This window comes from Mucilaginibacter sp. (genome assembly GCF_965225845.1).
In the GTDB taxonomy this organism is placed as follows: domain Bacteria; phylum Bacteroidota; class Bacteroidia; order Sphingobacteriales; family Sphingobacteriaceae; genus Mucilaginibacter.
The window spans coordinates 980,414-1,038,084 of sequence record NZ_CBDDBL010000002.1; the positions used below are offsets into that span (position 1 = coordinate 980,414).

Sequence of the window (57,671 nt, forward strand, 5' to 3'; positions counted from 1 at the left end):
CCGGGAAAAAAAGCTGCAATAAATCAGAGTCATCCGCGCATCGTAAATATTGTCAATTTTATTCGTTTGTTGGAACCCCGCGATTCAAGCGTTACTGAGGATATACTTTATCAAACAGTAGTTAAACAAATTGACATCATGAAAAAGTATAATCTTGGTGGTAGCTTTTTGTTACAATATGATGCATTGATGGATCCACGGTATCAAAAATTATTAAAAAGTCTGCCGCGCGGTTCTTTTGAAATAGGCGCGTGGTGGGAGATTCCGCAACCACTGGTTGAAAAGGCAGGCTTAAAATGGCGGGGCCGTTACCCCTGGGATTGGCGCGCGAATATTGGTTTTTCCACAGGTTACACTCCAAAGGAACGCGAAAAGCTGGCTGATGTTTACATGGCAGATTTTAAAAAAGTATTTGGCTATTATCCAAAATCAGTTGCATCATGGTTTATAGATGCGCATACGCTTGAGTATTTATACCGAAAATACCATATTGTTGCTTCAGCAAATTGTAAAGACCAGTATGGCACAGATGGTTATACGCTGTGGGGAGGTTACTGGAACCAGGCTTACTATCCAAGTAAAATAAATGCCTATATGCCGGCCCAAAACCAGCAAAACCAAATTCCTGTCCCTATATTCAGGATGCTTGGCAGCGATCCTGTCCGCCAGTATGATGATGGCGTGGGCAAAAGCAGGCAGCGCGTGGTGACCCTGGAGCCCGTATATAAATTTGGCGGAGGTGATTCTACCTGGGTTAACTGGTTTTTTAAACAGTTTGTTGAGGGAGAACCAACGGCATTTGCTTACACCCAGGCAGGGCAGGAAAATTCTTTTACCTGGGATGCAATGGCAAAAGGTTTTGAAATACAAATGCCGCTGATAGCAAAATTACGTGATGAAAATAAGATCAGGGTAGAAACCCTGGCTGCCTCGGGTAAATGGTTTAAGGATCACTATAAGCTTACCCCTGCAACTTCTGTCACTATAAATAATGATATCGATACAAGCAGCAAAAAAACAGTATGGTTTGATAGCCGTTTTTACCGCGCTAATTTATTATGGCAAAACGGAACGCTTGAATTTCGTGATATTCACCTGTTTAATGAAAGCTTTCCATCGGAATATGAGACTAAAAAAGCCACAACTAACGAGTGTTCGTTTTTTACATTACCTATTGTAGATGGTTATGTTTGGAGTAATGCCGATAAATTAGCCGGCTTAAGGTTTGAAGCGATTCTTAACGGAAATGAAATTCTTTTAAAAGGGGGCGATCCATTGATCACCAGCCCTGCATCAGGCAAATTGCATATTTTGTGGCCGCTAAAGCCGGGCTATGGCAGTCTTGTAATTGAAATGGATGAGAAAAATATCATGATAAGAACAGAAAGAAAGAAACGCTTAAATTGGTTTTTAGATCTTGCTGTCGCGGATAATGCAAAACTTCCGTTTAAAGATATTGGTAAGAAGCAGATAGTTTGTGAGTTTCAAAAAATGCCCTATAAATTAACGGCGATTAAAGGATATTTTAAAAAATCAACCAAAGATGCTGGTTTTAAAGTTTATCCTGAAAACGATGGTTTAGTTTTAAACATGATGAGCGCATCAAATTAATGTATAGTTATAATTAACAAAGATATTAACAAGTGGTGAAAACGAAACCACTGATAATTTGTTGATATAATATCCGTTTATTAATTTTATCAACATCCACCTTAAAACTTAAGTTATGACAGAAGACCGCAACTCTTTATTGACTTTAATTTTGAGTAAACTTAGTCCTGCAGACATCAAACTAAAAGAAAACCGCCTGCTTATTGCTGAACGTATTGAAAAGCTGTTGCAGCAAAATAGCTGGTCAAGGAGGCACTTTGCTGTATTAATGCGACGGGAAATACGCCCGTTAAGGGTTTGGTTAGGCAATACTTACAATTATACAGCAGATAGCCTTGCTGAAATTTGCCTGTTGCTAAATGTTTCTTTAGGTGATTTAGTTGCTGAGTAAGCTCTCCTCTAAAATATTTCTCCAACGTCAATAAATAACCCGTTTGAACCCTGGCGACCAAAACCGTAGTCAATAGATATATTTGTTTTGGATACCTTGTTTAGTTTAATACGTAAACCCGGGCCAAAACCAGGTTGAAAGCGTTGTAAATTACTGCCGGGAGCTGCTGAAAACGATTCGGCATTGGCAAATAATACGCCACCAATCAATCCATTCGCAGTAATCCCGTATCTGTATTCTCCCTCAAAATATACCATGTCTGCGCCACGGAAACGGCCTTGAATATACCCGCGTCCGGTTGCGGAATAAGCATCCCATTGAGTACTTGGCAAATCAAGATAAGCAGGCCTGCCACTTAAAGTTAACCATTCAAAATTCCATAAAGCCAATACGTTTTTTGAATCTTCCGGAAAATGTATGTATTTACGAACATCAATTATAAGCGAGCGCCAATTGGTATTACTCCCCAACCAGGTATAGTTATCACGATACTCGAATGCAAGGTATGCCCCTTTTGATGGGTTGATGCTATTATCGCGCGAATCTAAAAGTCCATTAAAAGTAAAGCCTGATGATATTGAGTGAGATTGTTTCCCATAAACAGAATAATCGGATATTGTTCCGTTTTTATCGCCCATGTCTGATACATTCCAATGGTCATCAATAATATAACCAAGGCCCAAATAAATATTCCCGGTAATATGCCGTAATACAGTTTCATAAAACTGTAAATAGTCATAATCCATAGGGTCTTCGTTATGTATATTTGAGTTACTACCCAAGCCAAAAGTGCTTTGCGGGTATTTGTATATACGATAATCACCTACAAAATTATAATTGTTGTTTTTACTCCAGATATCGCTAAGTATGGGTAGGGTTATTTGTTTGTTTTGTGTGATTGAAGTGCTTGCCGTAATGGTTGATATCCTTGATTCGGGCCCTGTACGAAAAGCAGAGTTGCCGGATAGTACCAATGCCAGCTTTGAAACTAAAGTGTAACCGATAGCCGGAACATATGAAAATGAAGGTTTTGAGGTAACACTGTCAGTTTTTTTAAGGTCTTTCATATGGAGTACCTTCTTTAAAACATCTCCAATGTCAATTTGAGTAACTGTATCTGAATGATAGCTTAATGTATTGGCTTTTTCATCTTTTGCAGGGTTTAAGTTAATGGCTGATCCATTATTATCCTGGGCAAGTACTTTGCTTGAAAAAGTGATTAATATAACCGGGAATAAGAAGAATTTGTAAAAGCAGCCCATACCTAAAATGCCTGCTTCAAACAAGTTAAAAGCATCAGCTTTAAAATCAGGGGCGAAAGTAATAAATATGTTACAAATTGAGTTGGAAAGACCACACCTTTAATCGCTTTTTACTGGAATATGGCAAAAGAGAAACGGCATTGCAAATGGCTGACTTTTTTATGCTAGAAACCGGACTAAAAGAAATAATTTCAATAAGGACTAATTATCTTTATGAAATTTTAAAGTAAGTTAATTGTTACAGTGATTGTGCCTGATTGACAAAGGGTTTCTCTATACTTGAATATATAAAAAATCACTCATGAAATCATTAAAAGTATTAACAGTTCTAATGTTAACTGTGTTTAGTTACACTGCAGTTAACGCACAGGTACACCATCACTACAAAAAACATTATGTAAAACACCATGTGATCATTCATCATCACAGGTAGTAAAATAAAAGGCCGGCAATTGCCGGCCTTTTATTTTATTATAACCATCAATAAAGATATAAACTATACTACCTGATTTTTCTCTGCCAATACCTTAAAATAAGCAGCGCTTTCCTTCGGGATGCGCTCCAGTGTTTTATAATCGATATAATACAATCCGAAGCGGGTACCATAGCCGCTGGTCCATTCAAAGTTATCCATCATACTCCAATAAAAATAGCCTTTTACAGGTACGCCTTCAGCTGTCGCTTTTTGCAATTGAGTAAGGTAATTACGCATAAACGATATCCTGTCGGTATCATAAATGTGCTTATCTGTGGTTAACTCATCAGTTCCGCTGGTGCCGTTTTCGGTAATGTATATTTCTTTTACACCCCATAATTTTTGTACATTTTTAGGTGCCCAATAAAGCGACTCCGGCCCTAATACCTGCCATGCAGACGTGCTTCGCGGCTGCGATTTTGCAAATGGAAGTGTTTTATAACCATCTGCATTATCAGCTGCCTGTACATATCCTGCGGGCATGTAAACGTTGATCCCCACAAAGTCTAATGGCGAGCTAATGATCTTCAGGTCTTCTTCTGTAAACTTAGGTGCATCAGCACCTGTTCTTTTCAAAAATTTGTCGGTGTACTTTCCTTCCATTACCACGGTAAGGTAACCGGCGTTTTCTTCGCGCATGGCAACCTCAGCAGCCTTTATGTTTTCCGGCGTATCGATGATCGGCACAGGCACACTTAAATTTTCTGCAAGCCCAATTTTGGTACCCGCCGCACCATTTGCACGGATTGCCTGTACAGCCAGCCCGTGGGCCAGTACCGCGTGGTGGCGCACCTGGTTAAGTCCTGCCTGTGGTAGTTTTAAACCGGGCGCAAATATACCATTGCCATAACCCAACTCTACAAACGTGCTCATCTCGTTAAGCGTAAAATAATGCTTAACGCGGTCGCCCAGGTTTTTGGCTATAAAGCCTGCATAATCACCAAATGCCTTAGCTGTTTCGCGCGATTCCCAACCTTTGTATTTATCGTGCAATGCTTGCGGTAGGTCCCAGTGATACAGTGTGGCAAAGGGCTCAATACCGTTTTCCTGCAGGTCGTCTGTTAATTTTTTATAAAAATCGATTCCCTTTTGATTCGGCGTGCCTGTTCCATCCGGAAAAATACGCGACCAGGCAATGGAAAGGCGGAACGCCTTGACGTTTAAGCCTTTCATTAGCTGAATGTCGGCAGGATAGCGGTGATAAAAATCACATGCTACATCTCCGTTATCATTATTCCTTACCTTGCCGGGGATGTGTGAAAAAGTATCCCAGATGGTTACACCGCGTCCATCTTCATTTGCAGCACCCTCAACCTGGTAGGCAGCGGTAGCTGTTCCCCATAAAAAACCTTCGGGAAATTTGCTGTCTGGGATGTTGTTTTGCTGCGCGGTGTCATCTTTAAAGGAAATAAGCGCAGGGGCTACAGATAAACCGGCTGCCGTTAAACCAGCTGATTTAATAAAGTTGCGCCTGCCAAGATTTTTAAGGTCATCTTTTAGTATTGGCATATAGGTGTTTTTATAATTAGGTTTATATTTATAATTGGCAGGTAAATTAGGTTTATTTTTTTCATTTTTCACATTAAAATTATGGTGTTAATAGAAAGTCGCACTGCTGTATTAAACAACTATTGAAAGAGTTGTATATTAGGGCTGTTGGATGTTTAAAAATGTAGCAGCATGTTGAGTAAAGCAGTGTTCGATGCAAAGGTTAAAACCTGGCTCAATGAACAGATCCGTAAAAGCGTAGTAAAAGAAGTTACCGAGTGCTATGATTTGGTAGACAAGGACGGTGGTGCCAACCACTGGAATATATTCCGCATCTGTAAAAAACAATTAAATGATGTAAGGTCGAAAATTGTTTTAAGTTACGTTAAGGTGCTGGAGTTGGTGGTGCTTATTTATAAATAATTTTTTTCTTTTGCTAGAGATGGATTGCTTTACTGTTCTGAAAATACAGATGAAACATATGGTACTTTTAGTGCACTTTTAGGCTGAAAAACGTCCTTAATCACCCAAAAAAGACGGTTTTTACATCTGTTTTTAACGCTTTTTTGCTTAAAAACCATGCTTTTTACATCCGAAAACTACCAGAAAAATGCTACTTTTTTATTCTTTTTGCTTGTTTTTTATTGGAAAATAAATGTTTTTAGGAAGTTTTGATTGTGCTTTTTTGGGTTATTGATTGACGTTGTGCAAATCAGTGGGCGTCCCCACCTACCATTATTACCTTACTCTGACCCGCGCACAACGCCCATATCCTTACCTTCGTAAGTAAAAAATACCACTACTAATGAAGAATATAGGATTTTTATCGTTCGGGCATTGGTCAAATCATCCGGCTTATCAAACCCATACCGCGGGTGATACTTTGCTGCAGTCGATTGATTTGGCTGTCGCTGCGGAAGAAATCGGTTTGGATGGCGCTTATTTCCGGGTTCATCATTTCGCGCGCCAGCTGGCTTCGCCCTTTCCTCTGCTTTCGGCCATCGGGGCAAAAACAAATAAGATAGAGATTGGTACAGGCGTAATTGATATGCGTTATGAAAATCCGCTTTACATGGTGGAAGATGCCGGCGCTGCCGACCTGATCTCGGGCGGGCGACTGCAATTGGGTATCAGCAGAGGTTCACCGGAGCAGGTGATAGAGGGCTGGCGTTATTTTGGTTACGCGCCTGCTGATGGAGAAACCGATGCGGATTTGGGGCGAAAAAATGCTTTGGAGTTTTTAGATAAGTTAAAAGGCAAGGGATTTGCCCAGCCAAATCCAAACCCAATGTTCCCAAATCCGCCGGGATTGTTAAGGCTGGAACCCTATTCCAAAGGTTTGCGCGAACGAATATGGTGGGGAGCGGGCTCAAATGTAACAGCGGTTTGGGCAGCTGAGCAAGGTATGAACCTGCAAAGTTCTACCTTAAAATTTGATGAAAGCGGTAAACCTTTCCATATTCAGCAGGCAGAACAGATCAGGCTGTATAAAGAAGCCTGGAAAAAAGCCGGACATAAGCACGAACCTCGGGTTTCTGTAAGCCGTTCCATATTCGCGTTGGTGAACGAACAGGACAGGTATTACTTTGGCCAGCAGGGAAAAGCTGCAGATAGTTTTGGGTACATCGAACCCGGTACACGGGCGGTTTTTGGAAAAAGCTATGCAGCCGAACCCGATCAGCTCATTAAAGAATTAGCTAATGACGAAGCGATACAGGAAGCCGATACGTTGCTCTTAACCATACCGAACACTTTAGGGGTTGATTACAATATTCATGTGCTATCCGCTATTTTGGAGCATGTAGCCCCTGCGCTCGGATGGCGATAATTATTAAGTTTCCGCAGGTGTATTCTGAAAGAACCTGCGGAGATTAAATTACCTCAGCAAATTACTCCGCCTGTACACCGCAGGAGTTTGACCTGTTTTTGATTTAAATATCCGGTTAAAAGCCGCCTCGGATCGATAGCCAACATTCATGGCAACTTCTGCTATATTACAGTTGTTTGTCATTAATAGCCTTTGAGCTTGCCTCATGCGCCAATTGGTAAGGTAACTTAACGGTGTTTCATGCACTGTTTTTTTAAACTGGTTAAAAAACACCGAGCGTGACATGCCAATCTCAGATGCCAGGGATTCCAGCGTCCAGTTGTATTGAGGAGAGTCTTGTATCAGTTTTAATGCCTTGCTGATCCTGGGGTCGTTTAATGCGGAAAGAAAACCAGTGTCGGGTGCATCCTGTTCCAAATAAGCCCTGATGATATTAACAAACATAATTTCCGACAAACATTTCAGCATTACACTGCTTCCCGCTTTTTCATTTGTGAGTTCTTCCAGCATTAATTGTGTAACCTGCTTAAGTAACAGCTGGTTTTCTGTTCCATATTGCCTGATATGAATGATAGGGGGCAAATCCTTTAAAAATGGATGTAGCGATTTGTAATCAAATTCGAAATGCCCTGCAATAAGCGTTGTTACTTCGCCGTCGCCATTAAAAACAGGAATGCTTTCCCTGCGGCATTTTACAAATTCAGGTGAAGGCATCCTTAAACTTGATGATTTGTCTGCTATCCAGTGTGCGCTTCCGTGGGGTACAAACACAAGGTCGCCTTCCGCTAATGCTATTGTACGGCCATCAGGCGAGCCAATGGTGCAATTACCGCTTACTAACCGCCAGAATTGCGAGTTTTCGTCCTTAACTATGTCCAGCCCCCAAGGCGCTGCAAGCGGGAATTTGCTGTAAACAACACTTTTAAGCCGGGTAGCTTCTAATACGGTACTTAATGCATCCATTTTATAAATCAATACGATTAAGCAAATATATCATACTTTTTAATACTTTAAGTATTTATTGCCAAGCTACATTTGTATTATAAAAATCAAATAATACAAATTATGACAACCCAGGAATTAGCCAATCGTTACAATGAACTTTTTCAACAAAGAAAAGTAGCAGAGATCTACCAACAATTATACAGCGCCGACATTGTTTGTACCGAACCTGAACATGCCGCGGCAACAGGTGTGCCTACCGTAACTAAAGGCATCGAGGCGGTTTTAGCAAAGTCAAAATCCAGGCTCGAACTTATTGACGAAGTACACAGCTTTTTTTGCAGCGAACCTGTTGTTGGCGGCAACTATTTTAGCGTAGCCATGGGCAGGGACATGACCTTTAAAAATGGAAAACGCTTACAATTAGCAGAAATTGCGGTTTTTGGCGTAAAGGATGATAAGATAGTATCCGAAACCTTTTTTTATTAAAATAAGCAAGCCCTTAGGTATAACCTAAGGGCTTGCTTGTGGAGCCGGAGGGATTCGAACCCTCGTCCAAACATGGTATAAGGTAAGCTTTCTACATGCTTATCTGCTGTTTAATTGTAGGGAAGGGGAAGGTCAGCCGCTTACCTGTACCGTCTTCCTTAGGTGCTTTGTTTCGCCTGCTATGCACACCATTAAGCAGGCTATTTTCGTTTTCCGATGCCCCGGTTGCCGATCCAACAAAACAGAAAACCGGCGGGACAAAAGCTAGCTAAATTCTAAATTAAGCAGCTAAGGCGTAAGTATTTTCGCCATTTGTAAGTTTGAGCGTTCAGATTTAAGCGCTAATTCACCCAACGCGCTGCATGCTTACCTACTTATCTCCATCCTGTCAATTCCGGTCGACCCCAATATTAGAGTTTGCAGATGCCAGTTGGCAATTAGCAGATTGTAGAGAATAACAAAGATACACCTATTAGTTTAAAGCTGAAAGTTAAAAGTAAAAAGTTAAAAAGTGCAGTGTCGAAAAAAACATCCTTTTTTTAGCTTTCAACTTTTGCTTTCCACTACAAAGTAACAACTGTTCTTCCCGGATATTCCTCTAGTGCCTTTTCTAAACAGATCATCGCGTTCTGTATATCATGAATATTCAAAACGTATGCCATTCTTACTTCGTTTTGGCCTGCGCCGGGTGTGCTGTAAAAGCCGGTAGCCGGCGCCATCATCACCGTTTGGTTATTATAGCTGAATTTCTCCAGCATCCACTGGCAAAACTTGTCGGCGTTATCTATAGGCAATTGTGCAACCACGTAAAAAGCGCCGCCCGGGTTAGGGCAAAAAACGCCATTCATTTTGTTTAAAGCACCAACTATGGTATCACGGCGCGCAGTATATTCTTTGTTTACGGCTTCAAAGTATTCATCGGGGGTATCAACAGCTGCCGATCCTGCGATCTGCTCCACCATACCCGGACTTAACCTCGCCTGAGCAAATTTTAAGCCTGCTGTTAAAACGTCTTTGTTTTTAGTGATCAAACAACCTAATCGAGCACCGCAGGCGCTGTAGCGCTTACTTACGGTATCCATCACGATCACATTTTCTTCCAAACCATCTAAAAACATAGGCGATGTAAAGGTTTTTCCATCATAGCAAAACTCCCGGTAAGCTTCGTCAGAAAATAAATACAGGTCGTATTTTAATACCAGCTTTTTAAGTTCTTCCAGTTCTTCTTTTGAATACAGATAACCGGTTGGGTTATTCGGGCTGCAAATAAATATGGCTTTGGTTTTTGGCGTGATCAGCTTTTCAAATTCGCTTATAGGCGGCAGCGCGAAGCCATTATCGATGTAGGATAAGATTGGTTTTACCACAATATCACTTTGACTGGCGAAGCCGTTGTAGTTAGCGTAGAAAGGTTCCGGGATAATAATCTCATCGCCGATATCCAGGCAGCTCATCATCGCGATAGTGATCGCTTCAGACCCGCCTGCGGTTACGATGATATTATCAGGCATAATGTTATAACCAAGTTTATTGTAATATTCAGTAAGCTTGGTACGGTATGCTAATGTTCCTTCGGATGGGGTGTATGCCCAAACCTTAAAATCAATGCCTTTTATCGCATTCAGCATCCCTTCAGGGGTTTCAATATCTGGCTGGCCAATATTCAGATGATAGACTTTTTTCCCTTCCAGTTTAGCTTTATCAGCAAATGGGGTCAGTTTTCGTATGGGCGATGCAGGCATTCTCAGCCCTTTGTCAGAAATTTTTGGCATTGTGCAAAATCAATATAATAATGTTGGTCAGTTAAAATGCTGCCATTATAAACGGCAAAAGCCCCAATAACGGGGCTATGCAAATATATTTAATAATTTTTATTAATTGCTGGTCCCGGTGGTTGATGTGGCCGCTGGTGCCGTTACCGGTTTTGCAACTACTTCGCCTACAATAACTAAAAATTTTTGGGGGGTTTTAGCATTTGAGGTAACAACAATTGTTTTATTGAACGGATAAGCCGCTGCAGCATTATAAGTGATCTTGATTAAACCTTTAGCGCCGGGTGCTACAGGTGTTTTGGTGTAATCGGCAATAGTACAACCACATGTAGGGCGTACATCGGCTAAAATAAGCGGCGATTGGCCAACGTTAGTAAATTCAAAAACAGTAGTTACCGGTGTGCCCTGTGGGATTTTACCGAAATCATGTTTTTCTTCATTGAATTTAAATTCGGGCTTTTGATCGTCCTGTGCTTTTGCAGTTGATGCAAAGCCTATAATTACCGCTAATATTATTAATAACTTTTTCATACTTTGGGTTTGATTGTAACAAATATAAAAGGTTTAGTTCAATTATAAAACTATAATAAAAACTGAACGTTTTGAATGCAGAGTATACCAATTACAAAATAGAATTTCATAATTTTACCGTCTAAACAAATAACATATGCCCGAAACTGCAATGCATGCTGCCGGTACGTTTAATGCTGTTGATCTAACTTTTGAGGATTTTAAAAAGATCGTCCTCAATGATTATCGCATTGGGTATGAGAGCCGTCAGGCCAGTATATTGGGCCGGCGAGAGGTGCTTACCGGCAAGGCCAAGTTTGGAATTTTTGGCGATGGAAAGGAAGTGGCGCAGTTAGCTATGGCCAAAGCCTTTAAAAAAGGCGACTGGCGATCGGGCTATTATCGCGACCAAACTTTCATGTTTGCCACAGGAATGAGCAACCTAAAAGAGTTTTTTGCACAGTTATATGCTCATCCGGATGTAAAAAAAGAACCTGCATCAGGCGGCAGGCAAATGAATTGCCATTACGCTACCCGTTTTTTAAATGAGGATGGCACCTGGAAAAACCAGGTTGAAGAGATGAATTGCGCATCTGATATATCAACCACTGCCGGTGCTATACCGCGCTTGCTGGGATTGGCCTACGCATCAAAACTATATCGCCAAAATAAGGAGCTGGCTTATCTGGATCAATTCTCTATCAATGGCAACGAGGTTGCTTTTGGTACTATTGGCAACGGGTCAACATCCGAAGGCTCATTTTTTGAAACCTTTAATGCTGCCGGCGTATTACAGGTGCCAATGGCTATTTCTGTTTGGGATGATGCCTATGCCATATCAGTACCCGCAAGTTTGCAGACTACCAAGGAAGATATCTCCGAAATATTAAAAGGATTTCAGCGCGAAGAAGGTACCAATGGTTTCGAAATATTTAAAGTTCGCGGCTGGGATTACGTAGCGCTTTGCGAAACTTATGAACGGGCCATTGCACTTTGTCGTGAAGAGCATGTGCCTGTTTTAATCCACGTAACGGAGATTACACAGCCGCAAGGCCACTCAACATCCGGTTCACATGAGCGTTATAAATCAAAAGAACGTTTAGCCTGGGAAAATGACCACGATTGTTTGCTGAAGATGCGCGAATGGATGATAACCACCGCCATCGCCACTAACGAGCAATTAGAGGAAATTGAGGCCGAAGCCAAACAATATGTACGCGAATGCCAGCGTGAAGCCTGGAACGAGCTCGCCTATATTATTAACGTTGAGTTAAATGAAACTGCAAAGGACATTGAAACATTAGCTGCCGTTTCGGTACAACATGAGGGCTTAATGAAAATAGCAGCTGACCTGCGTAGTGTTGTTGATCCCGGAAGAAAGGATATTGTTTCGGCCATTCGCCAGTCGTTGCGTTTAACTGTTAAAGAAACTTCGCCAGAAAGACAAACACTGTTAGCCTGGTTGGTAGATGAAAAAGATAAAAACAATAAGCGTTATAATACTTTGTTATTTTCAAATACTGCCCAATCGCCGTTAAAAGTGCCTGTTGTTAACGCAAAATATGCTGATGATCCCCGTTTAGTTGATGGACGCGAGGTATTGAACGCCTGTTTCGACGCTAATTTTGATCGTGATAAAACCATTATTGCCTTTGGCGAGGATGTAGGAGCCATTGGTGATGTTAACCAGGGATTTGCCGGTTTGCAAAATAAATATGGCGACATACGGATAACTGATACCGGTATCCGCGAAACATCTATCATAGGGCAGGGTATGGGCTTAGCCATGCGTGGTTTACGGCCGATAGCGGAAATCCAATACTTAGATTACCTTATTTATGCGATGACCATTATTTGTGACGACCTCACCAGTCTGAGTTACCGCACCATGGGCGGACAAAAAGCGCCGGTCATCATTCGTACACGTGGTCACCGATTGGAGGGGATTTGGCATTCAGGTTCGCCAATGGGTATGATATTGAGCGCCATGCGCGGGCTTCACATTTGCGTTCCGCGAGATATGACACAAGCTGCAGGTATGTATAACACATTATTGCGTGGTGATGAGCCTGCTTTAGTTATTGAGTCGCTTAACGGGTATCGTTTAAAAGAAAAATTACCTGCCAACGTTGGTGAGTTCACCGTACCGTTAGGAAAAGCCGAAATATTGAACGAAGGCAGCGATATAACTGTAGTTTCATACGGTTCAACCTTGCGCATTGTGATGGAAGCAGTACCGGAATTGGCTAAATTAGGCATAAATATAGAAGTGATCGACCCGCAAACATTGTATCCATTTGATACTGATAACCTATGCGGTACGTCATTAAAGAAAACTAACAAACTGCTGGTTGTTGATGAGGATGTTCCCGGGGCGGGATCGGCTTATATTTTACAGCAAATTATGGAATCACAAGGCGGCTATTATGCTTTGGATGCGCAACCACGTACGCTTACAGCTAAAGAACATCGGCCGCCGTATGGCTCAGATGGTGATTACTTTACCAAGCCGTCACTTGACGATGTGATAGACACGGTTTATAGTATGATGAGTGAAGCAAACCCGGCTAAGTATCCGGCTATTTATTAAAGCATTTAGTAATTTAGTGAAATCAAGCGTAGACGCTTGATTTTTATTTTTAATAAGCTTCCACGCTTATTTGAATAAAATTGAGTTTTATATGATTTAAGCTTGAACGCTTAAATTGAGGGCATCCAAGCGTAACGCTTAGATGGGCATCAGCATATTTTATTAAAAAAATGGAAACTACCAATTTTACATCCTTAACTCATATTATAGAGAACCGACGTACCATCAAACCATTTATGATGAATGGCCATAAGATACCTAACGGTCATATTGCATCGATACTGGAGCTTGCCGACTGGGCGCCTACCCACGGCTATACCGAACCATGGCGCTTTGTGGTTTACGAAAATCCTTTGGATTTTTGTTCAGCACATGCTAATCTGTATAAAGAAAATACGCCTGCCGATGATTTCAGCGAGACTGTTTTTAACAACCTGGCACAGCAAGGCGATAAAGCTTCGCATGTGATCATCGCTGTTATGAAACGCGGTAAACTGCCAAAAATCCCGGCTTTTGAGGAAATGGCAGCAACTGCTTGTGCTGTTCAAAATTTGCTGCTCGGCGCAACTGCTTTAAATATAGCATCTTACTGGGGCACCGGTGGCATGACCTTAAAACAACCTATGAAAGACTATCTGCAACTTAACGAAGAAGATAACATAATGGGGATTTTATATTTAGGGTACTCCGATGAACATCCCGAAGGCAAAAGAACCATTCCTTTAGAAGATAAAATTACCTGGGTTAAGTAACTATCTGCCGTAAAATATCGTATAACTATATAAATTGTTAATCTTAATGTTATATATTTAATAATTATGAAACTGCCGTGATGATTGATTTAGGCTTTTTTTATATATTTGTACCATCACAGCAATTATAACCGTTACTATCTACAACCTATTCCCGTTTATTTTTTAACAGATTAATTTATATCTAATTAGATTTATGAGGAAACATTTTTGGTGGATAACCTGCGTAGTATTACTAGTTTCAATTACAATTATCAGTTGGAAACCGGTAAGCGCCACTAATAAAGCCACTGCAAAACCTGCACCGGCATCTGCAAAAGAACTTTTTCAGCAATATGTTGATGCTGTTTACCAGGCAGCAAATCTACAGGCATCAGGTTTAGATGAAGCAGTTTTCAAAAAAGCAGTAACCGGCTTTATGAACCTTAAATCAGCTCAAAAAATATCTCCGTTTAGCAGTGTTTTGACTGTTGTTGATTTTAATAAATCAAGCCGTCAAAAACGTATGTGGATAGTTGACCTGGTTGAAAAACAGCTTTTAATAAATACCTGGGTAGCTCACGGCCAAGGAAGCGGCGATGAAATTGCCAATAGCTTTTCAAATACCGATGAGTCGCACCAAAGCAGTTTAGGTTTTTATTTGGCTGATGATGTTTATGTAGGTAAGCATGGCCGCTCATTACGCCTGGATGGTTTGGATGCCGGTTTTAATGATGCCGCCCGTGCCCGCGAAATTGTGGTACATGCAGCACCTTACGTAAGCCAGTCAACAATCAACCAATTAGGTCGTTTAGGCCGTAGCTGGGGATGCCCTGCGGTATCTCCTGAAGTATCAGACGAGGTAATTAATACTATAAAAGGCAAAACTGTTTTCTTTATTAATGGAAACGACAGTAACTATAGTTCTAAATATTTAGACGAAGACCTGTCAGCTAATTACGTTTTCCCGGCAGGAAATGATGGGAATAAAATAGCTAATTTATAGTAGCCAGTAATTGATATCAAGATCTTTTAATAAAAAATGCCGGGCTTGCCCGGCATTTTTGTTATGTAGTTTTTTGGATTTTAGTCTAAATACCTTCTATCTGTTAAATACTTTTCCCTAAAGCTTTTACCAGGTTAGCATACAAAATAATATCCTGTCCATACACATCCTTACGGTATTGTAAGATACCTGTGCTATCGCTCCAGCAGGTTACGTAGGTAATGTACACCGGCATTTTGGGGCGCAACGCGATCTCTGTTGGGTCCGGTTTTTCTGAAGCCATATCTTTCGCGATCAAATCATATTTAGGGCCATCGCCAAATAAGGCATGGGCAAAATCCTGTGGTTTTTGCAACCGCACACAGCCATGGCTCACGGCACGCATGCTTTGAGCAAATGGTAGCTGTGCAGGCGTATCATGCAAATAAACGCTGCTTTTGTTTTTAAACAGGAACTTCACTTTCCCCAATGAATTATCAGCGCCGGGTTGTTGCTGGAATGAATATTCTGATTTATTGGCAGTCGACCAGTCTATCGATTCCACATCTTCAACCTTTTTGCCATTTTTCATGACATTGATGTTTTTGCTGGACAGGTAATAAGGGTCCTTTTCAGCCTGAACAATAATTTCTTTATTGGCGATACTTTCCGGGATATTCCATACCGGGTTTACTTCAGCTTCGTAGATCATACTGTTCAATAATGGCGTTTCATGTACCGGCTTATCTACTTTATCGGTATCATCAAAAGCAACCAATGTCTTTTTATAATTGGAATTACGCCCCTTGCCTACACAAACTTCCATGCCCAAAATAGATTTACCGCCATCTATCACATCCAAATGAAAATCAGGAATATTCACGATCACATATTTGTTTTCGGTTGGTTTGTTTTTCCAGCGTAAACGTTCCAGGTTTACCAGGAAAATGCGTTTGCTTTCCTCTGCTGTGGTACCCGGAATTAAAGTATTTGAAGTATAGGCTTTTTGCAAAGCGACATACTGCGGGTCTTTTGATTGTATACTATCTAAATAATTTTTAAGATTTGGCGTATACAAGGCATTGTACATATTGGTACTATCCGGCTGTTTGGTCACCATAAAATATCTTGAATATATAGCCTTTGGGTTCACCACGCCATATTGCACCGCGTTTGAGTATTTGATGAGTGAATTAGCAGTCAAAAGTTCTAACTCAGCCATATCATGGTAAGCTTCGTCGACTGTTTTAATCCCTTTTTTAGTATAGAATTTTGTTACCAGCTCGCGTACTTGTTGCGGTTGGAACATGTTGGAATCCAGGCCCTGGTTGTTAGCTTTATCGTAATAATCCAACAGCGATTGCAAGCTGTGATCTTTAATATCTGATAATAAAAAAACAGGTTCGTAATTATGCGCATCGTAAAAATCGCTTACCGCTTGAGGATAGGCTAATTTTGATTTTTCACTATCTATAACCGACTGGAAAATGGTGGCGAATTGCTCAGGATCTAATTTTCTGAATACTTTATTCTGTGATTTTTTATACAAGATGTTTGCCAGTTCGGAGCGTTTCTTTTTACAGCTCTGTACAATCAATAAAGAGGCGCAAAGTAAAACTAAAAGAATAGGGCGGATGTTTATTTTGTTCAGGTTAATGTAAGGGATCGACATAGTTGTTTTTTGTAATTTACCGTGTATAGCAATTGCTATACCACAAATAAATAATTTAATTTTACACCAAGCTAATGTGTCTATATTACAGCGGCATTTGTTTAATATGAAGAAATATCTTGTGTTGATGTTATGCGTTTTTGCGGTTATTAAAACGCAGGGGCAATCTTTTAAACCGGTAAATAAAAACGCATCGCCCGAAGCAAAAAAGTTGCTTGCCTATTTGTATGGCATAAAAGGTAAATATATTATTTCGGGGCAGCATAATTTTAATACACAGCTGAATACCTATTCGGACAGCGTGTATGCAAAGACAGGAAAATACCCCGCACTTTGGGGATCGGATTTTATATGGGACTGGAAGACCGACCGCGGCCAGGATATAGTGAACGAGGCAATCAAAAAATGGCACGACGGATACATTATTTGCCTGATGTGGCACCAGGGCAGGCCAACTGACGACCCACCATTTGACTGGCTGCAAAGCATACAAGGTAAATTGACCGATGAGCAGTGGACGGAGTTAACCACGCCGGGTACTGAACTTAACAAGCGCTGGCTTGCACAGATTGATGTAGTGGCGGGCTATCTGAAACAGCTGCAGGATGCCCATGTGCCGGTTTTATGGCGCCCGTACCATGAAATGAATGGTGTTTGGTTTTGGTGGGGAAACAAGAAAGGCGAAAATGGGATAGCCAAGCTTTGGAAGATGATGTATGACCGCTACACCAATTATTTTCACCTGGATAACCTGCTATGGGTTTGGGGTGCGAATGGTTTGCGGGATATCCCATTTGATGAGGCTTATACGTATAAAGATTATTATCCTAGTGCTGATTATGTGGATGTTGTGGGTGCCGATGTATACCATTTCGACTACGAGCAAAAGGATTATAACGAACTGAAGGACCTTGCCCACGGTAAACTAATGGCGCTTACCGAAACAGGTGAATTGCCGAAACCGAATATCCTGTCGGTTCAACCGGAATGGGCCTGGTTTATGGTGTGGACTAACTTTTTATGGAGCGATAATACGCTGGATAGGGTGAAACAGATCTACTCACTGCCCCAAACGCTTAACCACGATGTTGTGGGCGAAGTGATGCAAAGTTATAGCAAATAACATGAACAAACCCGAAGTTTGGTTACGCGGCCCGCTGGATGGGATACCTGCCTTGCTGCAACCCGTGGCGCACGCCTTATTGCAGGCGAGGGAAGAGGTAAATGAGTTGATGGCAGATTTCCCGGACAAGCTACTTTGGGAAAAGCCTGTAGGCATGGCTTCACCCGGGTTTCATTTGCAGCATATGGCCGGGGTGTTGGATAGATTATACACTTATGCCAAAGGCGAGCAACTTAGCCAACAGCAATTGGATTATTTGGCTGCGGAAGGGAAAAATACTGATGTTAAAGTGAGTGAGTTGTTAGAGCATTTTAACAAGCAGGTTGATATTGTTATAAAGCAATTAAGCGAGACTGATGAAGCGACTTTGACAGAGGTTAGGGGAGTGGGGAGAGCGAAGATGCCTTCAACAGTTATTGGGTTGCTTGTGCATAGCGCAGAGCATACGATGAGGCATGTGGGACAATTGTTAGTGACTGCAAAGATTTTATTAGCAGGGGATAAACATTAAATTTATAAAATGGAATGGCCAAATCAGGAAGAAATTCCTAAATCAAATTTAAGAAGTAACGTATCTATCGGAATAGATTTTGGACATCTTAAGGATAAAGGGAAAATATTATTCATTGACCCCAGATGTTTTGTTGTAGGATTGGAAGATGTACCTTATACATTATTTACGACTCCTGAGTTTAGCGAGGTTAATTTACCACTAGCATTTAAAGATAAGATTTATGAAGTGACAAATCTTATTCTTCAACCAGCTTTTGATTTGGCTAAGCTGAGAAAATCAGAACATTGTATAATCCTTAAATGGCTAGCAGATTTTAAAAAGGTCGAATTTCTACGTTTTCAACGTGTTCATTTAGATCAATTACATTATCTAACAGATTTACCTGTGAAGCATTTGGTTTTGGAGGATATCAAACTCAGTGATAGCGACAATTTGATCATTTACATAAGTCAGTTTAAGCATCTTAAAGAAATTTCGTACGATGAATCACTTCCATTAGATGTGAAAGAAGCCATTGTAAAATTGAACTTAAAATAACTTTAGTTACCCCAGATGTTAAAGGTTAAGGTTCCCCTTGTTGGTTGCTTTTAAATAATTGTATAGTATTGAAAACCCAATCGCAGCAATCAAACATACCCCACCCAATATCCACCATAACAAAGCAAAACCACCGCCAACTATAATTAAGCTGCCAACAGTCGGCGCCAAAATTTGCGCGGCCGACCAGGACATACTGTATAATGCGGCGTATTCGCCGCGGTTGTTTTCGGTAGTGCGGGCAATCCAAAAGGAATTGGTGAAGGGCATGGCCATAATTTCGCCGAGAGTAATGAAAATGATGACCGCTAATCCTGATAGTGTTCCGTGTGGCAAAACATTTAGTAGCACAAACCCTATCCCAACCAATATTACACCGAAACTAATATATTTTAAAGGGTGCCTGCGGCCTTCCAGCTTATGGATGAGGATCATTTCGATGAGCACAATTAAAATGCCGTTAAGCGCCATTAATGCGCCGATCACGCGTTCATTCAATTGCCACATGGCCTTGTAAAACAAAGGCTGCATGGTAAACAACTGGAAAAAGCAAATGGCAAAAAGTGTTACTAATCCTATGAAAACTAAGTAGGTGCTGTCTTTATACGCTGATGCGGTGTTTGCTTTTTTGGCCGCATTTTTAACTGGTTTTAGAATGCCTGATCGCGGTATCAATCTTAATAATAATATAGCCGCAAACATATTGGTGCAGCCATCTACCCAAAACAATAAATGGTAGTTGAAAGATGCTAGAAAGCCACCCAGCGCTCCGCCAAATGCCCAGCCGAGGTTAATAGCCAGGCGGTTTAAGGCATAGGAGCGGGTTTTATTCTCCGCAGAACTGTAATAAGCGATCGCCGCAGAATTTGCCGGTCGAAAAGATTCGTTACAAAGGCTGAGTACAAATGCGCCTGCACCCAAGGTTATAAAAGTATGCTGAAATCCTAAAATGATGAATAACACCCCACCGCTGAATAAAGCGCCGATCTGCAGATCATAAAAACCTATTTTATCGGTTAGTTTACCACCTGCAAATGCACCGAGTATTGACCCTAAGCCAAATAAGCCCATGATGTACCCGGCTTGTATAATGGTGAAATCCAATTCCTTAGTGCAGTAGATGGTCATGAAGGGGATAACCATCGTGCCACTGCGGTTCACCAGCATCACCAGGCACAAATACCAGCTATTAAGCGACAAACCGCTGTAAGCTTTTTTGTAGAGTTGGATAGGTGAAGTGGGCATAGTGATGATATTGTTGTGATCGTAAAGTTGAAATGTCCGCTTTCCGCTCATTGCCGCGGGGGGCTACTACTTTTGGCTTGATCCAAAAGTAGCAAAAGATCAAGACGGAAAAAACCTTCAGCCCGCAAGGCTAACTCCCGGCCCGGTTTTCCGTCGGGCCTCTGCGCGCTTTGCTTATACGACTTTTATGACAAAATCGCGTTGCGATTTCGGAGCCAATGATCAGCAATAACCAATGCAGCCATAGCCTCCACGATCACAACGGCTCTTGGCACTACGCATGGGTCGTGGCGGCCTTTGCCGGAGATTTCGGCGGCATTGCCTTCGCTGTCGATGGTGGCCTGGGCTTTCATGATGGTGGCTACGGGTTTAAACGCTACTTTAAATTCTATCGGCATACCGTTACTGATACCGCCCTGTATACCGCCCGAATAGTTAGTTATGGTGCTGATATCGCCGTTATGGTCCTTTACAAATATGTCGTTATGCTCTGAACCCAGCATTTCGCTGCCGGAGAAACCTGAGCCGAATTCGAAACCGTGTACGGCGTTGATGCTTAACATAGCCTTGCCTAACTCGGCGTGAAGTTTGTCAAACACAGGTTCGCCTAAACCAACGGTGCAGTTTTTAACATAGCAGCTGATTTTGCCGCCAACGGTGTCACCAGCCTTGCGAATACCATCGATAAATTCTATCATTTCCTCAGCTGTGGCAGGGTCGGCACAGCGTACGATGTTTTCCTCGCGCTGATTAATAAACTCCTGCACATCGCTTATATCAACATTTGGCGCGTTGATCCTGCCTACGCTGCTTACATGGGCAACAATCTCGATCCCCTGGCTTTTTAATAATAATTTGGCTAAAGCGCCTGCTGCCACACGCGCCGCGGTCTCACGGGCTGATGAGCGGCCGCCGCCACGGTGATCGCGGATGCCGTATTTGGTTTGGTAGGTATAATCCGCATGTGAGGGGCGGAAAACATCTACATTATGGGTATAGTCTTTTGAACGCTGGTCCTCATTCGGGATCAGCATGGCAATTGGGGTACCGGTAGTTTTTCCTTCAAATACACCTGATAGAATTTTTACTGTATCACTTTCCTTACGCTGGGTAGTTATCTTGGATTGACCGGGCCTGCGTTTATCCAGTTCGGATTGGATGTATTCCAAATCAACAGGCAATTGCGACGGGCAACCGTCGATTATTACGCCGATTGCTTCGCCATGTGATTCACCAAAAGTCGTTATCCTGAATAATTGCCCGAATGAATTGCCTGCCATGATGTTATTGATGTGCAGATCTGCAAATATGCAAATGTGCGGATGTTATTATCAATTGTCATTGCGAGGAACGAAGCAATCTCGTAGCTATGCTTTCGACGAGATTGCCATGCTATCGCTCGCAATGACAAAGTTTATTATTTTTATAATGCCTTCACCTCAAACCCAACTTTTTCCAAATCACTCCAAAATGCCGGGTATGATTTCTCAACTACTTTGGCATCCTCAATCTCCATTTCCGGAATTAGCAACGCCAAAGGTGCAAAGGCCATTGCCATGCGGTGATCCTCGTAAGTATTAATAAAAACCTTTTCGGGGATGTGTTTTTCGCTGCAATCCAGTTTGTACACCTGTCCTTTTTCAATCAGTTTAACGCCGATCTTGGCCAGTTCGTTTTGAAGGGCCAGCACACGATCGGTTTCTTTGATCTTTAAGGTTTCGAGGCCGGTAAAAGAAGCTTCGTGACCTAACGCGGCACAAACCACGATGACAGTTTGTGCCAGATCAGGGCATTCCTTCAAATCAAATATCCTCCTAAAAATTGGTTTAACTTCTTTTTGTAAATGAACGCCCCCGTTTTTAAACTGCGAGGTAATGCCAAAATTAGCCATTATCTCGGTTATTACGCTATCGCCCTGCAGGCTATATTGCGTTAATCCCGGAAGAAAAAGATCAGCCTCATCAGCCAAAGCCGCTATAGCGTACCAGTATGATGCCGCGCTCCAATCCGGCTCGACAGGTAAAACTGCCGTCGCGAATTCCTGGTGTGCAATGCTGATCACATTACCGTTCCATTGGTGCCGGATGCCTGCTTGCTGCAGCATGGCTAAAGTCATTTCTACATAGGGTTTTGAAGTTAGGTCGCCTTCAATGTGCAGTTCCAAACCTAAAGGCAATTTGGCGGCAATAAGCAGCAGCGCAGTAATGTACTGGCTGCTGATATTACCTTTTATATTGATTTGGTTAGTAAGCTGTGTAAAACCTCCCTTTAGCCTTAATGGCGGGAAACCATCCTGTTCTTCGTATTCTATACAAGCACTTAACTGGCGCAGGGCATCAACCAAAATACCTATTGGCCGCTGCTTCATGCGTTCGCTGCCGGTTAAAATCACCTCATCATCCTGAATGGCAAAATAGGCTGTTAAAAATCGCATAGCTGTACCTGCAGGACCGATGTTGATTTCGGAAACCGGATTTTTGATTTCGGATTTATCGCCAGCCAAAACTTTTGACTTTTGACTTTCTACTTTTGACTTCAGGATCCCTGCCAAAGTCACCGTATCGGCCGCATCAGAAATGTTCTCAACCTTAACTTTACCATTGCTCAGGGCTTCAATCACAAGGGCGCGGTTGCACTCGCTTTTTGAGCCTGTAAGCTGTATGGTTCCATTGGCGGTTTTGGTTTTTTTGGTGAGGATAATATTCTGGTGCATGGTATAAGTATGGTTTTATCGGCAAGGCGTGTTTACCCCGTCTGTCAACTCCGCCGACATCTCCCCCTGATTACAAGGGGAGAGTGTGCGAGCGATATTTTTTTATTAACGGCGTAGAGTTTACCCCCCTCCGTCTCCTTCGGAGCCACCTCCCTCTAATTTTAGGGGGGATGATCCCCGATATTAAGCGTGTGTTAGTTTATCAGCTGCTTGTCCGGCCTGATCTTTATTCATCACTTCGGTTTGTTTGCGAATAGACTCGCTGTGCAACAGCTCCAATAATTTCTCGGTGAACTCAGCGCTCAATTTTAATGCTTTAGCGTAAGTAGTGCGTTTATTCAGGATCTCGTCCCAACGGTTAACCTGTAAAATGGTGATTCCGTTATCTTTTTTGTACTGGCCGATCTTCTCCGAGATCTGCATACGCTCAGCAACTTTTTGGATCACTAAATCATCAATTTTATCTATCTGGCTGCGTAGCTCGGCTAATTTATCTTTCACTTCTATATCGCGAACTTCCGGTTTACGTAAGGTTAAGTGATCAATAATTTCAACCAAACCGGCAGGGGTAACCTGTTGCGCGGCATCTGTCCAGGCAACTGAAGGGTCGATATGTGATTCGATCATCAGGCCTTGCATATCCAGGTCCAATGCTTTTTGCGACACGTAACCAATTAATGAACGGTTACCAGTGATGTGGCTTGGGTCATTGATCATTGGCAGGTGCGGAGCTAAAGTTTTCAGGTGGATAGCGATATCCCACATTGGTTCGTTACGGAAAGCTGATTTTTCGTATGAGGAGAAACCGCGGTGGATAGCTGCCAGTTTGGTGATACCCGCGTTATTGATACGCTCTAAAGCGCCGATCCATAACGACAGATCAGGGTTTACCGGGTTTTTAACCATTACGGGTACGTCAACACCTTTAAGGGCATCAGCAATTTCCTGTACAGTGAACGGGTTCGCGGTTGAACGCGCGCCAACCCATAGAATATCAACACCAGCCTTTAAAGCTTCTTCAACGTGTTTAGCAGTAGCCACTTCAACAGCGGTAGGCAAGCCGGTTTCTGCTTTAGCGCGTTTTAACCACTCTAAACCAATGCTGCCTATGCCTTCAAACTCTCCGGGGCGGGTACGTGGTTTCCAGATACCTGCACGCAGGGCAGAGATACGGCCTGTTTGAGCCAATAAATGCGCGGTTGCTACTAATTGGTCTTCAGTTTCGGCGCTGCATGGGCCTGCTATTACCAAAGGTTCCTTACCTGTTTTTATCCAGGATTCAAGTGGTTGTATGTTTAATTCTAATTTCATCGTGTTTTGATATTGCGCGAATTTACGTCGCTGTTATTTGCTTAGTGTTTTTATTTTAATGTATTTTTTTTGTTCGGGCTTTTTGAATTGCTCTGCACTTGGGTTTTCCTCAAACTTTTCATATTCACCCAAAATGTTGAAGTTGTGGGTGTATTTCAGGATCTGTTTAATGGCGGTATCGTATTGTTTGGCTTCCTTCCACTCCACATCCACATAAAAATTATAGTCGGACGGTTTGCCCAACACCGGCATAGATTGTATTTTGCTCATGTTCAGGTTCTGGTCGGCAAAGATGTTAAGCACTTTAGCCAGCGAACCTACCTTATTACTCACTTCGAAGCATAACGAGGCTTTGTTCGGTGTGCCTTTAACCTGGTTTTCATGATGGGTGATTATCAGGAAACGGGTAAAGTTGCGTTTGTTTGATTCGATGCGGCGCTCTAATATCTCTAAACCATATAAGTTAGCCGCCAGCGAATTAGCGATGGCAACGGTATCGGTCAGTCTTTCTTCTTTAATACGTTTGGCACAGGCAGCAGTATCATTACTTTCCACCATTTGCAGGTGCGGGTACTCGTCGAAGAAATCAACACACTGCCGGATAGCGATAGGGTGGGAGGTCACATATTTAATATCCTCAAACTTTACGCCCGGCAAAGCCATGAGGTGCAGTTGGATGGGGATGTAAACCTCGCCAACTATCGGGAAGCCGTAACTCATCATCAGCGAATAGTTAGGCAGTATACTGCCGGCTATGCTGTTCTCTATCGCCATCACCACGTAATCAGCTTCTTTATTTTGCAGCGCCTCGAAGGTTTGCTTAAAAGAATTGCATTCAATGGTCTCGATATTCTCGCCAAAATACTTAAAGGCGGCTTCCTCGTGAAAGGATGCACGGATACCCTGGATGGCAACTCTTGGTTTTTCGCTTTTCATAAATCCTGTTAAAGCAAAAAGTCCCGGCTTCTGGGCCGGGACTTTTTAGTTTCTATATGTTTGTTATCGCATATTAGTCCCGGCTCTTACTGTTAAAGTAAAAGTAGTAGCCATAAAAAAATGCGGTGTTAAAAGTCATGTTGTTATTGTATGGCGTAAATGTACGGTTAAAAAAGCTTTTGTCAATAGAAAATTTTTATTTTTTGAAAATAAGTAGGTGAAACAGTATTTTATTTGGTAAAAAAGGATTTGACTTCTTTTGGATTGGGTTTTCGGATGGTGCGGTGAAAATACCGACCATAGGCTGAATTTCGGAATGGCCTTTTTCACTCCCGTTGTTTTTGTCCTCACAAACAACAATTATGGGTTGCTTGTGGGGACATAGGCAATGGGTGAAGTGAGTATTTAGAATATTTGGGCACCCGGGCGGGCTTTCCGCTCATACTGCGCAGGCCTTAGCCACGGGCCGGTATCCGCTGTAATCCCTGGTGCGGAGGTGGGAAACATTATATTTTCTACTCGCCGCTTCAAGCGTCCTCGCTTGAAGCATTTTGTTTGTAAGCGTCCACGCTTACTTTTACTTAATGTAAGCGTGGACGCTTACATCTGTATTTCGTCAAGCGTGAACGCTTGACGAGGCAGGATATTCTATTTGGTAAAAATGGATTTAACTTCTTTTACCGCTTGTAAATACTGATTTGTTTAATTGTAAAACTTTTAGCCCATGTTTCTCTCATTTTGAAAAAAGTTAATATAATTGGACTTGTAGATTTAGACAAACTGAATTTTATTAGAGTATTAACATTGTTTGATCCATTCATACTGGTGTCATTAATGTTATACGATATATTTAACTCATTGAAGTTTTTGTTGGCTTTTAATCGAATTACATAATTAACAGACGAAGTATCATCATAATGTTTCATTAAATGGGTATGATCCACAATAGTTCCTTTCTCGCACCATCCGTCAATAATTTTTAAGCTGTCATTATTATAATTTATTTGATTATCGCTAAATTTTAAATCACTAATAAACAGGTTGCTTTTTTGCGATATTTCCTTTGTCTTGCTTGTGTTTAGATAGTCAGTTAACCCTAAAAAGTCGAAGTAAGATATGTAGCAGCAGCTTGCTACAGGAATTAGTAAACAAAAAAGAACCACAATTAAGGTTCTTTCCTTTTTCTTATCGATCAATATAGAAATAGCAATTATTGTCGAAATTATAACTGTTACAAAAAACAATAAATTAATTAGTCCCGCACCCTCAAAATCACTCGTTCCTCCTGCAGTTATCTTAACTAATATGTCATTTAAAGCAAGTGTTATTATTATAAAAATGATAATAAAATAAATTTTGATGTTTGTTCTTGCTAATACATAAGTGGTGAGCCCAACAACAACCGGAGTGAAAATAATAGAAATCGGCGGTAAATAATATCCTAATAAAGAATTGATAATAATTAACCCAATTGTAAATAATACAGCTTTTAAACTATTCATTTTTGTGCGATAGGTAGATTTAAGACTAAAAATTTAAAATAAAGTTACTGCTATTTAAAATCTTTCCCCACCTCAATCGTCATAACACCATAAGCTTATCCTATGTATCTAATTTTATTAGCAACGCATTCCCTCATCCGGTGGTTTGTATTAATGAGTTTGCTTTTCGCTATTTACCGTGGTTACCGGGGCTGGTTGCTGAAGAAATCATTTACCAAATTTGATAATAGCGTACGGCATATTACCGCGACGATAGCGCATGTACAATTAATCATCGGTTTATGGTTATACTTCATCAGTCCAATAGTGGCTTATTTTCTTTATGATTTTAAGGATGCGGTGCATAACCGCCAGAGCCGGTTCTTTGGGATGGAACACGTAACGATGATGCTGATCGGGATCACCCTTATTACGATCGGCTCCTATAAAACCAAACGAAAGACTACTGATTTAGAAAAATTTAAAACGATGGCGATATGGTATACTATCGCTTTGCTGGTTATTTTATCATCGGTGCCGTGGTCGTTTTCGCCATTGGTAAGCAGGCCACTGTTCAGGCCATTTTAGCGTAGGAAGAATCAGCAGCAGCTAAATTTTCTTTGTACTCGCGCTGTAAAACTTTGGCGGTTTGGGTGCTGCCATCGTGACTCCAGCCGGGTGGCTTTACAAAATACAGGATTTTGTTTTTAAAGCCGGGTGCCTTTTTTGCGTCGCGCAGCAAGTCCTTCCACTCGTGGAAAAGGATATTCACCGCTCCGGTATCTTCGGGTTGATGGGTGAGACCATATTTGATTGGCTCAGGCGCGTCTTCCTCGCGGAAAGTGCCGAACAGCCTGTCCCACACAATAAAGACCATACCCATGTTTTTGTCGAGATAAGGAATGTTGGATGCATGATGAACCCGGTGATGCGATGGCGTAATCAGGATCCAGCCGTACCATTTAGGCAGGTTGATTTTGTATTGGGTGTGTACAATATTGCCGTAAAGTTGGGTGATGAGGTACGCGTACAAAATATCCAGCGCATTAAAACCCATAAATGCCAGCGGCAGGTAGAAGAATACCCTATATAACGGCTCAAAAACGGTGGAGCGGAAACCAGTCGTCAAATTAAAATGCTCTGATGAGTGGTGCGTAACGTGCATCGCCCAAAACATGCGCGAGTAATGGCCTATGTAATGCAGTACCCAGTATAAAAAGTCCTGCGCCACAACCAATACAGTCCAGTAGATCCAGAGATTCTTGATCTCGAACAATCGGTACTGCCAGGCCAGGTTCAGCAGGAAAAAAGTTGAAAACTTTACAGCCACATTTAACAAAAATGCCAGCACGGTAAGGTAAACATTGGTCAGCGTGTCGCGGGTATCATAATATTTGCGGTCCTCGCGATAGCTGAGCCACATTTCAGCAATAGTAAGAAGCACCAATAAGGCAACAAGTGTTACCGCGGCGTATCCTCTATCATCTAAATGTGGCATATTGTATTTTTGTATAATATTTTAAACTTTCGTAAAGTTCGTCTTCTGTGCACACGTGGTCAATACTGTATTGTCCAATCTGTGTCAATAATGTGCAGTTTATTTTACCGTTCTGGTTCTTTTTATCTTTTTGCATGTAAGTATACAACTCAGCAAAAATATCCTCCGATATTGAATACTTTGGATAAAGCCCGCTGATCACATTTACTATTTCTTCAAGCTCATCTGCACTTAAACCTGCTTTTTTATGAGATAGGAACGACTCACATATCATGCCAATAGCAACGGCTTCGCCGTGCGAGAGCGCTTTGCCGCCGTCGTTTAATAATGAATAAGTTTCAACAGCGTGGCCAACCGTATGCCCAAAGTTTAAGCTTTTGCGGATTCCCATTTCTTTAGGATCTTCAATAACCACCTTATTCTTGATTTCAACCGAGTAGTAAACCAATTCGGGAGCAGGTTTCTTTAAATCGCTTGCTTTAAGCAGGCTCCAGTAGCCGGAATCACAAATTAAACCATGCTTCAGCATTTCAGCTAAGCCTGAAAGGATCTGGCGTGCAGGCAACGTCTTTAAAAAATCATACTCAATAAATACCGCTTTTGGCTGTGTAAATGTGCCTATGATATTTTTGATGCTATCAATATCAATCCCCGTTTTACCACCAACCGAAGCGTCAACCTGCGAAAGCAGGGTAGTAGGCACATGCACAAAATCGATCCCTCGTTTAAAGGTAGAGGCGGCAAATCCGCCCAGGTCGCTAACCACACCACCGCCCAGGTTAATCATCAGGCTTTGGCGGTCGGCACCAAAATCAATCAGCATTTTCCAAACGCCAATGCAAAAATCAATGTCCTTGCTTTCTTCGCCCGCGTTTATCTCTATCAGGTCGAAGTTTTCCATACCTGCTAATTTTTCATTTAAAAGCGGAAGGCAATGTTTGCCGGTATTTTCATCAGTTAAAATAAAAAAGCGCGAGTATTTGCTTTGTTTTATAAAATTGGCCAGTTGGCCAAGGCTGTCGGAAAAATATATTGGGTAGCCAATGCTTTTTATCGTATCCATAAATTATATCACCACAATCTTGTTATTCCTGAATTCAACAACATCGCCTTTTTTTACTTTGAGGCGTTTGCGGTAATCAACCTGGCCGTTATATTTAACTTCGCCCTCTGTTACAACAATTTGCGCTTCGCCACCGGTTTGCACCAGGTGGGCTGCCTTAAGCAGCTGGATGAGCGGAATGTAGTCGCCTGTTACTTTAAATTCAATCATGGGAGTGCAAAAATAAACTATTCGCAGAATAATAGGCTAACTTTTATATTTTTGCAAAACGCTATTGACTTATAGTTCACAGTTTATGGTCCAAAGGCTTGTTTTTGGACCCTGGATTTTGCACAATCACCTGTAGGTTATAGCACTAATAATATGACCTCAAAAGAAAGCCTCTCCTTCGAGAATACCGAAATCGCATTTCGGCATTCAGCAAACAGCGCACTTAAACGTGCCTACTGGTTATTTAAAATTATTAATGTTAATTTTTTAGTAAAGATCGGTCCGCCGATCACCAATTTCGCAGTTAACATTGGCTTGCCAATAAAGGGGATTATTAAGGCGACTATTTTTAAACATTTTTGCGGTGGCGAAACTATTGCCGAATGCGATAATACTATAAAAAATTTACACAAAGGCGGCGTAGGTACTATATTAGATTATTCGATTGAAGGCGAAGATGATGAGCAGGTTTTTGATAATACCTGCGAGGAGATCATCCGTACCATTGAGCGCGCGGCGAAAGATAATGCTGTACCGATCACAGTTTTTAAAGTTACCGGAGTTGGGCGTTTTTCTTTGTTAGCAAAATTGGATGCAGCACAGGAACTCACTGCCGATGAAGCTAAGGAATGGAAAAAAGTACAAGCCCGTGTACTTTCCATTTGTCAAAAAGCTTATAAGTCAAGCATCCCGGTAATGATAGATGCCGAGGAAACCTGGATCCAAAAAACTATAGACCTGCTGGCTTTGGATATGATGGGTCGCTTTAACAAAGAAAAAGCGATCGTTTACAATACTTATCAAATGTATCGCCATGATAAGCTGGCATCAATTAAAGAAGATTATCTGCAGGCTGTTGACGAGGATTTTATTTTAGGCGCTAAGATAGTTCGGGGCGCGTATATGGAAAAGGAACGCAAGCGCGCCGAAGAAATGGGATACCCATCACCAATACAGCTAAACAAGGAAGCCGCCGATGAGGATTACAATGCGGCATTGAGATTTTGCATCGACCACATTGACCGCATTGCCATAGTTGCCGGTACACATAATGAGGAAAGCTGCCGCCTGCTTGCCGAATTATTAGGTGATAAAAACATCGACCATAAAAACCCCCATGTATATTTCTCGCAATTGTTAGGCATGAGCGATAATTTAAGCTTTAACCTGGCTAACGCGAATTACAACGTTGCTAAATATGTGCCTTACGGGCCGATCAAAGCCGTATTGCCTTATCTTTTCCGCCGCGCGCAAGAGAACACAGCCATCGCCGGCCAAATGAGCCGCGAGTTGAGTTTAATTGTTAAGGAAATGAGGAGGAGGGGGATATAAACGACGAAGCAAACTCGTAGCGAGTAAAGGAACGCGGCGAGTTTGCTTAGCCACACAGTCTTTTCATGACCCGCCCGCAATTTGTTTTTTCCTTGCAATCATTATTCCTAAATATGCGTTAAGCTTTTATGAATAAAGCTTTTGCAATTCTATTATTTATTTTAGCCGGATTATTTAATGCCAATGCACAGCAAAGAAAACCATTCCTGGCCTTTGCCAGCGATACCCAGGAACCCATGTGGGTTGAGAAGTTATTCCTGAAGCCGGACAGTAACCTTAAGGCTACCAGGATGATTTTTGACGATGTAAATGCGGTTCATCCATCGGCTTTTTTTATTTTAGGCGATGTGGTTTCTTTAGGCAAAAGCACCAGCGCCTGGAAACATATTGATATCTACATCAAACGGACTGTGCAGGATTCTATCCCGGTTTATGCCACATTGGGAAACCACGAGGTTATGTTTAATGCTAAAAAAGGTACAGCAAAGTTTACCCAGCGGTTTCCGATGTATAACCCACAGGGATATGTAGAAGTTGTTGACTCTATAGCTGTGGTTCTGCTCAATTCCAACTTTGATAAAATGAGCGACATCCAGATTGAGAACCAGGACAAATGGTATAAAAACAAGTTAGCTTTGCTGGATAGTGATCCGGGTATCAAATTCATTATTGTAGGATGCCACCATTCGCCTTATACCAACAGCCGCATTGTAAAACCATCCAGGCATGTGCAGGAAAATTTCGTGCCGCTCTTTATCCGGTCTAAGAAGTGCGCTTTATTTATTTCAGGTCACTCGCATAATTTTGAGCGCTTTAAGGTACAGGGTAAATACTTCCTCGTGATTGGCGGCGGCGGCGGTTTGCATCAACCGCTAAATGCCAATAATGAAACTATGCATGACCTTTCTGCCGATTATAAACCTGCGTTTCATTATTTGGAAGTGCAGCGGGATAGTAATGAGTTGAAGATATTATCGCGGCAGCTTAAAGGTGATTTTTCAGGGTTTAAGGATGGATTGAAGTTTAGCGTGAAAGCTAAGGATTGATAATGCTTATATTCTTCGTGCATCATTTTAATCCTAATTTCTGAACTCGATTTTTTATAATTCTGTTAATTCTTTAATTTTAAAAATTCAGGTTCAGACAACCCTACAAATAATAAAGCTGCCCGTCGGTCTTAAGCTTGCCCGCATCTAATAACAGCCGGATCGTCTCGATGCGTTCTTTTTCTACACCGCTTTTTATCGTGGTGATCAAAGCGCCAATATCCAGCGGACTAACAGTGAGCAGTTCCACAATTTCGTTGGTAATTTCATCGCCGATCTCGGCCGCATTGCGCCGGCGTTTTTCTTCGAGGCATATGTCGCATACGCCGCATTTGGGCGCGTTAATTTCATCAAAATAAGCCAGCAGCATCTGGCTGCGACAGCGGCGATGGAGTGCGTAGGCAAAAACCGCCTCTATCTTCATGCGAATGGTTTCCTTGCGCTGCTCTATCAAATGCTTATTGATATATAAAGAGTTGGCGTGCTGCCTTGATTTTAAATAGGTTACCTGCGGATGGTCCGTTTGTGGCAGGTAGTTCAGGATATTCATTTCCTGTAATTGTTTTAACGCGTCGATCACCTGCTGGGTGCTCATATTGGTACGGCGGGCAATGTCAAACTCGCGCAGGCGAACATAATTTTCAAACGCGCCGCCATAAGAGCGGAGCAGGGTTTTGATGAATGGGTCCCATCCGGCATTCTGGATCTGGAAATTGTATAACTGTTCGTTAAAGACCTCGAACCTGAACCGCGACGGGAGAAACACACTCTCGTTAAACGACAGATATTCGTCCTGCTCTAAAAACTTCAGCGCATTTAAAGTTTTAACTGGGTCCAGGCTGTATTTGCTGCAAAATTCGGCAACGTCAAGATCAAAGCTAACGCCTTCACCGGCTTCATAAGCCAGCTGGTAGTAATTGGCAAGGTTATGGTAAACCTTTTTAATTTCATCAACCGAAGGGAAATTGAACTCCAGTTTTCGCAACTCTTTTTGACGATCGGCCTCGGTGTATAATAAAATGCCGTAAGCTTTATGTTCGTCGCGACCGGCCCGGCCGGCTTCCTGGTAATAGGCCTCCAAACTTTCGGGCAAATCCTTGTGGATCACAAAACGCACATCCGGCTTGTCGATGCCCATACCAAAGGCGTTAGTCGCCACAATAATGCGTGTACGGTTATTGACCCAGCTTTCCTGCCGCGCTGAACGCTCAGGCATAGGCAAGCCGGCGTGGTAGTAATCGGCACGGATGCCATTATCATTATAAAATTTGGCTATTTCAACTGTTTCCTTGCGGCTGCGCACATAAACTATTCCGCTGCCCTTTACCCCCTGCGGAATGTCGAGCAGCTTTTTCAGCTTGTTTTCCTCATTTAAAACTACATAGCTAATGTTCTTCCGCTCAAAGCTTTTCTGGAAAACGTTCGCATTTTTAAATTGAAGCTTTTGCTGGATATCTTCCCTAACTTCGTCAGTCGCGGTAGCCGTAAGCGCTAAAACAGGCACATCGGGGTTCAGTTCACGCAGATCAGCAATATGCAAATACGGCGGACGGAAATCATAACCCCATTGAGAGATACAATGCGCCTCATCAACCGCAATCAGGTTCACCTTCATGTATTTAATACGCTCACGCACTAGGTCAGAAAGTAAACGCTCGGGCGACAGGTACAGAAACTTAACTTCGTTATAAATACAATTATCCAAGGCGATGTCGATCTCGCGCTTGCTCATGCCGGAGACGATTGAAACTGCATTTATGCCTTTAGCTTTCAGGTTTTCCACCTGGTCTTTGATCAAAGCGATGAGCGGTGAAACCACGATACAGATACCATCTTTAGCCAGCGCCGGTATTTGAAAACAGACCGATTTGCCGCCTCCTGTTGGCAGCAGCGCCAGCGTATCGTGCCCTAACAGAACAGATTGTATGATCTCTTCCTGCACCGGGCGGAAGGCATCATGGTTCCAATACTGTTTAAGGATCTGCTGGATGGTCATTTATTGGTAGAATAATTGATTGAGTTGAACTTATTGTATTATACGGTTACGGGTGGGAAATAATGAGCAAATCATCTCATTCACTACTCACCTCATTAACCATACTTAAATTAATGTGACAATCCCAAAACTATCTAATTACATCAATAGTTTTAACTTCGCACAGCAAACATCGTAAAATAATGAAGTTTTTATACCTACAAATCCTTTTTCTGTTTTTAGTTTCAACCGTTCAGGCACAGAAATGGAGCGTTGAAAATCCGCCCGGCACTTCAAAAAAGGTTACGCTTACGCTTAGCGAAGGCACCTGGATGGATTTAGATGTTAGTCCCGACGGTAAAACTATTGTTTTTGACCTTTTGGGCGATATCTACAGCATGCCCATTACCGGCGGCAAGGCAACGCTGTTAGCGGGTGGCAAAGCCTGGGAAGTGCAGCCAAGATTTAGCCCTGATGGCGGACGGATCTCCTATACCAGCGATAAGGAAGGCGGCGATAACATCTGGATGATGGATTTGGATGGAAGCAACAAGCATTCCATCACCAAGGAAACCTTTCGTTTGCTGAACAACGCCGTTTGGACACCCGACGGGCAATTTCTGATTGCGAGAAAACACTTTACCAATACCCGATCTTTAGGCGCGGGCGAGCTTTGGTTGTACAATAAAGCAGGCGGCGAAGGCATACAACTCACCAAGCGCAAAAATGATGAGCAGGATGCAGGAGAACCCGATGCATCGCCGGATGGCAAGTTTATTTATTGGAGCGAGGATGTTACGCCCGGTCCAAATTTTCAATACAATAAGGATCCAAATAAAGGAATCTACGCTATCAAAAGCCTGAACCGCCAAACAGGGGAGATCAGTGTTGTAACCGGTGGAACCGGTGGCGCATGCCGCCCGCAGATCTCGCCTGATGGCAAACTGCTGGCTTTTGTGAAACGTGTGCGGTTAAAATCCGAAATATATCTGCGCAATCTTTCAACCGGGGAGGAATGGCCGGTGTATGATGAGTTATCACATGATCAACAGGAAACCTGGGCTATTTTTGGCGTATACCCCAATTTCGCCTGGACACCGGATAGCAAAAACCTGGTATTTTATGCCAAGGGTAAAATCTGGTCGCTGGACATTAATAGTTTGAACGCAACTAATATCCCATTTGAAGTTACATCAACCCAAACCATAACCGACGCACTGCATTTTCAGCAAAAAGTTTTCACGGATGACTTTACCGTAAAGATGATCCGCGAGCTGACTACCTCGCCTGATGGTAAAATGGTAGCATTTAACGCCGCGGGATACATCTACACCAAAACATTGCCTAACGGCGTGCCGACAAGGATCACCTCTACCCCGGATCTGGAATACTCACCCGAGTTTAGTCCCGATGGCAAATCCATTATTTATATCGACTGGACCGATGAGCTAAAGGGTTCCATCAACCAATACACTATCGCGACCAAAACCGTAACCCGCTTAACCACCGAAAAAGGTTTTTACTATACGCCGAAGTTTTCCAACAAAGGCGATAAGATAGTTTTTCGCAAGGGCGAGGGTAACGAAGTGCTGGGTTTTGCATTTGGTAACAATCCCGGTATCTACACTATGCCTGCAACAGGTGGAACGCCGCAGATGATCATCAACAATGGTATCGATCCGCAGTTCTCTACCGATGACTCCAAAATATATTACCAAAGCAGCGATGGCGATAAGAAAACCTTTCGTGTAATGGATGTGAGCGGCGCAAACCAGCAAACGCTGTACACCTCAACCTACGCCACCCAGTTTAACCCAAGCCCTGACGGAAAATGGATGGCTTTTACAGAGCTGTTCAACTGTTACATTACGCCGATGGTGAGCACCGGTAGTCCGCAGGATCTGTCGGAAACGAATAAGGCCATACCACTAACCAAACTGACCAAAGATGCAGGCACCTACCTGCAATGGAGCAAAGACAGCCAAAAACTGATGTGGACCTTAGGCCCGCGCTATTATACCAAAACCATTGCCGGAGGCGATACAACTGGAATTGACTTAGGCCTGAAATTAAAAAGCGATGTTCCTGATGGTAAGATCGCGTTCAAAAACGCGCGTATCATTACCATGAAGGATGATAATGAAGTGGTGGAAAACGGTACCATCATCATCGACCATAATAAAATTGTAGCCATAGGCAAAGCCGACCTGGTTATCCCTGCCGATGCCAAAGTTATTGACGCTACCGGCAAAACCATTATGCCGGGTTTGGTTGACGTTCACGCGCACCTGCATCCCAGCGCTGACGGCATTTCGCCGCAGCAGGATTGGAACTATTATGCCAACTTATCTTACGGTGTAACTACAGCGCATGACCCATCAACTAATACCGAAATGGTTTTCAGCCAGGCTGAAATGCTGAAGGCTGGTAACATGGTTGGCCCGAGGGTATATTCCACGGGAACCATATTATATGGTGCCGATGGCGATTTTAAAGCTGTAATTAACAGCCTGGATGACGCACGCTCCAACCTGCGCAGGTTAAAGGCGGTAGGAGCGTTCTCCGTAAAAAGCTATAATCAGCCACGCCGCGAGCAACGCCAGGAGATTATTGCTGCAGCCCGTGAATTGCAAATGCAGGTAGTTCCGGAGGGTGGCTCAACCTTTTTTACCAATATGAATATGATATTGGATGGACATACAGGTATTGAACATAACATCCCGGTTTGGCCGGTTTATAAAGATGTGATCTCGTTATGGAACGCCAGCCGGTCAGGCTATACACCTACGCTTATTGTTAGCTATGGAACACAGTTCGGCGAGAATTTCTGGTACGACCGTACGGATGTTTGGAAAGATCAGCACCTGTTGAACTTTGTACCCCAGTATATTGTTGATGCCCGCTCTCGCCGCAGGACAACTTCGGAATACGGCGATTATGGGCATATCGATATATCAAAATATGTAAAAGAAATTGCGGATGGTGGCACAAAGGTAAACATGGGGTCGCACGGGCAGTTGCAGGGTCTTGGCGCGCATTGGGAAATGTGGATGCTGGCACAAGGCGGTATGGCACCAATGGATGTGCTGCGTTGCGCAACTATTAATGGCGCATCATATTTAGGTATGGACAAAGAGATCGGTTCATTAGAGCCTGGCAAACTGGCCGACCTGATTGTGCTGGATGAAAACCCACTGGATGATATCCGCAATACTAATAAAATTAAATATGTGATGGTTAACGGCCGCTTGTATGATTCCGACTCAATGAACGAGATCGGTAACCGCGAAAAACCACGCCTGCACTTCTGGTGGCAAATGAGCCGCGGCGACATGGTTGGCCTGCCTGTTGAAAATACCGAAACCTATTTGTTCGGCACGCAGGATGGTGATTAAGTTAGCATCTGCATTCATTATTAGATGTCTGAACTCGAATTTTAGGAATTTATTGAATTTTCAGAATTCTGATCATTCTTTAATTCCATAAATTCAGGTTCAGACATTTTTTCTTTCCCTTTTCACCGATGAAATTTCGGGCTTTACCGACATATTAATGTCATACGTCTAATTGGTGCTAAATCGTTGTAACGTTTATGGAGTGAGGTCGTCTTATGGTTGTAATTAATGAAATACAAATAATTGACAATCAAAAATTTAAAATAATGAAAACCTCAGTAATCACCATCGCAGCCTTAGTAGCATTAACCTTTGGTACAGTAAATTTAAGTAAAGCAGCCACAAAATCAAACGACAACGCTGCTGTTGTTTTAAACAACATAAGTAAAATAAACAAGATCGAGATTCACGGCAACGTTGAAGTATTTGTAAGCAACGGCACCGAAGACCAGGTAAAAGTTTACAATAAATACTATTCAGAAAACGCTTTGGTACAAAGCCAGAACGGTACTTTACGTATATCATCATACACAAAAGATAAATTGGTGGTTTGGGTAACCGCTAACGACTTACGATCAATCAATGTTTATGATAACGCAGATGTAAAATCATTTGGTAAACTATCAATGATCGATCTTAATGTAAACCTCTACAACACCGCGTCAGCAACGCTTGATTTGGATACTTACAACACCGCAGTTAATGTAAACGACCGTGCTAAAGCTAATTTAAGCGGTAATGTTGAGCAATGCGACCTGCAATACACCGCACAGGCAACTGTTAATCAAAGCGAATTAAAAACAATAACCCTTAACCAGGCTAAACAAAATATTAAACCTGCACAGGCTAACCAGGTTGATGAGTTAGCCACTCTATAAATGCTACTTTTGCAAAAGTTCAATCATATATCAGGAGCTATGTCCCACGGGACGTAGCTTTTTTTTGACTTTACTGAAACCTGTTCAGTATATTAGTTGTCTAATTCTAAAAAACTTATAAAACACTTTATCATGAAAAAAATGTACTTATTCACCACCATATTAGCTGCCGGCTTTTTGGTTAGCACCTTATCTGCTTGCGAAATGGATTGCATAAAGGGATCAGGCCACCAGGTTACCGAAACCCGTAAAGTGGTTGATTTTAAAAAAATCACCATTTCGGGCGCGTTTAAAGTTTACCTGAAACAGGATAGCTCGCTAACCGTAAGCATCACTGCGGATGATAATATCATAAAACATATTAAAACACCGGTAAAAGGCGATGAGCTTGAAATAAAAATGAAGCGCAGCACTTGTAATACCGGTGAACCCGTTGTCACCATTGGTGTGCATAACTTGGATGAGTTAAATACATCAGGCAGCAACGAGGTAATAGGCAACGGTACGCTGGTTACTAAAGATCTGTCGATTGGTATGTCGGGCGATAGTAAGATCACGCTTAGCCTAAACTCAGCTAATGTTACTACTGAAGGCAGCGGCTCGTCTGATTTGAACCTGACCGGGCAGGCCAGTTCGCACAAGATCAATTTCAGTGGGGATGGTAATTTAAAGGCCTACGGTTTTATTGTAGGTGATTATGATATCGAAACATCAGGCTCAAGCGATTGCGAGGTAAATGCGTTGCACACCTTGCATGTAAGTACCAGCGGATCATCAGATATTAAATATAAAGGCAACCCAAGTATCACCGAGGAAAAGTCAGGTTCATCGAGCATAGAAAAGGTGAATTAAGTTTATTGTTGGCTTATGATTATTTAACCACAGCGTACACAGAGAGGCACATCGTTTTTATAAATTTTGTCATTCTCGGAATTAAGAATCTGCTAAAGCCTGAATTTCTACTGTTTGCACTAACGTTTACTTTCTTCTGGTATCGCTAACGCTAAGTTGTTACTTTCTTTTTCCGCAAAAGAAAGTAACCAAAGAAACCCCTGGCTGCGCCTGCTTCTATAAAAGTTAATGCGAAATTTTCTGTTCTGCTACCCGAACCAGCCGATGCCAGTATTTTGCGTTTAACGGAGCTGCTGTGCGTTATCAAAGTAATAAAATCTCTGTGCCCCGCTACGCACCCTGTGGTTAAAAACAATAAGCATTACAGTTATTATCCCGCTAAATCATCAATTTAATTTTTTTTAATACCTTTGCGCCTCTAAAAAATGTTTGTTGGCATTGCTATTGATAATAAGCTACAAACGATTTAAAAATAAATTTATCCGCAAAAAAAGATGAATATTTCACAGGAAAAAATTGATAACCTGAATGCGATCTTAAAGATCAACCTTAACCCCGAAGATTACCAGCCACGTGTTGAAAAGGCTATAAAAGATCAGGCTAAAAAAGCTAAAATAGCAGGTTTCCGCCCGGGTATGGTTCCCCCATCACACATTAAAAGAATGTACGGAAAAAGCATTTTGGTTGACGAGATCAACACAATGCTGTCAGATTCCCTGAATAAATATATTGAAGAAGAGAAATTAGAGGTATTAGGTCAGCCTTTGCCGAAGGTGGAGGATAATAAAGAGTATAACTGGGATTTTGCCGATACTTTTGAATTTAACTACGAAGTTGGTTTGGCTCCTGAATTTAATATAGAGTTTACATCTAAAGATAAGATCACCCAATATGTGATCAAAGTTGATGAGGAAACATTGGCATCAAGGATCAAAAATATCCGCAGAAGCTATGGCAAAATGACAAATCCTGACGTATCGGCAGATGATGATGTGCTTTATTCTGAATTAGTTCAACTTTCTCCGGATGGTTCTGTTTTTGAGGATGGAATCACGAATACAACATCTATCCGTTTAGACCAGGTACAAAATGATGAAGTTAAAAAATCATTGATCGGACTTAAAAAAGATGATGTGGTAACGCTGGATATTCAGAAGGCTTATAATAACGACGCGACACGTATTGCGGCTATTTTAAAGGTTGACGAAGATGTGGCAGCTGATTTAAAATCAAACTTCAGGTTAACAGTTAAAAACATTAACCGTTTAGAGGAAAGCGATTTGAACCAGGAGTTCTTTGACAAATTATTTGGTGAAGGTACCGTAACAAACGAAGCAGAATTCAGGGCTAAAATAACTGAAGAGTTAGAAAGCATGATGCAGCAGGATACTGAGCGCCAGCTACAGGATGAGATCTACCACTACAGTTTAGGTAAAGTTGATTTTAACCTGCCTGACGAATTTTTGAAACGCTGGTTAAAAGCTACCAACGAAAAGTTGAACGACGAGGAATTGCAGGGTGGTTACGCTGATTTCGCGAAAAACCTGAAATGGACTTTGATCGAAAACAAGATCCTTAAAGAAAGCGACGTTGATATTAAATACGACGAAGTTTTCGCGTTAGCAAAACAACGTTTAGCACAGCAGTTCCAAATGTACAGCCCGCAGCCAATTGCCGAGGAGCAATTAGCGCAATACACTGTACAATACCTGCAAAACAAAGAGAATGCAAACAAAATATTTGAAGAGCTTAAAGCCCTTAAAACTTTTGATTACATAAAAGGCATTGTTACTTTAGATAAGAAAGACATCAGCATTACTGATTTTAACAAATTAGTAGCTGAGCATAAACACTAATCGTTTAGTGCCAAGTATTTAGTAACAGGTAGCAAGACGATTGCGATCTGATACTCACCAAAAGCAACTTTAACAGTTGCTTTTGTGTTTTAAGTCCTTTGTCATGCTGAGTAACGAAGCATTTGTATCAATGCAGAATACATTACAGATTTTTCACTATGTTCAGAGTGACAATTAGAATGAAAATTAATTCTGATACTTGAAACTAAATACGCGATACCCAATAATAAATTTACTTTTTGCAAACTTTCGGGTGATAAAAGTATTGAAGTAACAACTATATTTAGGGCGGTTAACAACGCCCATACATAAAAACAAAAAACAATTAACATGGATACTATTGATAAAAATGAATTCCGGAAATATGCGGTTAAGCATCACCGCATTAACAGTATATATGTAGACAAATACATTGCTAATGTTGACCGCAGCCGCATGCCAAGTGGTATAGTTACACCAAACGGCATGACGCCTTATATTATTGAAGAACGCCCGCTGAATATTTCTCAGTTAGATGTGTTCTCCCGTTTAATGATGGACCGTATCATCTTTTTGGGCGATGCGATTTATGATAATATTGCAAACATTATACAAGCTCAATTGCTATTCTTGCAGTCGGCAGATAGCAAACGCGACATCCAGATCTATATTAACTCTCCGGGTGGCTCTGTGTATGCCGGTTTGGGTATATATGATACGATGCAGTTTATATCAAATGATGTAGCAACCATTTGTACAGGTATGGCAGCATCAATGGGTGCGGTTTTATTATGTGCAGGTGCTGAAGGTAAAAGGGCAGCATTACCACATGCAAGGGTAATGATTCACCAGCCATCAGGCGGTGCGCAAGGCACGCAATCAGATATCGAGATATCGTATCATGAAATTACCAAGCTTAAAAAGGAATTATACCAGATCATAGCTGATCACAGCGGCGCATCATACGAAAAGGTATGGGATGCATCAGACCGTGACCACTGGATGATTGCTGAAGAAGCAAAAGAATTTGGTATGGTTGATGAAATTTTAAGAGGCAACAGTACTAAGGCTAAATAATTTTTAGTCGATAGACCATAGGCCATGGTCAATAGTAAATTACTCCGCTATGGACGATTGACTATTGACCATGTACTTTTATATATTAAAACAAATAATTAGTTTTGTTAAACAAAAGAAAATCAGATGAATAAGAACAGCAAGGAGATCAGGTGTTCATTCTGCGGCGCAGGAAAACAGGACTCCCTGATGCTAATAGCCGGGCTTGACGCGCACATTTGCGATAAGTGTGTGAACCAGGCAAACGAAATATTGGCTGAAGAGCTGAAAGTGCGCAAGGTTAAAACTACGCCGGCAACACCTGGAATATTGAAACCTGCTGAAATTAAGGCTCACCTTGACCAGTATGTTATTGGACAGGATGACGCTAAAAAGGTATTGGCGGTTTCGGTATACAATCACTACAAACGCTTAAATCAACGTGTTGAAAAAGATGAAGTAGAGATCGAAAAATCAAACATAATTATGGTTGGCGAAACCGGTACAGGTAAAACCTTACTGGCTAAAACGCTGGCTAAGATATTAAATGTGCCTTTTTGCGTTTGTGATGCCACCGTATTAACCGAAGCCGGTTATGTTGGCGAAGACGTGGAAAGCATTTTAACCCGCTTGCTCCAATCTGCCGATTACGATGTTGCAACTGCTGAACGTGGTATTGTTTATATTGATGAGGTTGATAAAATTGCCCGCAAGAGTGATAACGCATCCATCACCCGTGACGTATCAGGCGAAGGCGTACAACAGGCTTTATTGAAGATATTGGAAGGTACCATGGTTAACGTACCACCGCAAGGCGGCCGTAAACACCCCGACCAAAAAATGATCACCGTTAACACCAGCAACATCCTGTTTATTTGCGGGGGCGCGTTTGATGGTATCGACCGTAAGATCGCCAACCGTTTACGTACCCAAACCGTGGGTTACAAAATTAAACGCGAGGATGGCGAGGTTGACATGAAAAACTTGTACAAATATATTACACCACAGGACTTAAAATCATTCGGCTTAATACCTGAATTGATTGGCCGCCTACCGGTGCTAACCTATTTGAACCCCTTGGATAGGGAAGCACTGCAAAATATCCTTACAGAGCCTAAAAACTCGCTTTTAAAGCAATATAAAAAGTTGTTTGAATATGAAGGCGTTAATTTAGAGTTTGAGCCTGACGTTTTGGATTTTATTGTTGATAAGGCAGTAGAGTTTAAATTAGGTGCCCGCGGATTGCGTTCCATTTGCGAAGCGATCATGATCGACGCGATGTTTGAATTCCCATCCCAAAAAGATGTGAAGCAACTCACCGTAACGTTAGAATATGCGCACGAAAAATTCGAAAAGTCAGACTTGAAAAAGTTGAAAGTAGCTTAATTTTGTATTCTAATATGAAACAAAAAAAGCCCGGTGAATACTGGGCTTTCTTGTTTCATAAGATAAGCCATTAGCTTAAAAAAGCTTCATTTTTAGTGCTTTTTTAAGTAGAAAAGGTGTTTTTTTAAGCGATTTTGAAACGATTTAAGGTTTAAAAACGCTCTTTTCAGCCCGTTTTGAAGTCAAATTAGCACTTAAAAACGCCATTTTTAGCCCTTTTAAGGCCGAAAAGCGTGCTAAAAGTGTACCAAACGTACCATAATGTTTCACCTGTTTCGTGGCACATTATACTAATTTTTCCCGCTCAAAAAAATTCTGTATAGTATCCGGCGCCGTCATCAGGAAAGTTTGGATACCCAGCTGTCTGGCAGTTTCCAGGTGCTGCGGGCTGTCGTCGATAAACAAAGTTTCGGCAGGCTCCAGGTTGTTCTCGTTCAGCACCTGCTCAAATATTTCGGGTTCAGGCTTACGTTTACCAACCAGGTGAGAATAGTATACCTTCTCGAAGAATGGGTCATTGCTATCTATATTATACTCGCTTTTCAGGTAACGGTGAACATATGCTTCATGAATAGCATTGATATTGCTGAGTAGGAATGTTCGGTATTTATTTTTTAGCTTTAGTAATAATTCATGGTTACCTTCGGGGATACCTACGAAGATGGCATTCCATGCATTGTCGATCTGCTCATCGGTAAGCTCGGGTTTGTTAGCAAGCTCACGTATCCGGTTACGGAAATCGGCATTGCTGATCTCGCCGCGCTCTAACAGGTTGAACACGGGATCCTGCTGGCGGTGCCCATAAAACTCATCAGCATTATTGATACCCAGCGCTTTCCAGGCTGACTGAACCTGTTTAAAATCGATATTGAAGATCACGTTGCCGTAGTCGAAGATTATATTTTTAATATTTTGCATAATTAGAGTTGGTAAATTAAGCGCAAATATGTAATATTGCGCCTCGAAAATAAACAAATATTTTCAGCGCCTATAGCTCAGTTGGTTAGAGTAGAAGACTCATAATCTTTTGGTCCCTGGTTCGAGCCCAGGTGGGCGCACAAAGCAGACAAGTTCCGCACCCTAAAACCCCTTAAATCGCTGATTTAGGGGGTTTTTTCATTAATTACCCCCTTACTAACCCTTTGTAAAGCCTAAGTTCTCGTTACCTATCCGACTACCTGTTTTTTGTTTTTAACTTAGGTAACACAAACCGCTTCAATGAATTGAATTACAGTTTATTACAGCGTTAAAAGTTGATTTTTTCGGTCGATTTTTATTGGGTTTGTGTTACCTGTTGTGTTACCTAAAACGGTATGAAGTAATAACATTTAAAACTTAAAAATTACATTTTATGCAAACATCACAGTCGTTTGGTATTCATTTTACCACCCGTCCTGACAAAGCGAAAGACGGAAAAGAACCCATTTACGCCTGCGTGACCGTAAACCGTCAACGCGCTTACATCGCTTTAAAACAAAATGTTGATCCAAAAAATTGGGATGGCGGCAAGGGAGCCGCCAAAGGCAATAAGGATGAGGTTAAATCGATTAACAATTACCTGGAAGAAGTAAGGCTTGCCATAGGTAACAGTTACAAGGAACTTCAGATTAAAAGGAAAATGTTATCCGCTAAAGCGGTTAAAGATCTATATCTCGGGGAGGAAGCACAAGTTTATTCCCTGAGCCGCCTTATAACGTACCATAACGAAACTTCTACCGAGGATTTAAAGTGGAGTACGCTGAAACATTACTATGTCACCCAGCGCTATTTGGTAAAGTTTCTGGAAACTCAATTTCATGCAACAGACATTTACCTGCACCAGTTAGATTATAAGTTTGTAAAAGACTTTGAGGTGTTTCTACGAAACCATAAACCTAAAGATCACCAGCAGCCTCTTAACAACAACGGTGTGATGAAGCATATCATTAGGTTGAAGAAAATGACTAACCTGGCTTTAAACTTACAATGGATAACAAACGATCCCTTTGCTACCTACAAGTTAAAGATCCAAAAGGTAAATCGGGAACAATTATCTGAAAAGGAACTGTCGGATATGGAGAAAAAGGCGCTATCTATAGCCCGATTAGATATGGTAAGGGATATGTTTGTCTTTTGCTGCTATACAGGATTGTCGTACGTTGATATGATCAACCTAACACCTGCAAACATCATTGCCAGTAGCGACAGTGAAAGATGGATTAGGACTTGCCGTGAAAAAACATTAATACCAGTTAATGTACCGCTACTTCCACCAGCTTTAAAGATTTTAGATAAATACAAGGATAACATACGGTCACTTTCAGATGGCCGGGTATTTCCAACGGTATCGAATCAAAAGGTCAATAGTTATTTGAAGGAAATAGCCGACTTATGCAATATCACTAAAAAAGTGACCTTTCATATTGCCAGGCACACATTTGCAACTACTGTTACCTTATCGAATGGTGTACCAATAGAAACAGTGAGTAAAATATTAGGTCATACTAAAATTACTACCACTCAGATTTATGCAAAGGTTGTTGAGAAAAAACTGAAAGAGGATATGAAGAATTTACAAGACCGATTGGCCATAAAGAATGTATAAACAATCGCAAGGATTAACCTAAATAAGATTCCTAAGGACCATCACATAGACGATGATTGGATAGATACTTTACACCCCAATAAAAAATATTAATTACGTTCCGTATTAGTTAGCAAATACACAGTCTTTAATACAAACATCAATAAATGCGAGGCAATACCTATAATATCCTTGCGTTTGTTTGTTTTTAATAAGTAAAAAGTATCGCGAAGTACTGCCCCTTAGTTTTCAAGTACCAAAAGACTACGGCATAACTCGTTCCTCGGTCGCTCGGCCTTCGGCACTTATTCCGTTTCCTTTTGGTACTTGTACCGGGGCAACTTCATATGCTTTCTTTTTAACTTATTTAAAAAACTGAGACAATGAACACAGAATATATGATTTGCTATGGCTTCACTTTTAATGTTTACGTTTACAGCAAAAACGGAAAAAAATATACGAAACATAACGTTTCCGCTATTGGGTTAACCTACAGCCTTGCGTTGTGGGACATGGAAAATAAGTTGAAACGTCGCGGAATGCAACTTAATCATATCAATAATGTGACTGTTGAAAGAATTGAATTCGCGCTTGACGAAAAAGGATGCCCTGTTATTCTTCCTTTATCCGAAAACATGCCAATAATACCCGACAATTTTGATAATAACAGCATTCAAGGGGATCCGTGAACCTGTTCATAATTTGTAATATGGGTTACATTTACCCTGTGTTACAACGTATAAAATGTTGCCATTTTTAACATTATTACGCTCATTATAAGTAATAAAATTACCATGAATTTCTCCTATATTTACATGATATAAAAGAAAATTAATGGGAAATGTTATCCAACTGATAAATAAGGAGATCCAGTCACAGTACTTTGAAGATGACGGAAAAATCCCTTGGATAATAGGGTTTAGCGGCGGCAAAGATTCTACAATGATGCTGCAATTAGTTTGGTACGCGTTAAAAGAATACCCGGTAGAACTTTTGCAAAGACAGATCTATGTAGTTTGCAACAATACATTAGTAGAAAACCCGAAGATCATAGCATTCACGGAGCATATTCTCAACAAAATTGAAAAAGCGGCGTTCGAGCAGTCTATGCCTGTTTTTGTAGTAAGGACAACTCCGAAACTTGAAGATACATTTTGGGTAAACCTGATTGGTAAGGGTTACCCAGCGCCAAATAATGCCTTTCGTTGGTGTACGGAACGCTTAAAGATAAGTCCTACGACGGAATTTATTAAGAATAAGATCAGCCAGGTAGGCCAGGCAATAATTCTGCTCGGAACGAGAAAGGAAGAAAGCGCATCAAGATCCGCAAGCATCACCAACCATACAAAAGAAGGCACGAGGCTACGAAGCCATGTGCTGCCCAATGCGTTTGTTTTTAGTCCGATACAAGATGTTACGGTTTCAGAACTGTGGCAATATCTTAATCAAGTTGAATCGCCTTGGGGAGCTGATAATAAGCAATTAAACGCGCTATACAGAAACGCAAACGGCGGCGATTGCCCTTTGGTTATCGATGATACAACTCCGTCATGCGGCAATAGCAGATTTGGCTGTTGGGTTTGTACGGTTGTCAAAAAAGATAAGTCTATGGAGGCTTTGATTTTAAATGGCGAAGATTGGATGGAGCCTTTATTGGAGATAAGGGAGCTATTGGTTACAACCCGAAATAATCCCGACTGGCGAGAAGATACCCGTCGTGATGGCTCTGACGGCATTGGCCCATATAAGCCAGCTAAGCGCGCTGAAATACTGGAGCAACTATTACGGGCACAAAAAGAGATAAAACAGCGAGACGAAACAATAAGCCTGATTAACTACCAGGAGTTAGTAGCCATTCAGATAACGTGGTATCGAGACAGTATATTTAATCTGAGCGTAGCCGAAATCTACAACCGGGTCAATGGAACGGACTTTTCAGACAATGATTTTAAAGACCAGCTTGTATTTGAAAAGCAATTGCTTAAGGAGGCATGTACCCAACATCCTGAAGATGTCAAATTAATTGAAGAGCTTTTGGAATTACAACGCTCTAAAATTTTAATGGTAAAAACCAGGGGGTTGAATAATGATTTGGAAAATCACCTTGAGAAATACGTTAAATCATTAAACGTGACTACTAATGCTGATTGATAAGGTTACACTAAATAATTACAGAGTTTATGAAGGTGAAAACATCATAGGTTTTGACTACGACCATGAACGTAACATTACCATAATATCTGGCAATAACGGTTTCGGAAAAACTACATTTCTAACGTCGCTTATTTGGTGCCTTTACGGTAAGCTTATGGCTGATGTGGATGAGAAGTATAAGCGGGAAATCTATGAAGCGGGGGGATATAAAAAGTATTGTGAAAAGACTGTTAATCGAAATCATTTTAAGCAGGTCACGTCTACCGCAAACGGAGCTAACTGCAATTTTTCTGTAAGTATCGTTTTGTCAAGGATATTTATCCCGGCAATACAATGTAATAATGTAGAGATTATTCGGACCTACAATGTGTTGACCGAACAGGAGTCGTTGGAAATTTTGTTAGATAACAGAAGCAATGAACTAACCAAAGAACTCGGCCCCGAAATTTTCGTGAACGATTTTATTCTACCAAGGGAAATCGCTAAGTTCTTCTTTTTTGATGCCGAGAAAATTGTTTCGCTTGCAGAAATGAAATCGGTAGATGAAAAACGTCAATTAAGCCGTGCCTATTCCGAGGTTTTGGGAATAAAGAAATATGAAGACCTTAAGAGCAACCTTGAGAACATCCGCCTGAAGCTTCGTAAAAATACGGATATCGGAAAGGATCGGTCTAAACTTGACGAGCTGAGAACCGCCAATGCCTCAAACGAGAAATTAGCGGTTTATTATGAAAATAAAATTTCTGAAATAACAGAAGAACTCGCGAGGAAGAAGCTTGAGTCAGATAAATGCCAAGAGCGGCTCATACGCGAAGGCAGTACGATCACCATTGATGAATTAAAGGAGCTGAAGCAATTGCGAGAAAATACCATTGAAGAACAGCGAATGCTAAAGATGAAGGTTAATGAGTTGCTTGAGTTCGCGCCGTTGGCTATCGCATCCAACAAGCTCAGCGCAGTGTATGAACAGGTCGCACAGGAGGTAGAACAGCAGGAACAAAAAGTATCCCAGGTATTTTTGGCGAAAAAACTAAATAAGATTAAGCTGGAAATTGGCTCATACAAAAGAGAGATCAAGTTAAAAAAGGAACACGAATTACTGCTTCATTCAATCATTGAAAAACACCTAATGCCCGAAGTAGAACTGATTAAGGTAAAAAAGCTATTAAATTTCAAGGTAGAGGAGGTTAACAACCTGCAATCCATAGTAGATAACTTGGGTAACTCCTACAATAAACGTTTGAAAGACATTTCCCAAAATTTAAAAATAGTGCAAAGTTCGTTTTCAATTATTAATAACAAACTTCGTGACGCTGAAACAAAAGAAACGGATCTTGTGATACAGGAAATCCGGAAAGAAAAAAACAAGTTCGAAAAGGAAATTGCTGAAATAGAGAATCAGTTAATAGAAGTTCGTGCTAAGTTGCTTCATCTTAATAATGAACGATCTAACCAAAAAAAGCTCATTACCGAACTGACGAAAAAAACAATGGTGATTCAGGCTGATCTGCAGAAGGACCAGCAAGCGGCGCGGCTGATTGACGAGCTTGCCGTATTTACACAAAATTTAAAACATCAAAAAAAAGAATCACTACAGGAGAAAATCCTTTCGGCGCTTAAAAAGTTAATGCACAAGGCCAATTTTATTGCCCGTGTGGAGGTGAAAGTATTTGACGACCTTATAGACATTGATCTGTATGATAAAAGCGATAATGAAATCAATAAGGATGGCCTGTCAAAGGGAGAACAGCAACTTTACGCAACAGCCCTGCTAAAAGCGCTTGTCGATGAATCCAATATCAGGTTTCCACTGTTCGTTGACAGTCCGTTACAGAAATTCGATAAAAAACACGCTCATAATATAGTAACAGAATTTTACCCATCTATTTCTGAACAGGTAGTTTTATTCCCGTTATTGGAGAAAGAGCTTTCACGTGAAGAATATGGCTGGTTGAAAAATCGCATCAATAAGGTGTACCTTATCGAGCATAAGGATCATAGCAGTTCACAATTGAGGGAAATTGAACCAAATGAACTTTTTGAAATTAACACCTACGCTTAAGTTATGTTCAGCAGCATAAAGACTTCAAAAGCAAATAAGGAGATTGTACAAGATCTTACAAAGAAACTGAACCTCGGTTCTGAAAATATTATAGCTCGTATGGCATTTGCCTATTCGTTATCTAAAGAGAGGGTTTTAGACCTCAAGGATATCAGGGATGCACAGGGTAAAGAATACAGCGCTAAAATTTTGTTCGGTGAATATTTGCCGTATTATGTGGCAATGATCAGTGTCCACTATAATATTATGCATACTGATAAAGACGTTTCAAGGTATGTAAAAATGCATGTTGATGATGGCTTGGATATCATCAATAAAGAGTTCGTCAAGACCAATCTTTCCGGTATGGAATATATTTTGCAAAAAATAGAAACTGGTTTGAAAAAACTGGAAACAAATTAGCTATGTTAAGAGATGCGGACCTAAAGCCGGTATATGCCACCGGCGAAGATGAACCCATTGAGTTTTATCTCGAAGGTCTTCTAAATAGCACGAAATTAGATATCGGGCTTGGCTTTTTCAGCTCTTCCGCAATAAATACCTTAGCAATAGGCTTCGCCTATTTTATTAAGCGGGGCGGAAATCTTCGTTTACTCATCAACGATTTTTTATCTCCCCAAGATAAAAAGGCGATACTTCTCGGTCAAAGCGGCGATAAAATCTTGGTTGAAGAAAAAATCATCAATGATATTGTGAAATTAAAGGCCACCCTATCGAAAAGGGATGAGCATTTCTTTAATTGCCTCTCTTGGCTGATTGCAAACCAAAGGATTGAAATACAAGCGCTGATTCCTAAAGCCAATAAAGTTGGCATGGTTCATCAGAAATTCGGAATATTTACGGATTCTGCTAATGACAAGGTAGTGTTTACGGGTTCGACAAATCTTTCGAAAACTGCTTTGCAACTAAATGTAGAAGATCTCTGCTGCGATTTTTCATGGAATGAAAGCACATTTGTAATCCAAAGAATAGATAAATTTCAAAGTATCTTTGAGAAGGCATGGAACGGTGTTTCACCATCGGTGGAAACTATTCCTATTGAGCGAATTAACTCGACAATTTCAGAGCTTTTCCCCTTCAATACTATTGAGCAACTGATCGGCGAGGAATACGATTTAGCGCTTGAGTTATATGAGAGCCCGGACCTACCTGATAGTTTGAAAGAGAAATTGAAGAAAATAATAGCTGAAGGGAAAATAATAGACGTATATAAACTACCTGATAAGAATAAATGGGAGCATCAGGACACTGCCGTTAAGCTATTCAAGGAAAGTAAGCACGGTATCCTTAATATGGCTACCGGAACAGGTAAAACGAAAACGTCGCTTAGAATTTTTACAGAACTCGTCCAATCACGAGATATCGAAACGGTAATTATCTCATGTGACGGCGTAGACTTATTAAATCAATGGTACAAGGAGCTTCTTAACCTCATCAGAAAAGGCTTATCCGGTTGGATCATTTACAGGCATTATTCAGAGCATCATGACAGCGACAAGTTCCGAAATAACCCCGTAAAGAAAATACTTTTGATATCAAGATTGAAATTGGATCTTGGTTTATATGAATTGCCCAAACATATTGCAGAAAAAACTCTCCTGATACATGATGAAGTCCATAAATTGGGAAGTGATGGTAACATGGTGCGCCTTAACGGCCAATCGGATGAAATCGAGTATAGGTTGGGTTTAAGTGCCACACCTGAAAGAGAGTATGATGAGGAGGGTACTCAGTTTATAGTTGACCATATAGGCCCTGTGATTTTTGAATTTGGCTTGGAAGATGCAATACGAAAGGGGATCTTAGCACCCTTCAATTACTTCCCGCTTCCATACTCCTTGACAAATGAAGATCGGCAGAAATTAAGATCGGTATATAGTAGAAAAGCTGCACGGGAAAAGGCCGGCAATCCCATGTCCGACACGGAATTTTATATAGAGTTATCTAAAGTTTACAAAACGTCTCAGGGGAAGATTCCTGTCTTTCATAATTTTATTCATGCAAACCCTCAAATTTTAACCAGTTGCATCATATTTGTTGAAACGAAAGAATACGGCTTGGAAATTCTTAATTTGGTACATGAATTAAGTACCGAATTTCACACTTATTTTGGGGATGATGATTCTTCAGAGCTGGAGCGATTTGCAAGAGGTGAAATAAAATGTCTTTTGACTTGCCACAGGCTATCAGAGGGTATTGATATTCGCTCGTTACAAAATGTTATATTGCTGTCGTCAGCCAGGGCGAAACTGGAAACTATTCAAAGAATTGGCAGATGTCTGAGAAGCGATCCGTCAAATCCGTCAAAAGTTGCAAACGTTGTGGATTTCATAAGGACAAGTGACGATGATGAAGACGGGACAATTGACCCGGAAGCGAACGCTGATACAGATCGTGAAGAGTTTTTAAGCAATCTATCCAAAATAAGACCCGAATAACTTAAACCATTATGCTAAAGAGCGAAATTACTTCTTCATTTCAAAAGGCCGTAGAAGCCGAAGGCCAGCCACCGGAATTAGCAACTAAATTAATTAAGTGGATGGAAAGTGTTGTTGACAACAGTGAAGATATAAACAATAAGGACGCTTATAAAAGGAGATGTGACGTGTGCTTTGATGCGACCATAACCCCTAAAGAAGATGCTCATGGCAATTGATTTAAAAATTTTAGGATGGTCGGCTAAAGGTTTGAGATGTCCTGATCATCATATTTCATTTGAAAGCAGCCCCAATGTAATTCATAAAGTATCGCTCATCCAGATGCCTAACGGCACAGGAAAAACTACCGTTCTCAATTTAATCAGGGCGGCACTTTCGGGTCCAAAGTTTTGGGTGCCCCCAACTTCAGATAATTCATCAGATCCCTCAAGAGCATTAAACTTCAGAAAATCTAAAAATAGTTCCTCCGGCGTTTTTGAGCTAAAGCTTGTATACGATAATGATAAAAGATTAACCTTTATTCTCAATTTTGACTTTTCAGGCGAAGGTTCCGTTCTATATACAACTGTAGGCGCAAACGGAAATAACGCGGATTTTATCCCGCCGCATAATTTACGTTCGGTACTTCAGAAGGATTTTATTTCCTTATTGATTTTTGACGGTGAACTTGCAGAACGGCTTTTAGACCCCGGTTATACTAATGCACAAAAAGCTATTGAGGAATTGTATCAATTGTCCCTGATAAATCGGATGGAGGAAAGAATTGAATCCTACTACAATGAAATAGCAGCTTCAGCAAATTCTAAGGGTAGTCCGCGCGAATTAAGCCAACGAAAGAATAAGGTTGAAAATTTGACAGCCCGGATTAAAGAGGTTAGTGAAAGTAAAGCGAAATCAAAAAAAGAACTTAATAAAATTGATTCTGAAATCCGGTCATTGGAGAAAGACTTCAACGAGGAAATTAATAAAAACACTGATAATCAAGTCAAAATAGCTACCGCAGAAGCGGCCCACAATGAAGCATTAATCCGGTTAACGGATGCATCAAAAAGCTTAGCTGAATTTATAAAGAAGCCCTCAGAAATTTCCGACAAATTTGGTTTGGCGATTACTTCTCTTAAAGACCATTTAGATCGTGTAAAGCTGCCGGGAGTTGCTGCCCGTGAATTTTTTGAAGAGCTTGCCCATGAAGCTCATTGTATTTGTGGCCGTGACATTGACGCTAATGTGAGTATCCAAATTCAGCAAAACGCTAAGAATTATTTAGGCGCAGAAGAAGTCGGTGTTTTGAATTCGATGAAATCGGATATTAAAGCGAGTATTATCGATGTAGATCAGCCTGTGGGTTTACAGTTTAAAAGCAAAATAGATGAAATCAAAAGATTACAGGATACCGAAGCCACTGCAAAACAGAACATAGAGTTGATTAAAGATGAAGCAAGCAGGGAAGACCCGCAAGCTGAAAGGATTAAAAAGAAACTTGATGAATTGAAGGCGCAAGCTGAAAGACTGAAAATTGAATTAGAGAAGTATGACAGTCTGTTAGACGATTCGGACAGCAGCTGGAACCTTGATATATTGAAACGCAGACTCGCGAATGCAGATCGTGAGTTAGCTGACGCAACAGGAACAGTTAGTCAAAAACTGAAACGGGATGTTCTTGTGAAGATTCTGAAAAAGACATTTTTGATTGCCAGGGAATCGTTAAGCAAGTCTGTATGTAATGAAGTCAATGAGAAGATTAAATCGTTGATGCCTGATAATGAAATGAAAGTATCCTCCATTGATCGTTCATTAAGGCTTGAAGGTAAAGAAGGCGGTAGCGTGGGGGAAACGTTGACGGTAGGATATGCATTTTTATCAACCCTATTGTTCAATTCATCGCATCAATTACCATGTGTTATTGATAGTCCTGCCAACCCGATTGATTTAGCCGTAAGGCCCGAAATCGCGGCATTAATTCCAAATATCAGTAACCAATTCATTGCATTTACCATTTCAAGCGAGAGACCAGGGTTTTTCAAGCCGCTTTTAAAGGCATGTGATGACAAGGTTCATTTACAAACTCTTTTCCGCAAGAAAAACCAAGCACTTATAGATAGCGCATTATTGGAGCCTGATGTGCAGCAGACTGATGATGGGATATGGGTAGCCGGGCGCAAATTTTTCGAATCATTTCACACAGAGACTGAATAACTATGGCATTTCGCATATCAAACACTGCCAGGCATTGGTTCAGGCATCTAAAAGGCAAACCGGGGACAGAGATTGACTTCGATTTCTTTTATTTCTGTTTTATAGCAGGAATAGCTACCGAGAAAAAAGATCCTTTGCCGAATTCAGAAACAACAGAACTGATACAAAATTTTCCGAAGGACTATGCACCTCAAAGAAATCTGATCATTGCTTTATTCTTAAAAGCAGAGTTGAAGGACATGGGTATTGATTTAAATGAAAGAAAAGCCCTGAACAAAGAGCTATCGGGCCTACTTGATCCGAATACCGTTACCCGCCTGAGTGATGAGGGATTAAAGCTATTAAATTATTACTCGCACGGCGGCTTCCTTAAAATCCAGGAACGAATACCTGAAGAGCCTCGCAATCTCGATGCGTTTTTAATAAGTTATTATGAATTTCTAAACCCATATTTAGAAAATTTCAATTGAGTATAATAATATTATTATCTTCAACTTCCGTTTTCCTGAATCAAAAACTTAACCGTCACACATGGCTGATCAAAATATTATTAAGGCGAGTCCGACAAAAGAATTCTTTATCGACATGCTTACAAGGGATATCCCTTTAAACAGGGCTATTATTGACCTGATCGACAACTCCATTGATGGCGCAAAACAGGTTCGAAAGAAAGAAGACTATCATGGCCTTAAAGTCGAGGTATCTGTTAGTAAAGATCAATTTATAATCAAGGATAATTGCGGCGGTTTCCCGCTTTCCGTGGCAAAGGAATACGCATTCCGCTTCGGTAGACCGAAAGAGGCAAAGTTTGTAGAACATTCTATTGGCCGTTTCGGTGTTGGTATGAAAAGGGCGTTATTTAAAATCGGGAAAAGTTTCACGGTTGAATCTAAAAATAAGACCGATCACTTTTTAGTGTCAGTTGACGTTGCGTCTTGGTTGAGCAAGCCCGAGGAATGGGACTTCAGTTATGTCGAAAAAGATAAAATACCCGCCAAACTAAAATCACTTGATAAAGAAGACGGGACAGTCATCATCGTAAACAATTTATACGACAATATCGCTTCTGACTTTGGCGACAACGTTTTCTTAAATGATTTGGAAAAGGAAATAAGTTTAGCTCTCAATTATAGTATTCTAAAAGGTTTAGAAATTGATCTAAACAAAAAGGTTATTATACGAAAAGACATTTCCTTCTTGTGGGGTGATCATCTAAAGCCATACTTCAAAAAAATTCCCATAGTCAAAGAAAATGTGGTTGTAAGTATATATTGTGGCATTGGGGAACCTTTGCCGAGCGTGGCAGGCTGGTATATTTTCTGCAATGACCGATTAGTTTTAGAAGCGGACAAGTCCTATACAACAGGTTGGAAGGAAGCAAAAGAGGATGAGGGTAATATTATTAAGTATCACAACAAGTTCGCAATGTTTCGGGGAGTTGTTATGTTTGATTCGCCGGATTCAAGTAAGCTTCCAATGACAACGACAAAAACAGGAATAGATGCAGGACATCCGGTGTATAAAGCTGCAAGGCCGGAAATGCTATTTGCCATGAAACAGGTATTAGGCTTTCTAAATACAATTGATGATCGGCAGGTACGTGACGATATAGTAGCGAATGCGAAACCAAGAAGAATCGATGAGGTTCGACAATCAGAAAAATCTCTTTCACCAAAATTTGTAGCGCCCAAACCGGCAGCCGCCGAACGTAACAGAGAATGGGCCTCTATCTCATATTCCAGAAAAAGTTCTGTAATTGAAAAGCTGAAAGAAATTTTCAATGTTTCCACTAACCGGGAAGTTGGAGAAAAAACTTTTGACTACTATGTTAATGTGAATAAAACAGAACTTTAATGGCATCGTACAATATATTTAATTATAATTATCGGCCGGCGAAGTCTATAGAAAGAAAGCTTTTTGTAGAGTTGTTGAAGGAGATTTACGGGGTCACTGAAGCAAGAAAGTGTACCTATATTGGATTTGGTTCAATATTTTTTACCGATTTTAAGATGATCCACAAGGAATTGGGCATCAAAAAAATGATAAACATTGAAAACAAAGTAGAAGATAAAATCCGATTTGAGTTTAATAAACCATATTCCTGCATCGATCTTCATTGGGGCATGTCAACTGACGTATTGCTCGATATTGATTATACCGGTAAAAAAATATTTTGGCTTGATTACGATGAGACACTTCAGTCTTATATGTTTGAGGATATTGAAACGATCTTTACTAACTTGGAACCGGGAAGCTTTTACATGGCAACATGTAATAGCTCGCTACCAAAATATATAGATAAAACATCCGGCGTTTATAAACCTGAAAAATTTACTGCTGACTTCGCAGACTACGTACCCTATGAATTGACCAATCTGATGATGACTGGAGCACAGTCTCCTTACCTGATTCGTGACATGGTGAACAGATGTATTAACCATATTTTAGAGCAAAGAAATGCAGTACTAGATCCACCGGAGCAATTAGTATACCAACAGTTACTTTTCCTGTCCTACAAGGACAGGGCACCCATGTTTTCTACAGGGGGCTTATTATTGCGGAGAAAGAACCTTAATGATCAATCGATAAAAACGATCAAAACGTTAGCATACGTAAAAACAGGAAGCCAAGAATTATTGGATATACAGTCACCGGTACTAACAAGTTCTGAAATTGATTTAATAAACTCCCATTTACCTAAACCGAAAGGACGTTTTTTAAACCTCAAAAAGCTGGATTTTATTCCCGAAGACCAACGAGAGAAATACTTTAATGTATATAGATATTATCCTTCTTACGTAGAAATTAGAGATTAAAATGGATATTTCTGTTGGCCCATTAATTAATTCACTTGAAACGACGACTAATTCTTACAAATTTTATTGGTTAAATGGCATTTTGTCATGCTTGGAGAGACCTGACGCGGATTCTCTAATTCCGATAAGTGACATTGTAATCGAAATGCTGTTGGAAGCCTGGCATCCTATCTGTCAGTTCAAATTATACTATGGATTTTATGATCGATTACCTATACTAATCCGGCAAATCCAAGGTGACCTCCATATTCCTGACCTCATCAAACGCCACGAATTAAAAAGTATATTACTTAAGAACACTAGCGCCATT

50 protein-coding genes, 1 tRNA gene and 1 other RNA gene (1 of these 52 cut by a window edge) are annotated in these 57,671 nt (G+C 41.1%); 34 read left to right on the top strand and 18 right to left on the bottom strand.

Features of this window, described 5'->3' with window-relative positions; genetic code table 11:
- Positions 1-138 precede the first annotated feature (138 nt).
- The gene (locus ACYZ0U_RS08160; RefSeq protein WP_461451591.1) at positions 139-1,611 is read left to right on the top strand and encodes a hypothetical protein; all 1,473 of its coding nucleotides are present in this window, start codon (positions 139-141) and stop codon (positions 1,609-1,611) included.
- Positions 1,612-1,726: 115 nt separating this feature from the next.
- Complete coding sequence (locus tag ACYZ0U_RS08165) at positions 1,727-2,002, top strand: hypothetical protein (protein WP_461451592.1); 276 nt, start codon at positions 1,727-1,729, stop codon at positions 2,000-2,002.
- Between the two features lie 8 nt (positions 2,003-2,010).
- Here the strand turns inward: ACYZ0U_RS08165 and ACYZ0U_RS08170 are convergent, their stop codons facing one another.
- Positions 2,011-3,288, bottom strand: coding sequence for a hypothetical protein (locus tag ACYZ0U_RS08170; protein WP_461451593.1), 1,278 nt, complete (start codon positions 3,286-3,288; stop codon positions 2,011-2,013).
- A gap of 277 nt (positions 3,289-3,565) precedes the next feature.
- Here ACYZ0U_RS08170 and ACYZ0U_RS08175 point away from each other — a divergent pair, with 277 nt between their 5' ends.
- Positions 3,566-3,697: a hypothetical protein gene (locus tag ACYZ0U_RS08175; RefSeq protein WP_461451594.1), complete on the top strand. Its 132-nt coding sequence runs from the start codon at positions 3,566-3,568 to the stop codon at positions 3,695-3,697.
- 63 nt (positions 3,698-3,760) lie between these two features.
- Here ACYZ0U_RS08175 and ACYZ0U_RS08180 read toward each other — a convergent pair whose 3' ends face one another.
- Entirely contained in the window at positions 3,761-5,248 is a 1,488-nt protein-coding gene (locus ACYZ0U_RS08180) for a GH1 family beta-glucosidase (protein WP_461451595.1), read from the bottom strand.
- A gap of 171 nt (positions 5,249-5,419) precedes the next feature.
- On the opposite strand from ACYZ0U_RS08180, the gene ACYZ0U_RS08185 reads away from it, so the two are divergent.
- Positions 5,420-5,650, top strand: coding sequence for a hypothetical protein (locus ACYZ0U_RS08185; protein ID WP_461451596.1), 231 nt, complete (start codon positions 5,420-5,422; stop codon positions 5,648-5,650).
- A 382-nt stretch (positions 5,651-6,032) separates the two neighbouring features.
- Entirely contained in the window at positions 6,033-7,055 is a 1,023-nt protein-coding gene (locus tag ACYZ0U_RS08190) for an LLM class flavin-dependent oxidoreductase (RefSeq protein ID WP_461451597.1), read from the top strand.
- 48 nt (positions 7,056-7,103) lie between these two features.
- Here ACYZ0U_RS08190 and ACYZ0U_RS08195 read toward each other — a convergent pair whose 3' ends face one another.
- Positions 7,104-8,018, bottom strand: coding sequence for an AraC family transcriptional regulator (locus ACYZ0U_RS08195; protein ID WP_461451598.1), 915 nt, complete (start codon positions 8,016-8,018; stop codon positions 7,104-7,106).
- 102 nt (positions 8,019-8,120) lie between these two features.
- On the opposite strand from ACYZ0U_RS08195, the gene ACYZ0U_RS08200 reads away from it, so the two are divergent.
- Positions 8,121-8,486: a SnoaL-like domain-containing protein gene (locus ACYZ0U_RS08200; protein WP_461451599.1), complete on the top strand. Its 366-nt coding sequence runs from the start codon at positions 8,121-8,123 to the stop codon at positions 8,484-8,486.
- A 36-nt stretch (positions 8,487-8,522) separates the two neighbouring features.
- Here the strand turns inward: ACYZ0U_RS08200 and ssrA are convergent.
- From ssrA to ACYZ0U_RS08215, 3 genes are all read right to left on the bottom strand, one after another.
- Positions 8,523-8,892: a transfer-messenger RNA gene (ssrA, locus tag ACYZ0U_RS08205) on the bottom strand.
- Between the two features lie 157 nt (positions 8,893-9,049).
- Positions 9,050-10,258, bottom strand: a complete 1,209-nt coding sequence (locus ACYZ0U_RS08210; protein WP_461451600.1) for a pyridoxal phosphate-dependent aminotransferase — start codon at positions 10,256-10,258, stop codon at positions 9,050-9,052.
- Positions 10,259-10,360: 102 nt separating this feature from the next.
- A complete protein-coding gene (locus ACYZ0U_RS08215; RefSeq protein WP_461451601.1) occupies positions 10,361-10,789 on the bottom strand; it encodes a DUF1573 domain-containing protein in 429 nt (142 codons plus the stop codon).
- Positions 10,790-10,925: 136 nt separating this feature from the next.
- Between ACYZ0U_RS08215 and ACYZ0U_RS08220 the strand changes: the two genes are divergently transcribed.
- The 3 genes from ACYZ0U_RS08220 (at position 10,926) to ACYZ0U_RS08230 (ending at position 15,095) form a co-directional block, all read left to right on the top strand.
- A complete protein-coding gene (locus tag ACYZ0U_RS08220) occupies positions 10,926-13,358 on the top strand; it encodes an alpha-ketoacid dehydrogenase subunit alpha/beta (protein ID WP_461451602.1) in 2,433 nt (810 codons plus the stop codon).
- Positions 13,359-13,528: 170 nt separating this feature from the next.
- Positions 13,529-14,110 (top strand): nitroreductase family protein, encoded by a 582-nt coding sequence (locus ACYZ0U_RS08225; RefSeq protein WP_461451603.1) that lies wholly within the window; start codon positions 13,529-13,531, stop codon positions 14,108-14,110.
- Between the two features lie 196 nt (positions 14,111-14,306).
- Positions 14,307-15,095 (top strand): murein L,D-transpeptidase catalytic domain family protein, encoded by a 789-nt coding sequence (locus tag ACYZ0U_RS08230; RefSeq protein ID WP_461451604.1) that lies wholly within the window; start codon positions 14,307-14,309, stop codon positions 15,093-15,095.
- A gap of 103 nt (positions 15,096-15,198) precedes the next feature.
- Here ACYZ0U_RS08230 and ACYZ0U_RS08235 read toward each other — a convergent pair whose 3' ends face one another.
- Positions 15,199-16,746 carry a L,D-transpeptidase family protein gene (locus tag ACYZ0U_RS08235; protein ID WP_461451605.1) on the bottom strand — a complete coding sequence of 516 codons (1,548 nt, stop codon included), beginning with the start codon at positions 16,744-16,746 and terminating at the stop codon, positions 15,199-15,201.
- 106 nt (positions 16,747-16,852) lie between these two features.
- On the opposite strand from ACYZ0U_RS08235, the gene ACYZ0U_RS08240 reads away from it, so the two are divergent.
- The 3 genes from ACYZ0U_RS08240 to ACYZ0U_RS08250 are packed head-to-tail and all read left to right on the top strand — an operon-like array spanning position 16,853 to position 18,920.
- Positions 16,853-17,869, top strand: a complete 1,017-nt coding sequence (locus tag ACYZ0U_RS08240) for a glycosyl hydrolase (RefSeq protein ID WP_461451606.1) — start codon at positions 16,853-16,855, stop codon at positions 17,867-17,869.
- 1 nt (position 17,870) lies between these two features.
- On the top strand, positions 17,871-18,380 hold the full coding sequence (locus tag ACYZ0U_RS08245) for a DinB family protein (protein ID WP_461451607.1): 510 nt from the start codon (positions 17,871-17,873) through the stop codon (positions 18,378-18,380).
- Positions 18,381-18,389: 9 nt separating this feature from the next.
- Positions 18,390-18,920 (top strand): hypothetical protein, encoded by a 531-nt coding sequence (locus ACYZ0U_RS08250; protein WP_461451608.1) that lies wholly within the window; start codon positions 18,390-18,392, stop codon positions 18,918-18,920.
- Positions 18,921-18,938: 18 nt separating this feature from the next.
- Here ACYZ0U_RS08250 and ACYZ0U_RS08255 read toward each other — a convergent pair whose 3' ends face one another.
- From ACYZ0U_RS08255 to ACYZ0U_RS08280, 6 genes are all read right to left on the bottom strand, one after another.
- Complete coding sequence (locus ACYZ0U_RS08255; protein WP_461451609.1) at positions 18,939-20,165, bottom strand: MFS transporter; 1,227 nt, start codon at positions 20,163-20,165, stop codon at positions 18,939-18,941.
- Positions 20,166-20,350: 185 nt separating this feature from the next.
- Positions 20,351-21,445 carry a chorismate synthase gene (aroC, locus tag ACYZ0U_RS08260; protein WP_461451610.1) on the bottom strand — a complete coding sequence of 365 codons (1,095 nt, stop codon included), beginning with the start codon at positions 21,443-21,445 and terminating at the stop codon, positions 20,351-20,353.
- A 143-nt stretch (positions 21,446-21,588) separates the two neighbouring features.
- The gene (gene aroA / locus ACYZ0U_RS08265; RefSeq protein ID WP_461451611.1) at positions 21,589-22,878 is read right to left on the bottom strand and encodes a 3-phosphoshikimate 1-carboxyvinyltransferase; all 1,290 of its coding nucleotides are present in this window, start codon (positions 22,876-22,878) and stop codon (positions 21,589-21,591) included.
- Positions 22,879-23,061: 183 nt separating this feature from the next.
- A complete protein-coding gene (locus ACYZ0U_RS08270) occupies positions 23,062-24,189 on the bottom strand; it encodes a chorismate mutase (protein ID WP_461451612.1) in 1,128 nt (375 codons plus the stop codon).
- A gap of 33 nt (positions 24,190-24,222) precedes the next feature.
- A complete protein-coding gene (locus ACYZ0U_RS08275; protein ID WP_461451613.1) occupies positions 24,223-25,125 on the bottom strand; it encodes a prephenate dehydratase in 903 nt (300 codons plus the stop codon).
- Positions 25,126-25,802: 677 nt separating this feature from the next.
- On the bottom strand, positions 25,803-26,627 hold the full coding sequence (locus ACYZ0U_RS08280; RefSeq protein WP_461451614.1) for a hypothetical protein: 825 nt from the start codon (positions 26,625-26,627) through the stop codon (positions 25,803-25,805).
- Positions 26,628-26,780: 153 nt separating this feature from the next.
- Between ACYZ0U_RS08280 and ACYZ0U_RS08285 the strand changes: the two genes are divergently transcribed.
- Entirely contained in the window at positions 26,781-27,194 is a 414-nt protein-coding gene (locus tag ACYZ0U_RS08285) for a hypothetical protein (RefSeq protein WP_461451615.1), read from the top strand.
- Here the strand turns inward: ACYZ0U_RS08285 and ACYZ0U_RS08290 are convergent.
- The 3 genes from ACYZ0U_RS08290 to ACYZ0U_RS08300 are packed head-to-tail and all read right to left on the bottom strand — an operon-like array spanning position 27,181 to position 29,377.
- Positions 27,181-28,104, bottom strand: a complete 924-nt coding sequence (locus ACYZ0U_RS08290) for a sterol desaturase family protein (protein ID WP_461451616.1) — start codon at positions 28,102-28,104, stop codon at positions 27,181-27,183. The two genes, ACYZ0U_RS08285 and ACYZ0U_RS08290, sit on opposite strands and share 14 nt — an antisense overlap.
- Entirely contained in the window at positions 28,088-29,167 is a 1,080-nt protein-coding gene (aroB, locus tag ACYZ0U_RS08295; protein WP_461451617.1) for a 3-dehydroquinate synthase, read from the bottom strand. Before aroB ends, ACYZ0U_RS08290 begins: the two co-directional genes overlap by 17 nt.
- A 3-nt stretch (positions 29,168-29,170) precedes the next feature.
- Entirely contained in the window at positions 29,171-29,377 is a 207-nt protein-coding gene (locus tag ACYZ0U_RS08300) for an RNA-binding S4 domain-containing protein (protein WP_461451618.1), read from the bottom strand.
- 153 nt (positions 29,378-29,530) lie between these two features.
- Between ACYZ0U_RS08300 and ACYZ0U_RS08305 the strand changes: the two genes are divergently transcribed.
- Positions 29,531-30,709: a proline dehydrogenase family protein gene (locus ACYZ0U_RS08305; RefSeq protein ID WP_461451619.1), complete on the top strand. Its 1,179-nt coding sequence runs from the start codon at positions 29,531-29,533 to the stop codon at positions 30,707-30,709.
- A 128-nt stretch (positions 30,710-30,837) separates the two neighbouring features.
- Complete coding sequence (locus ACYZ0U_RS08310) at positions 30,838-31,755, top strand: metallophosphoesterase family protein (RefSeq protein WP_461451620.1); 918 nt, start codon at positions 30,838-30,840, stop codon at positions 31,753-31,755.
- Positions 31,756-31,858: 103 nt separating this feature from the next.
- On the opposite strand, the gene ACYZ0U_RS08315 is transcribed toward ACYZ0U_RS08310, so the two are convergent.
- Positions 31,859-33,751: a RecQ family ATP-dependent DNA helicase gene (locus ACYZ0U_RS08315; RefSeq protein WP_461451621.1), complete on the bottom strand. Its 1,893-nt coding sequence runs from the start codon at positions 33,749-33,751 to the stop codon at positions 31,859-31,861.
- A 182-nt stretch (positions 33,752-33,933) separates the two neighbouring features.
- Between ACYZ0U_RS08315 and ACYZ0U_RS08320 the strand changes: the two genes are divergently transcribed.
- From ACYZ0U_RS08320 to clpX, 6 genes are all read left to right on the top strand, one after another.
- On the top strand, positions 33,934-37,125 hold the full coding sequence (locus ACYZ0U_RS08320; RefSeq protein WP_461451622.1) for an amidohydrolase family protein: 3,192 nt from the start codon (positions 33,934-33,936) through the stop codon (positions 37,123-37,125).
- 266 nt (positions 37,126-37,391) lie between these two features.
- Positions 37,392-38,003, top strand: a complete 612-nt coding sequence (locus tag ACYZ0U_RS08325; RefSeq protein WP_461451623.1) for a GIN domain-containing protein — start codon at positions 37,392-37,394, stop codon at positions 38,001-38,003.
- Positions 38,004-38,135: 132 nt separating this feature from the next.
- A complete protein-coding gene (locus ACYZ0U_RS08330) occupies positions 38,136-38,855 on the top strand; it encodes a head GIN domain-containing protein (protein ID WP_461451624.1) in 720 nt (239 codons plus the stop codon).
- Between the two features lie 494 nt (positions 38,856-39,349).
- Complete coding sequence (gene tig, locus ACYZ0U_RS08335; protein ID WP_461451625.1) at positions 39,350-40,711, top strand: trigger factor; 1,362 nt, start codon at positions 39,350-39,352, stop codon at positions 40,709-40,711.
- 330 nt (positions 40,712-41,041) lie between these two features.
- Positions 41,042-41,767, top strand: a complete 726-nt coding sequence (locus tag ACYZ0U_RS08340) for an ATP-dependent Clp protease proteolytic subunit (RefSeq protein ID WP_461451626.1) — start codon at positions 41,042-41,044, stop codon at positions 41,765-41,767.
- Positions 41,768-41,893: 126 nt separating this feature from the next.
- A complete protein-coding gene (gene clpX, locus ACYZ0U_RS08345; protein WP_461451627.1) occupies positions 41,894-43,132 on the top strand; it encodes an ATP-dependent Clp protease ATP-binding subunit ClpX in 1,239 nt (412 codons plus the stop codon).
- Between the two features lie 285 nt (positions 43,133-43,417).
- On the opposite strand, the gene ACYZ0U_RS08350 is transcribed toward clpX, so the two are convergent.
- Positions 43,418-44,050 carry an HAD family hydrolase gene (locus ACYZ0U_RS08350; protein WP_461451628.1) on the bottom strand — a complete coding sequence of 211 codons (633 nt, stop codon included), beginning with the start codon at positions 44,048-44,050 and terminating at the stop codon, positions 43,418-43,420.
- Between the two features lie 66 nt (positions 44,051-44,116).
- Between ACYZ0U_RS08350 and ACYZ0U_RS08355 the strand changes: the two genes are divergently transcribed.
- From ACYZ0U_RS08355 to ACYZ0U_RS08415, 13 genes are all read left to right on the top strand, one after another.
- A tRNA-Ile gene (locus ACYZ0U_RS08355) sits at positions 44,117-44,190 on the top strand.
- Between the two features lie 293 nt (positions 44,191-44,483).
- Positions 44,484-45,716: a site-specific integrase gene (locus ACYZ0U_RS08360; RefSeq protein ID WP_461451629.1), complete on the top strand. Its 1,233-nt coding sequence runs from the start codon at positions 44,484-44,486 to the stop codon at positions 45,714-45,716.
- A gap of 362 nt (positions 45,717-46,078) precedes the next feature.
- Positions 46,079-46,384 (top strand): hypothetical protein, encoded by a 306-nt coding sequence (locus ACYZ0U_RS08365; RefSeq protein WP_461451630.1) that lies wholly within the window; start codon positions 46,079-46,081, stop codon positions 46,382-46,384.
- Between the two features lie 145 nt (positions 46,385-46,529).
- Positions 46,530-47,846, top strand: a complete 1,317-nt coding sequence (gene dndC / locus ACYZ0U_RS08370; RefSeq protein WP_461451631.1) for a DNA phosphorothioation system sulfurtransferase DndC — start codon at positions 46,530-46,532, stop codon at positions 47,844-47,846.
- The gene (locus ACYZ0U_RS08375) at positions 47,836-49,911 is read left to right on the top strand and encodes an AAA family ATPase (RefSeq protein WP_461451632.1); all 2,076 of its coding nucleotides are present in this window, start codon (positions 47,836-47,838) and stop codon (positions 49,909-49,911) included. Before dndC ends, ACYZ0U_RS08375 begins: the two co-directional genes overlap by 11 nt.
- Positions 49,912-49,914: 3 nt before the next feature.
- On the top strand, positions 49,915-50,313 hold the full coding sequence (locus tag ACYZ0U_RS08380; RefSeq protein ID WP_461451633.1) for a DndE family protein: 399 nt from the start codon (positions 49,915-49,917) through the stop codon (positions 50,311-50,313).
- Between the two features lie 2 nt (positions 50,314-50,315).
- Complete coding sequence (locus ACYZ0U_RS08385; protein ID WP_461451634.1) at positions 50,316-52,349, top strand: DEAD/DEAH box helicase family protein; 2,034 nt, start codon at positions 50,316-50,318, stop codon at positions 52,347-52,349.
- 11 nt (positions 52,350-52,360) lie between these two features.
- Positions 52,361-52,567: a CxC ATPase DNA modification system associated small protein gene (locus ACYZ0U_RS08390; protein WP_461451635.1), complete on the top strand. Its 207-nt coding sequence runs from the start codon at positions 52,361-52,363 to the stop codon at positions 52,565-52,567.
- Positions 52,557-54,545: a hypothetical protein gene (locus ACYZ0U_RS08395; RefSeq protein ID WP_461451636.1), complete on the top strand. Its 1,989-nt coding sequence runs from the start codon at positions 52,557-52,559 to the stop codon at positions 54,543-54,545. The genes ACYZ0U_RS08390 and ACYZ0U_RS08395 overlap by 11 nt, the downstream gene beginning before the upstream one ends.
- Positions 54,546-54,547: 2 nt before the next feature.
- The gene (locus tag ACYZ0U_RS08400) at positions 54,548-55,015 is read left to right on the top strand and encodes a hypothetical protein (RefSeq protein WP_461451637.1); all 468 of its coding nucleotides are present in this window, start codon (positions 54,548-54,550) and stop codon (positions 55,013-55,015) included.
- A gap of 61 nt (positions 55,016-55,076) precedes the next feature.
- The gene (locus ACYZ0U_RS08405; RefSeq protein ID WP_461451638.1) at positions 55,077-56,399 is read left to right on the top strand and encodes an ATP-binding protein; all 1,323 of its coding nucleotides are present in this window, start codon (positions 55,077-55,079) and stop codon (positions 56,397-56,399) included.
- A complete protein-coding gene (locus ACYZ0U_RS08410; RefSeq protein WP_461451639.1) occupies positions 56,399-57,361 on the top strand; it encodes an O-methyltransferase in 963 nt (320 codons plus the stop codon). The genes ACYZ0U_RS08405 and ACYZ0U_RS08410 overlap by 1 nt, the downstream gene beginning before the upstream one ends.
- 1 nt (position 57,362) lies before the next feature.
- Positions 57,363-57,671, top strand: partial view of an HNH endonuclease domain-containing protein gene (locus ACYZ0U_RS08415; protein ID WP_461451640.1) — the 5' portion only. It continues 780 nt past the right edge of the window; only the first 309 of its 1,089 coding nucleotides appear in the window; its start codon is at positions 57,363-57,365; the stop codon falls past the right edge of the window.

Excerpts from the sequence above, each read along its gene's own strand:
- ACYZ0U_RS08160 (WP_461451591.1), top strand. The coding sequence starts at position 139 with ATGAAAAAGTATAATCTTGGTGGTAGCTTTTTGTTACAATATGATGCA.
- ACYZ0U_RS08165 (WP_461451592.1), top strand. The coding sequence starts at position 1,727 with ATGACAGAAGACCGCAACTCTTTATTGACTTTAATTTTGAGTAAACTT.
- ACYZ0U_RS08175 (WP_461451594.1), top strand. The coding sequence starts at position 3,566 with ATGAAATCATTAAAAGTATTAACAGTTCTAATGTTAACTGTGTTTAGT.
- ACYZ0U_RS08180 (WP_461451595.1), bottom strand. The coding sequence starts at position 5,248 with ATGCCAATACTAAAAGATGACCTTAAAAATCTTGGCAGGCGCAACTTT.
- ACYZ0U_RS08185 (WP_461451596.1), top strand. The coding sequence starts at position 5,420 with ATGTTGAGTAAAGCAGTGTTCGATGCAAAGGTTAAAACCTGGCTCAAT.
- ACYZ0U_RS08190 (WP_461451597.1), top strand. The coding sequence starts at position 6,033 with ATGAAGAATATAGGATTTTTATCGTTCGGGCATTGGTCAAATCATCCG.
- ACYZ0U_RS08195 (WP_461451598.1), bottom strand. The coding sequence starts at position 8,018 with ATGGATGCATTAAGTACCGTATTAGAAGCTACCCGGCTTAAAAGTGTT.
- ACYZ0U_RS08200 (WP_461451599.1), top strand. The coding sequence starts at position 8,121 with ATGACAACCCAGGAATTAGCCAATCGTTACAATGAACTTTTTCAACAA.
- ACYZ0U_RS08210 (WP_461451600.1), bottom strand. The coding sequence starts at position 10,258 with ATGCCAAAAATTTCTGACAAAGGGCTGAGAATGCCTGCATCGCCCATA.
- ACYZ0U_RS08215 (WP_461451601.1), bottom strand. The coding sequence starts at position 10,789 with ATGAAAAAGTTATTAATAATATTAGCGGTAATTATAGGCTTTGCATCA.
- ACYZ0U_RS08220 (WP_461451602.1), top strand. The coding sequence starts at position 10,926 with ATGCCCGAAACTGCAATGCATGCTGCCGGTACGTTTAATGCTGTTGAT.
- ACYZ0U_RS08225 (WP_461451603.1), top strand. The coding sequence starts at position 13,529 with ATGGAAACTACCAATTTTACATCCTTAACTCATATTATAGAGAACCGA.
- ACYZ0U_RS08230 (WP_461451604.1), top strand. The coding sequence starts at position 14,307 with ATGAGGAAACATTTTTGGTGGATAACCTGCGTAGTATTACTAGTTTCA.
- ACYZ0U_RS08235 (WP_461451605.1), bottom strand. The coding sequence starts at position 16,746 with ATGTCGATCCCTTACATTAACCTGAACAAAATAAACATCCGCCCTATT.
- ACYZ0U_RS08240 (WP_461451606.1), top strand. The coding sequence starts at position 16,853 with ATGAAGAAATATCTTGTGTTGATGTTATGCGTTTTTGCGGTTATTAAA.
- ACYZ0U_RS08245 (WP_461451607.1), top strand. The coding sequence starts at position 17,871 with ATGAACAAACCCGAAGTTTGGTTACGCGGCCCGCTGGATGGGATACCT.
- ACYZ0U_RS08250 (WP_461451608.1), top strand. The coding sequence starts at position 18,390 with ATGGAATGGCCAAATCAGGAAGAAATTCCTAAATCAAATTTAAGAAGT.
- ACYZ0U_RS08255 (WP_461451609.1), bottom strand. The coding sequence starts at position 20,165 with ATGCCCACTTCACCTATCCAACTCTACAAAAAAGCTTACAGCGGTTTG.
- aroC (WP_461451610.1), bottom strand. The coding sequence starts at position 21,445 with ATGGCAGGCAATTCATTCGGGCAATTATTCAGGATAACGACTTTTGGT.
- aroA (WP_461451611.1), bottom strand. The coding sequence starts at position 22,878 with ATGCACCAGAATATTATCCTCACCAAAAAAACCAAAACCGCCAATGGA.
- ACYZ0U_RS08270 (WP_461451612.1), bottom strand. The coding sequence starts at position 24,189 with ATGAAATTAGAATTAAACATACAACCACTTGAATCCTGGATAAAAACA.
- ACYZ0U_RS08275 (WP_461451613.1), bottom strand. The coding sequence starts at position 25,125 with ATGAAAAGCGAAAAACCAAGAGTTGCCATCCAGGGTATCCGTGCATCC.
- ACYZ0U_RS08280 (WP_461451614.1), bottom strand. The coding sequence starts at position 26,627 with ATGAATAGTTTAAAAGCTGTATTATTTACAATTGGGTTAATTATTATC.
- ACYZ0U_RS08285 (WP_461451615.1), top strand. The coding sequence starts at position 26,781 with ATGAGTTTGCTTTTCGCTATTTACCGTGGTTACCGGGGCTGGTTGCTG.
- ACYZ0U_RS08290 (WP_461451616.1), bottom strand. The coding sequence starts at position 28,104 with ATGCCACATTTAGATGATAGAGGATACGCCGCGGTAACACTTGTTGCC.
- aroB (WP_461451617.1), bottom strand. The coding sequence starts at position 29,167 with ATGGATACGATAAAAAGCATTGGCTACCCAATATATTTTTCCGACAGC.
- ACYZ0U_RS08300 (WP_461451618.1), bottom strand. The coding sequence starts at position 29,377 with ATGATTGAATTTAAAGTAACAGGCGACTACATTCCGCTCATCCAGCTG.
- ACYZ0U_RS08305 (WP_461451619.1), top strand. The coding sequence starts at position 29,531 with ATGACCTCAAAAGAAAGCCTCTCCTTCGAGAATACCGAAATCGCATTT.
- ACYZ0U_RS08310 (WP_461451620.1), top strand. The coding sequence starts at position 30,838 with ATGAATAAAGCTTTTGCAATTCTATTATTTATTTTAGCCGGATTATTT.
- ACYZ0U_RS08315 (WP_461451621.1), bottom strand. The coding sequence starts at position 33,751 with ATGACCATCCAGCAGATCCTTAAACAGTATTGGAACCATGATGCCTTC.
- ACYZ0U_RS08320 (WP_461451622.1), top strand. The coding sequence starts at position 33,934 with ATGAAGTTTTTATACCTACAAATCCTTTTTCTGTTTTTAGTTTCAACC.
- ACYZ0U_RS08325 (WP_461451623.1), top strand. The coding sequence starts at position 37,392 with ATGAAAACCTCAGTAATCACCATCGCAGCCTTAGTAGCATTAACCTTT.
- ACYZ0U_RS08330 (WP_461451624.1), top strand. The coding sequence starts at position 38,136 with ATGAAAAAAATGTACTTATTCACCACCATATTAGCTGCCGGCTTTTTG.
- tig (WP_461451625.1), top strand. The coding sequence starts at position 39,350 with ATGAATATTTCACAGGAAAAAATTGATAACCTGAATGCGATCTTAAAG.
- ACYZ0U_RS08340 (WP_461451626.1), top strand. The coding sequence starts at position 41,042 with ATGGATACTATTGATAAAAATGAATTCCGGAAATATGCGGTTAAGCAT.
- clpX (WP_461451627.1), top strand. The coding sequence starts at position 41,894 with ATGAATAAGAACAGCAAGGAGATCAGGTGTTCATTCTGCGGCGCAGGA.
- ACYZ0U_RS08350 (WP_461451628.1), bottom strand. The coding sequence starts at position 44,050 with ATGCAAAATATTAAAAATATAATCTTCGACTACGGCAACGTGATCTTC.
- ACYZ0U_RS08360 (WP_461451629.1), top strand. The coding sequence starts at position 44,484 with ATGCAAACATCACAGTCGTTTGGTATTCATTTTACCACCCGTCCTGAC.
- ACYZ0U_RS08365 (WP_461451630.1), top strand. The coding sequence starts at position 46,079 with ATGAACACAGAATATATGATTTGCTATGGCTTCACTTTTAATGTTTAC.
- dndC (WP_461451631.1), top strand. The coding sequence starts at position 46,530 with ATGGGAAATGTTATCCAACTGATAAATAAGGAGATCCAGTCACAGTAC.
- ACYZ0U_RS08375 (WP_461451632.1), top strand. The coding sequence starts at position 47,836 with ATGCTGATTGATAAGGTTACACTAAATAATTACAGAGTTTATGAAGGT.
- ACYZ0U_RS08380 (WP_461451633.1), top strand. The coding sequence starts at position 49,915 with ATGTTCAGCAGCATAAAGACTTCAAAAGCAAATAAGGAGATTGTACAA.
- ACYZ0U_RS08385 (WP_461451634.1), top strand. The coding sequence starts at position 50,316 with ATGTTAAGAGATGCGGACCTAAAGCCGGTATATGCCACCGGCGAAGAT.
- ACYZ0U_RS08390 (WP_461451635.1), top strand. The coding sequence starts at position 52,361 with ATGCTAAAGAGCGAAATTACTTCTTCATTTCAAAAGGCCGTAGAAGCC.
- ACYZ0U_RS08395 (WP_461451636.1), top strand. The coding sequence starts at position 52,557 with ATGGCAATTGATTTAAAAATTTTAGGATGGTCGGCTAAAGGTTTGAGA.
- ACYZ0U_RS08400 (WP_461451637.1), top strand. The coding sequence starts at position 54,548 with ATGGCATTTCGCATATCAAACACTGCCAGGCATTGGTTCAGGCATCTA.
- ACYZ0U_RS08405 (WP_461451638.1), top strand. The coding sequence starts at position 55,077 with ATGGCTGATCAAAATATTATTAAGGCGAGTCCGACAAAAGAATTCTTT.
- ACYZ0U_RS08410 (WP_461451639.1), top strand. The coding sequence starts at position 56,399 with ATGGCATCGTACAATATATTTAATTATAATTATCGGCCGGCGAAGTCT.